At 51.3% G+C, this 57671-nt stretch carries 53 protein-coding genes and 1 tRNA gene (2 of these 54 cut by a window edge); 18 read left to right on the forward strand and 36 right to left on the reverse strand.

The genetic code is table 11. The features are described 5' to 3' along the window. The 18 genes from EK22_RS06230 to rlmE all read right to left on the reverse strand — a co-directional run. Positions 1–573 carry the 5' end (the start) of a phage major capsid protein gene (locus EK22_RS06230; RefSeq protein ID WP_051961716.1) on the reverse strand. 684 nt of this gene lie to the left of the window's left edge, so the window shows 573 of its 1257 coding nt (coding positions 1–573); its start codon is at positions 571–573; the stop codon falls past the left edge of the window. A gap of 317 nt (positions 574–890) precedes the next feature. Continuing rightward, positions 891–1163 carry a hypothetical protein gene (locus EK22_RS06235; RefSeq protein ID WP_036249062.1) on the reverse strand — a complete coding sequence of 91 codons (273 nt, stop codon included), beginning with the start codon at positions 1161–1163 and terminating at the stop codon, positions 891–893. A 96-nt stretch (positions 1164–1259) separates the two neighbouring features. Next, on the reverse strand, positions 1260–1820 hold the full coding sequence (locus tag EK22_RS06240) for a tail assembly protein (RefSeq protein WP_036249065.1): 561 nt from the start codon (positions 1818–1820) through the stop codon (positions 1260–1262). Positions 1821–1928: 108 nt separating this feature from the next. Beyond that, a complete protein-coding gene (locus EK22_RS24635) occupies positions 1929–2069 on the reverse strand; it encodes a hypothetical protein (RefSeq protein WP_161786385.1) in 141 nt (46 codons plus the stop codon). Between the two features lie 367 nt (positions 2070–2436). After that, on the reverse strand, positions 2437–3414 hold the full coding sequence (locus EK22_RS25200; protein WP_235209229.1) for a hypothetical protein: 978 nt from the start codon (positions 3412–3414) through the stop codon (positions 2437–2439). Beyond that, positions 3390–4376 (reverse strand): hypothetical protein, encoded by a 987-nt coding sequence (locus EK22_RS25205; protein ID WP_235209230.1) that lies wholly within the window; start codon positions 4374–4376, stop codon positions 3390–3392. The genes EK22_RS25200 and EK22_RS25205 overlap by 25 nt, the downstream gene beginning before the upstream one ends. Then, positions 4373–5320, reverse strand: a complete 948-nt coding sequence (locus tag EK22_RS06250) for a toprim domain-containing protein (protein WP_051961718.1) — start codon at positions 5318–5320, stop codon at positions 4373–4375. The genes EK22_RS25205 and EK22_RS06250 overlap by 4 nt, the downstream gene beginning before the upstream one ends. Next, on the reverse strand, positions 5317–5565 hold the full coding sequence (locus EK22_RS06255; RefSeq protein WP_036249068.1) for a hypothetical protein: 249 nt from the start codon (positions 5563–5565) through the stop codon (positions 5317–5319). The genes EK22_RS06250 and EK22_RS06255 overlap by 4 nt, the downstream gene beginning before the upstream one ends. Beyond that, entirely contained in the window at positions 5562–6029 is a 468-nt protein-coding gene (locus EK22_RS06260) for a hypothetical protein (protein ID WP_036249071.1), read from the reverse strand. Before EK22_RS06260 ends, EK22_RS06255 begins: the two co-directional genes overlap by 4 nt. Further along, positions 6026–6223, reverse strand: coding sequence for a hypothetical protein (locus EK22_RS24135; RefSeq protein WP_152565012.1), 198 nt, complete (start codon positions 6221–6223; stop codon positions 6026–6028). Before EK22_RS24135 ends, EK22_RS06260 begins: the two co-directional genes overlap by 4 nt. A gap of 269 nt (positions 6224–6492) precedes the next feature. Further along, a complete protein-coding gene (locus tag EK22_RS06270) occupies positions 6493–6738 on the reverse strand; it encodes a helix-turn-helix transcriptional regulator (RefSeq protein WP_036249076.1) in 246 nt (81 codons plus the stop codon). Positions 6739–6824: 86 nt separating this feature from the next. Then, positions 6825–7280, reverse strand: coding sequence for a hypothetical protein (locus EK22_RS06275; RefSeq protein WP_036249079.1), 456 nt, complete (start codon positions 7278–7280; stop codon positions 6825–6827). Then, positions 7270–8532 (reverse strand): tyrosine-type recombinase/integrase, encoded by a 1263-nt coding sequence (locus EK22_RS06280; protein ID WP_036249082.1) that lies wholly within the window; start codon positions 8530–8532, stop codon positions 7270–7272. The genes EK22_RS06275 and EK22_RS06280 overlap by 11 nt, the downstream gene beginning before the upstream one ends. Before the next feature lie 162 nt (positions 8533–8694). Continuing rightward, positions 8695–8779, reverse strand: a tRNA-Leu gene (locus tag EK22_RS06285). A gap of 52 nt (positions 8780–8831) precedes the next feature. Then, positions 8832–9245 carry a preprotein translocase subunit SecG gene (secG, locus tag EK22_RS06290; protein WP_020160856.1) on the reverse strand — a complete coding sequence of 138 codons (414 nt, stop codon included), beginning with the start codon at positions 9243–9245 and terminating at the stop codon, positions 8832–8834. A 320-nt stretch (positions 9246–9565) separates the two neighbouring features. After that, the gene (gene glmM / locus EK22_RS06295; RefSeq protein ID WP_036249085.1) at positions 9566–10906 is read right to left on the reverse strand and encodes a phosphoglucosamine mutase; all 1341 of its coding nucleotides are present in this window, start codon (positions 10904–10906) and stop codon (positions 9566–9568) included. A gap of 171 nt (positions 10907–11077) precedes the next feature. Then, a complete protein-coding gene (gene ftsH / locus EK22_RS06300; RefSeq protein WP_020160854.1) occupies positions 11078–12997 on the reverse strand; it encodes an ATP-dependent zinc metalloprotease FtsH in 1920 nt (639 codons plus the stop codon). A 177-nt stretch (positions 12998–13174) separates the two neighbouring features. Next, a complete protein-coding gene (gene rlmE, locus EK22_RS06305; RefSeq protein WP_027147485.1) occupies positions 13175–13792 on the reverse strand; it encodes a 23S rRNA (uridine(2552)-2'-O)-methyltransferase RlmE in 618 nt (205 codons plus the stop codon). Positions 13793–13843: 51 nt separating this feature from the next. On the opposite strand from rlmE, the gene yhbY reads away from it, so the two are divergent. Continuing rightward, positions 13844–14110, forward strand: a complete 267-nt coding sequence (yhbY, locus tag EK22_RS06310) for a ribosome assembly RNA-binding protein YhbY (RefSeq protein ID WP_020160852.1) — start codon at positions 13844–13846, stop codon at positions 14108–14110. A 61-nt stretch (positions 14111–14171) separates the two neighbouring features. Here yhbY and greA read toward each other — a convergent pair whose 3' ends face one another. The 8 genes from greA to hrcA form a co-directional block, all read right to left on the reverse strand. Next, complete coding sequence (gene greA, locus EK22_RS06315) at positions 14172–14648, reverse strand: transcription elongation factor GreA (RefSeq protein WP_027147484.1); 477 nt, start codon at positions 14646–14648, stop codon at positions 14172–14174. Between the two features lie 80 nt (positions 14649–14728). Then, positions 14729–17947, reverse strand: a complete 3219-nt coding sequence (gene carB, locus EK22_RS06320) for a carbamoyl-phosphate synthase large subunit (protein WP_036249089.1) — start codon at positions 17945–17947, stop codon at positions 14729–14731. A gap of 36 nt (positions 17948–17983) precedes the next feature. Further along, entirely contained in the window at positions 17984–19114 is a 1131-nt protein-coding gene (carA, locus tag EK22_RS06325; protein WP_036249091.1) for a glutamine-hydrolyzing carbamoyl-phosphate synthase small subunit, read from the reverse strand. A 104-nt stretch (positions 19115–19218) separates the two neighbouring features. Next, positions 19219–20028 (reverse strand): 4-hydroxy-tetrahydrodipicolinate reductase, encoded by an 810-nt coding sequence (dapB, locus tag EK22_RS06330; protein WP_051961720.1) that lies wholly within the window; start codon positions 20026–20028, stop codon positions 19219–19221. 5 nt (positions 20029–20033) lie between these two features. Next, entirely contained in the window at positions 20034–21164 is a 1131-nt protein-coding gene (gene dnaJ / locus EK22_RS06335; protein ID WP_020160847.1) for a molecular chaperone DnaJ, read from the reverse strand. A gap of 127 nt (positions 21165–21291) precedes the next feature. Continuing rightward, positions 21292–23226 (reverse strand): molecular chaperone DnaK, encoded by a 1935-nt coding sequence (gene dnaK / locus EK22_RS06340; protein ID WP_036249095.1) that lies wholly within the window; start codon positions 23224–23226, stop codon positions 21292–21294. Between the two features lie 68 nt (positions 23227–23294). Next, positions 23295–23915 carry a nucleotide exchange factor GrpE gene (gene grpE / locus EK22_RS06345; protein WP_020160845.1) on the reverse strand — a complete coding sequence of 207 codons (621 nt, stop codon included), beginning with the start codon at positions 23913–23915 and terminating at the stop codon, positions 23295–23297. Between the two features lie 68 nt (positions 23916–23983). Further along, positions 23984–25039 (reverse strand): heat-inducible transcriptional repressor HrcA, encoded by a 1056-nt coding sequence (hrcA, locus tag EK22_RS06350; protein ID WP_027147480.1) that lies wholly within the window; start codon positions 25037–25039, stop codon positions 23984–23986. Between the two features lie 240 nt (positions 25040–25279). On the opposite strand from hrcA, the gene EK22_RS06355 reads away from it, so the two are divergent. From EK22_RS06355 to EK22_RS06380, 6 genes are all read left to right on the forward strand, one after another. Further along, positions 25280–26164: an NAD(+) kinase gene (locus EK22_RS06355; protein WP_036249097.1), complete on the forward strand. Its 885-nt coding sequence runs from the start codon at positions 25280–25282 to the stop codon at positions 26162–26164. Positions 26165–26169: 5 nt separating this feature from the next. Beyond that, the gene (gene recN / locus EK22_RS06360) at positions 26170–27849 is read left to right on the forward strand and encodes a DNA repair protein RecN (RefSeq protein WP_036249101.1); all 1680 of its coding nucleotides are present in this window, start codon (positions 26170–26172) and stop codon (positions 27847–27849) included. A 36-nt stretch (positions 27850–27885) separates the two neighbouring features. Further along, positions 27886–28914: an agmatine deiminase family protein gene (locus EK22_RS06365; RefSeq protein WP_020160841.1), complete on the forward strand. Its 1029-nt coding sequence runs from the start codon at positions 27886–27888 to the stop codon at positions 28912–28914. Between the two features lie 364 nt (positions 28915–29278). Beyond that, complete coding sequence (locus EK22_RS06370) at positions 29279–29623, forward strand: nucleotidyltransferase domain-containing protein (protein WP_020160840.1); 345 nt, start codon at positions 29279–29281, stop codon at positions 29621–29623. Next, positions 29616–30221 carry a DUF2238 domain-containing protein gene (locus EK22_RS06375; protein WP_020160839.1) on the forward strand — a complete coding sequence of 202 codons (606 nt, stop codon included), beginning with the start codon at positions 29616–29618 and terminating at the stop codon, positions 30219–30221. Before EK22_RS06370 ends, EK22_RS06375 begins: the two co-directional genes overlap by 8 nt. Before the next feature lie 96 nt (positions 30222–30317). Continuing rightward, on the forward strand, positions 30318–31202 hold the full coding sequence (locus EK22_RS06380; protein WP_020160838.1) for a carbon-nitrogen hydrolase: 885 nt from the start codon (positions 30318–30320) through the stop codon (positions 31200–31202). 75 nt (positions 31203–31277) lie between these two features. On the opposite strand, the gene EK22_RS06385 is transcribed toward EK22_RS06380, so the two are convergent. Both EK22_RS06385 and EK22_RS06390 read right to left on the reverse strand, forming a co-directional pair. Continuing rightward, positions 31278–31592: an H-NS histone family protein gene (locus EK22_RS06385; RefSeq protein WP_027147479.1), complete on the reverse strand. Its 315-nt coding sequence runs from the start codon at positions 31590–31592 to the stop codon at positions 31278–31280. Positions 31593–31750: 158 nt separating this feature from the next. Further along, positions 31751–32518: a DUF2914 domain-containing protein gene (locus tag EK22_RS06390; RefSeq protein WP_036249103.1), complete on the reverse strand. Its 768-nt coding sequence runs from the start codon at positions 32516–32518 to the stop codon at positions 31751–31753. 156 nt (positions 32519–32674) lie between these two features. Here EK22_RS06390 and EK22_RS06395 point away from each other — a divergent pair, with 156 nt between their 5' ends. The 4 genes from EK22_RS06395 to EK22_RS06410 are packed head-to-tail and all read left to right on the forward strand — an operon-like array spanning position 32675 to position 39046. Continuing rightward, positions 32675–35497: a 2-oxoglutarate dehydrogenase E1 component gene (locus tag EK22_RS06395; RefSeq protein ID WP_036249105.1), complete on the forward strand. Its 2823-nt coding sequence runs from the start codon at positions 32675–32677 to the stop codon at positions 35495–35497. Position 35498: 1 nt separating this feature from the next. Beyond that, a complete protein-coding gene (odhB, locus tag EK22_RS06400) occupies positions 35499–36761 on the forward strand; it encodes a 2-oxoglutarate dehydrogenase complex dihydrolipoyllysine-residue succinyltransferase (RefSeq protein ID WP_020160834.1) in 1263 nt (420 codons plus the stop codon). A gap of 13 nt (positions 36762–36774) precedes the next feature. Further along, positions 36775–38229, forward strand: a complete 1455-nt coding sequence (lpdA, locus tag EK22_RS06405) for a dihydrolipoyl dehydrogenase (RefSeq protein ID WP_036249108.1) — start codon at positions 36775–36777, stop codon at positions 38227–38229. Positions 38230–38272: 43 nt separating this feature from the next. Continuing rightward, a complete protein-coding gene (locus EK22_RS06410; protein WP_020160832.1) occupies positions 38273–39046 on the forward strand; it encodes a hypothetical protein in 774 nt (257 codons plus the stop codon). 389 nt (positions 39047–39435) lie between these two features. Here EK22_RS06410 and parC read toward each other — a convergent pair whose 3' ends face one another. The 4 genes from parC to EK22_RS24640 all read right to left on the reverse strand — a co-directional run bounded on the left by parC (position 39436) and on the right by EK22_RS24640 (position 42883). After that, a complete protein-coding gene (gene parC / locus EK22_RS06415; RefSeq protein WP_036249245.1) occupies positions 39436–41661 on the reverse strand; it encodes a DNA topoisomerase IV subunit A in 2226 nt (741 codons plus the stop codon). An 8-nt stretch (positions 41662–41669) separates the two neighbouring features. Then, a complete protein-coding gene (locus EK22_RS06420; RefSeq protein ID WP_020160830.1) occupies positions 41670–42167 on the reverse strand; it encodes an acyl-CoA thioesterase in 498 nt (165 codons plus the stop codon). 183 nt (positions 42168–42350) lie between these two features. Continuing rightward, on the reverse strand, positions 42351–42701 hold the full coding sequence (locus EK22_RS06425) for an FUN14 domain-containing protein (RefSeq protein ID WP_036249111.1): 351 nt from the start codon (positions 42699–42701) through the stop codon (positions 42351–42353). Between the two features lie 20 nt (positions 42702–42721). After that, positions 42722–42883, reverse strand: coding sequence for a hypothetical protein (locus tag EK22_RS24640; RefSeq protein ID WP_156965761.1), 162 nt, complete (start codon positions 42881–42883; stop codon positions 42722–42724). A gap of 19 nt (positions 42884–42902) precedes the next feature. Here EK22_RS24640 and EK22_RS06430 point away from each other — a divergent pair, with 19 nt between their 5' ends. Next, positions 42903–44333: an aldehyde dehydrogenase family protein gene (locus EK22_RS06430; protein WP_036249249.1), complete on the forward strand. Its 1431-nt coding sequence runs from the start codon at positions 42903–42905 to the stop codon at positions 44331–44333. Between the two features lie 4 nt (positions 44334–44337). Here EK22_RS06430 and parE read toward each other — a convergent pair whose 3' ends face one another. Further along, the gene (gene parE, locus EK22_RS06435; protein ID WP_020160827.1) at positions 44338–46233 is read right to left on the reverse strand and encodes a DNA topoisomerase IV subunit B; all 1896 of its coding nucleotides are present in this window, start codon (positions 46231–46233) and stop codon (positions 44338–44340) included. A gap of 371 nt (positions 46234–46604) precedes the next feature. Next, a complete protein-coding gene (locus EK22_RS06440; RefSeq protein ID WP_036249113.1) occupies positions 46605–47126 on the reverse strand; it encodes a M23 family metallopeptidase in 522 nt (173 codons plus the stop codon). 341 nt (positions 47127–47467) lie between these two features. On the opposite strand from EK22_RS06440, the gene EK22_RS06450 reads away from it, so the two are divergent. The 3 genes from EK22_RS06450 to dxs all read left to right on the forward strand — a co-directional run bounded on the left by EK22_RS06450 (position 47468) and on the right by dxs (position 50538). Beyond that, on the forward strand, positions 47468–47701 hold the full coding sequence (locus EK22_RS06450) for an exodeoxyribonuclease VII small subunit (protein ID WP_020160824.1): 234 nt from the start codon (positions 47468–47470) through the stop codon (positions 47699–47701). Then, positions 47694–48590, forward strand: a complete 897-nt coding sequence (gene ispA / locus EK22_RS06455; RefSeq protein ID WP_020160823.1) for a (2E,6E)-farnesyl diphosphate synthase — start codon at positions 47694–47696, stop codon at positions 48588–48590. Before EK22_RS06450 ends, ispA begins: the two co-directional genes overlap by 8 nt. An 85-nt stretch (positions 48591–48675) precedes the next feature. Next, positions 48676–50538: a 1-deoxy-D-xylulose-5-phosphate synthase gene (gene dxs, locus EK22_RS06460; protein ID WP_036249115.1), complete on the forward strand. Its 1863-nt coding sequence runs from the start codon at positions 48676–48678 to the stop codon at positions 50536–50538. Positions 50539–50722: 184 nt separating this feature from the next. Here the strand turns inward: dxs and EK22_RS06465 are convergent, their stop codons facing one another. Beyond that, complete coding sequence (locus EK22_RS06465) at positions 50723–52261, reverse strand: FAD-dependent oxidoreductase (RefSeq protein ID WP_036249251.1); 1539 nt, start codon at positions 52259–52261, stop codon at positions 50723–50725. Between the two features lie 186 nt (positions 52262–52447). Here EK22_RS06465 and EK22_RS06470 point away from each other — a divergent pair, with 186 nt between their 5' ends. After that, entirely contained in the window at positions 52448–53047 is a 600-nt protein-coding gene (locus tag EK22_RS06470; RefSeq protein WP_036249131.1) for a uracil-DNA glycosylase family protein, read from the forward strand. Between the two features lie 45 nt (positions 53048–53092). Next, a complete protein-coding gene (locus EK22_RS06475) occupies positions 53093–53668 on the forward strand; it encodes a DUF488 domain-containing protein (RefSeq protein WP_235209231.1) in 576 nt (191 codons plus the stop codon). 384 nt (positions 53669–54052) lie between these two features. Here the strand turns inward: EK22_RS06475 and EK22_RS06480 are convergent, their stop codons facing one another. After that, positions 54053–56719 carry an MGH1-like glycoside hydrolase domain-containing protein gene (locus EK22_RS06480; RefSeq protein ID WP_235209232.1) on the reverse strand — a complete coding sequence of 889 codons (2667 nt, stop codon included), beginning with the start codon at positions 56717–56719 and terminating at the stop codon, positions 54053–54055. A gap of 276 nt (positions 56720–56995) precedes the next feature. On the opposite strand from EK22_RS06480, the gene EK22_RS06485 reads away from it, so the two are divergent. After that, positions 56996–57671, forward strand: the 5' portion of a protein-coding gene (locus EK22_RS06485; protein ID WP_036249133.1) for an NAD-dependent malic enzyme. Its footprint extends 1091 nt past the window's final position; the window shows 676 of its 1767 coding nt (coding positions 1–676); it begins with the start codon at positions 56996–56998; its stop codon lies beyond the right edge, outside the window.

The following is a 57671-nucleotide window of genomic DNA, read 5'->3' on the forward strand; positions in this document are numbered from 1 at the left end:
CTTAGGCGTGGCTGTTTTCGGCCTGGCTTCCGTTTCACCTACCCACTTTGCGCCTACCGGGGTTACGCTGATTACTTCCTCGTAGGTGTCGCCGCTTTCAATGGGAATGAATGTTACCAATTCACGCAGCGCCGACGCATCGCGGACAATGCTACCGATACCATCAGCCAGAACCGGCGCAACTGTCCAGCCGCCATCAGGCCCAGAACCGGAAAACATGCCTTTAACTTCACCACGCGAGCGGATAAGAGTAGCAAGGTCGCTCTTGGATTCCTCGTGGTCATAACTGCCCGATCCACCAAAAATTCTTTTTCGGTTGGCCTTTATGGATAGCTCGGCAACTTCCTTATCAAGGCGGTCAATCTGTTTCATACGCTTTTCAAAAGCGTCTCCTTGCTTTACTAGCAAGTCGTTAATGTGTGCCACGTCGATATTACCAACGCCAGCTAATAGCATTCCTGTTGTTGTCATGTCTTGAGCCTCGACAATACCAAGGCTGGACAAAATAAATACAGCGAAAATTGCAAAGAGCGGCATTAACACTCTTGAATTCAATAATTGTTTCTTGAACATATTTGTTCCTTTTATTCGATAAATTAAAAAAGTTGTTATCGAATAAACATCTCAGACATCTCGTCGAAATGAAATTCGCGCTATTAAGCTAGCCAAATTTAATAGACATCTCGTCATTAAAAAGGATAGCTCAATATTAACATATTTATCAATACAATCAAAGTGTTATATTATATTTTTTACAGCTTCTCGGTAGTATTTTATGACAAATTTTGCGTCAGAATTACTCAGGCCAAGTTCCTTTAGATTCTTTTCAATAACCCTGGTCTTTAAGGCCCGTGTGACGCGAAAAAACAGCCAGACTAAAAAACGGCGCTTCACATCAACCTCCCTGCATAGCTTTTAGAATGGATGTTCTTCTGTGTGGTCTCGATTAACAGTTTTAGCCGATCATAAAAAACAGCTCCATTATGCGTAGATAGTTTCACATCAAGCTGCTGCTCATGTGTTAATAGGTTATGAGCCATCACCAAGACCACATCAAGCGCTTGCTCTCTGTCTGCGTTTTTACCGAGCTGCTTAATAATTGCATTAAGGGCTGCAACATGCGCCGCTTGATACTGTTTATCTTGTATGTTTTGATTTTTCATTCTCGATATTCCTTATTGTTAATTAATCAACCCGCGCCCATAAACGCTTTTAACGCCGGTAGCGGGCGGGGGTGGTCTGTTACAGCCACAAAGCACTTATACGGTTTTCTCTTCAGTCGAAAGACCGGACGAAATTAATACGCCACCACAATGGGGCTTGCCAAAGGCCAGTGGCACCGATCCGCCCTGCTCCCTGATATTGGGAGCTCCATTGAACAAAGAAGAGTCAAGTTTCTGTGCCATTGCTGGATCCTTGTCAAACTCCGGCGTTGGTGACAGTAGGTTGATAACCATATTTAGAGCGAATGACATGGCTATACTGATAGCCGCCCCTATAATCACTCCAGCCGTACTAGATGCGAAGGTCACCCCAGCAACCGCGGCCACAATAGCCGGGCCGTTTCCGCTGACTTCAGGGACAATCCACAGCTCTTCATATTGGTCAAAATTCATAGTGGCCAGCTCTGGAGATATGGCTATAGAGTTCTCCGGCTTTTCTCTATCAATCAACACATAACAATACTTATCACTGAGAAGCTTGTCCCCCAATGCCTGGCCATAAAAGTGCTTTAGTCCGGCCAGTAATTGCCGCAAATTGCTTACGTGTAATTCTGTTTCCTGGAATTGTTCTAAATCACCTGCAAATTTAATCTTCATAAATATTTCCTTAACAAAAATTGTTATTACTTATCATCATGGGTTTTTTCTATTTAATTCACTTTCCGCGAATATAAGACGGGGGCGACGCAAAGCGATATAAATGCTTCAAAGATTTACCCCGCCCCTGGGTGTTTTCTTTTCTCGAGTCGCATTGATGCGCTTGAGCTGCTCAACAAAGTAAGCGTCATAATTCCAATTAATCTTCTTTGGTGGTGGTGCTTTTATCGGTGTAAAAATTGTTTTCATAATGATTTTTAATGGTTTAAAAAAATATATATACCCCCTACCCTCCAGAAGTGGGGGAATTGGGGGAGATTGCCTTCTAGGCCATATGTGGCGCGGCTTTGACGCTCCCCCAATCATTTAAAAAAATGGGGAAACTTCCCCCAATCGTTTGAAAATCTCCCCCGCCTATAGCATTTAACCTGGTCAGTTATTAAAAACTTCTTCGGTTTGGGTGTTTGCCTGGTTATTATTCGCTCCCCCAATTTTGGGGGAATCTCCCCCTATTTTTTTTCAATTGGGGGAGCGTGTAAGCCTTGATATATAAGGGATAGAGATATATTTCCCCCAATTCCCCAAAAAATATATATAACCCCTATATATTTTTTGATTACCCTGACTCAATCAAATCGGCGGAAAGGATCATAACGCGCTTACTTCTGCCGCCAATGATCCGCTTGACCGCCAATCTCGGCGTTCCGTTTTCCCTGGCCTCAGTCGATAAAATCAATCCCTTTTCATTCATGCGCCGCCAAAGACTGGCCGGTGATAACAAGAAAGCATCTCCTTGCATCTTGGCTAATTGTTGAGCAACAGCAAAGGCGGCGTTCTGTTCAAGCCAGACTTCCCGCTTCTTGTCGCAATACCAGCCGATACAGTCTCCTGTGGGTTTATAGATTTTGTCTCCGGCCATATCAACCACATCAGACCGCCAGCCCCAAGCATGAGGACGGGACGGCGGCGGCCCCTGGTTTAGCCTGCAAGCAATATGGGCGTTACCGCTGGAAAATGAAGCGCGTAACAGATCAAGGAATCGCTCTACCTCGTCTTGCTCATTCTGATAAGCGCCTTGCTCAGTGAGAGCGCCTTGTAAATGCTGTTCAATATCTGACAAGGTAGCATTGCTCTGCTCGCTGCTGAGTGCGCCTGTATCGGTCAGGAAGTCTAAGAACAGTTCAGCACCCGCTACCAAATTGGCGTAAATCTCTGGGGCGCGGGGATGGGAAGCTGCGAAGCCATCACGAATGGCGGCATTGCGAAAAGAAGCTACTGTTTGCGGGAATTGCTTTTTAAGATCGTCCAGGCGCGGCGCTAGCCATTGCAGATAAGCGGCCATGATCCCGGCAAGCTGCCCCGCTTCGGCTACTTCCTGTAACTTAGTCAATGTGTTAGTATCTACATCGGCGCGGGTAAGCTCCAGGATCAACAGCCTACCTAACAAGCTTTGTCCCTTTGGTAAGTCCTCGCCGGTTATGATCGTCATTGATCTGTTATACGGCGCGGCCTTGGCCTGCATATCCGAACCGCGCCGACCTCTCCCGGCCTGGTTGCCCGTGTTCCTAATCAAGCGTTCCGCTTTGGCATACATCTTGGCCGCTTCCGACTGATTGACAGAAGGTTTAAAGTCATCAATAACGAAAACCCCATCCTTAACTTGAAACGCTTTCGCTTCCAGATCGTTATCCGTATCACTGAAATTAGCCGGAAAACGGCGGGCGTTGAAATCTCCAAAAATGCCAGTGGTATAGCCGTTACGGCGGATTTCTTGGCACCGGTAATACCATGAATAAATAAGGCATAATCCGTCGGGTGACATTCGCCCAAGGGCGCACGCGCAACGGCGGCCAGCAATGCCGCGCCTATGTGTGGCTTGCCTGGGCAAATTGCCAGCAAATCCATAATTGAATCTGCTCTGATTTGCTCGCTTGGTGCTGGCAAGGCATAGCGGCCCATGTGTCCGGTTCCCAAATCAACCTGTACGTTCTCATGCAAGCCGTTGGCGGTAATGGCACCGGTTCCGGTTAAATAGTGCCATTGTTCACCGATCCGTTTCCAGCCGGTATAACGGAATACATGCCGCCTTGGAACATCGCCCTTCAGTTTTGAATAGAGATGAATGGCGGCGCGTAAATTATCCCGCTTTGATGCGCCAGGATAGACAAAGGCCAAAGTGCCGTAATGCTCATTCACCCAATTGGCCTGGGTTGAATAAAACTTATTGGCCGGAACATCAACAGCCGGAAGCGTCAAGCCATCGTTGCGCTTACCCTCGATCCTTAAGAAGGATTGATCCTGCAAGCCATCATCCTGTGTCACTTCTTCAGTTATCTGGCACACAAAATCACAAAGCGGAATCTCAACAAATCCTTGCCCATCCTGCCCAGTTCGAACGGATTTAATCTGATGAAAGGCACCAGAAATAATTGCATATTCTCCAAAGCGTTGGGTAGCATCTTTGCCGGAACCGCTGCCGCCTCCGGTTTTTGTGGGTTTCGGTTTGGAAGCGTTTTTGACGATCTCTAAAACTGGCTTATCCGTTTTTTTGGTCATTGCGCTTCCTGCATCTGAATGTAATAGTCGTTAAAGTCGCCAGCGATAGGCGGAAACGCGACAAAGCCGCCGATAGCGGCGGCGGCTTCGTTGGCTTTGGTCAATCCTGGGTTGCCCTGGGTGTTCAGGTCGTTATCAGCACATAATATGATTGTCGCGTCGGGTAAGTGCTTACGGACAATGCGCCCAACGGCTAACAGATTATTGGCCGTAAAAGCGATATACACCCGATAGCCGGTTTCTTCGTGAACAGTAGCCGCCGTGGCAAAGCCTTCAGCAATACAGACTGGATCGCTCTTTTCACCTACCCACCAGAACAGGCCGGACAGCTCCCCGCCTGGTAGAAAGTCTTTGCCTCGTCCGAGTTCGGGCGGTTCTTTGGGAAATATGCCTTGAAGGTTGCGAAGCTTCCCATGCTCGTTGTACATGGGAATCAACAGCGTATTCTCGATGGTTAATTTTTGATGCTTTCCCGTACTGTCTTGATAGGTTCTGCACCAATCCGTATGGCGAGCGCCATACCCTGATTTAAGCTGTTTTTTCAGAAGGTAGGGATGATCTAACGGCGCAACTTTGGCAGGCTGATAAATGCCGCCAGCCCGTTTGGCCGTTTTGTCTTGCCTGGCTTTTTGTTCTTGCTTTCGGCGCTCCTGCTCGGCTTTGATCCGCTGCCGATCTTCGGTGCTAAGCGGCACGCCGCCTTTGCGGTCAACAAAAAAGGCTTTCTGTTCGCCGGTTTTGTGATTCCAAACGATGCCGCCCTGGCGATCTGGGAAAATCTTAATTCGGCCATCGCCCCGGCCTCGATGATCGTCTACCAGGTCGGCGGCATGAAACAGGCCATCGGCAGGCACGGATTTAAACTCAACACCCGCGGCGGTGCAAGCTTCACGCGCGATGGTGTCCAGGGAGACTAAGAAACTGGAAATTGGCTTAAGAGTCATTCTCCCCTCCAACGGTCACATTCCTTTTCCAAACACTCAAGCGCCTCTTCTGATGCCTTAGCGGCTATTTTAATGGCTTCCAGAAAACCGCTTGTCATATATACCCCTTTAAGCCTCTCGGGTATTTTTTGGCCACCTTGAGAATCATATTGATACTCAATCATTAACTCGGAAAGGGTTGCAATGACGTGATTGCAGTCTCGGATTTTTTCTATTTGATCCTTCGCAATATTTGATTCGCTCATGATTGCGCCCCTACTTTTTTCTCAGCGGAATAAGCATCCAGTAGCGCCTGAGCGTCTTTGATCTCAAGACGAATGGCCTGAGCAGCTCGCCAAAGGGTATTGGGGGCAAAGCTTGTTATATCCACTACCTCACAAGCGACTTCGATCAAATCAGCAATTGCCTCGGCACGTTCCAAAGCCGGATTTATCGTATCGTTCAGGCTGAAAAACTCGCCGCCTTGGCAGACGTTTGCCCTATGGCTAAAATCTATGCTTGGCTGATTGGTCTGCTCGGTTTGAGTGTTTGATGTTTCTGAATTTAGAGCGTCCAGGTCATCGGCGGCCTTGATTAACTGGTCGGCCATCTCCCTGAGCTGCTCCGAATACAGTTCGGCATCGAGGCCCGGAAAGTTTTTAACATTGGCAAGCGCCTTAGCGTAACGATCTCGGATTATGTCAATTTGAAGGGCTCTGTTCTGGCTCATTGTGCAGCCTCCATTCTGGAAAACTTCACAACAACATTGGGGATTTCAGCAACCAGGGCGGATGCCTGGCTAAAGGTCAGATTACGACAAATAACCCGCCGTCCTTCTGGGGTTCGTTTAATCAGGTTGAATAGGGAAATGTATTTTGATTGGCTGGATTTAGCCTGATTGCGAAGGAAAGATTGATTTTTCATGATTATGTCTCGTAAGGTTATAAACCCGACACCTAGACGCCAATCATGGGTGCCGGACTGAACGAAGTTGGCGTACCGGTACGAGCACCGGCCAGTCTTGCGACTGCTCCGCCCAGCCCGACATAACAATGAAGAACTGAGAAGTTTCGCGCATAAAAAAACCGCAATTGTTGCGGCTGCGCCGCTCGTATCGGGACGCCAATCCCGGCTTTCGTTTTTTTGCGAAAGCATAAAAATCATACCGCCGCTTTTTGGGTTCGTCAAGGCGATCATGCATCACCACCCATGCTTTTAATCAAAGCGCGTATATCTTCGACTCTCCAAGCTACAGTCCTTGCCTTTGGGCCTCCTAGTCTTACTGGAGCTGGATAAATTCCATCCTTAACGCCGTTTAAAAACGTGGTCCGGCCTATGGGGATAAGCGCCGGTATTGGCGGGTTAGCTTTGGGGTTGCCTACGATGTGCCAGATTCTTAAAAAACCGGCTTCTGGTAATTGACTGGTTATTGTGGCCATGTTTTGCACTCCTTTAGTGCTTGTTGAACATGGCGATATTGTTATGTTGTTCCTTGTGTTTGTATTTCTTGTTTTTTGATGTAATTTTAAGAAAGACTTTTCTTTAATTTATAGTATGCATCACGGGCAATTTCATAAGAGCAGTTATGCTTATCAGCAGCATCTGCTATTAATTTTGTTATTTGTGGCTTCTGCACCTGGCTCTCTTTTAAAGCATCATTAATTGTATTTTCGATTTCACAATATATTTTTAGATTTCTCTCCTCAGCTCTACTCCATATGGTAGACATTGATTTCCAAGGTAAATAAATTTCATCCTCCCAATCACCACCCATAAGAATTTTTGCAAATGCATCCGCAAAAGCTCTCAAAATCCATGGCTCAATCGGTTTATTCTCATACACATTTATACAAAACCGCTGCATTAATCTCATGTAGAACTCTTCTTGTTCTATATCTGTTGCTGTTATGTTCCCAATACGATCAGCAAATTCCTCAAAATGCGGCGATCTCCCTTCAGCAAAAATATCTTCAGTGTCCATTGCTCCCCCTAGCAAACTTTCCAATCGGAATAACATCAGCGCCAGCCTTCAGGCTGTCCATATAATCAGACCAGGCTTGCATCATCTTTCGGCGTTCTTCCAGATATTGCGCCCGGTTATAGGCCGCTCTTACCGCATCTCTTGGCATGTGGCAGAGCTGCCGCTCAATAGCATCTGGAGACCATCCTTGCTCATTCAATAAGGTTGAAGCTGTTGTTCTGAATCCGTGAGCGGTCATCACATCGCTGTCATAACCCAGTGTTTTAAGCGCCGTTCTGATCGTATTATCGGACATTGGCCGACCATCGCCCCGGCTCGATGGGAATACATAGCGGCCCGATCCGGTCAGCGGCTTGATTTCTTCAAGTATGGAAATGGCCTGCTTGGATAGCGGGACAATGTGAAGAACTTCCGTTTTGGTGACAAAGTAGCGCCATTCTCTGGCGGCTAAATCAATATCCTTCCATTCCATTTGCCTAATTTCGCCTGGCCTCTGGAACAGCAAAGGCGACAACCTAAACGCGCACTGGACCACAAAGGTTCCCTGATAGCTGTATATATCCCTGAGCAATTGGCCTATGTCTTTTGGGTCAGTCAACGCGGCCCGGTGCTTTACTTTTTGCGCCGGTATCTGTGCCGCTACTGCCTGAGCCGGGTCATAATTTGTAAAGCCGTGAGCGATGGCATAGCTATAAACAGAGCTGATTTCACTATGGACTCGATGCGCTGTTTCAAGCTGGCTTTTAGCAATGAGCGGCTTTATTACGCCGTAAATATCCGGTGATTTGATTTCGGTTATATCCATAGCTCCAATGGCCGGGAATACATGCCGCTCAAAATGCCTGGTCTTTTTCTGCTGTGTGAGTTCTCTTACCGTGTGCGTAGTGGACGTTAACCAGGCGCGCGCCACATGCTCAAAACTGTTGAGAACCGGCAATCCTGCATCCAGCCTATTTTGCCGATCAATGGCGGCGGCCTTCTTGGTTTTATTCTGTTTTCTAATTTGGCCGGGGTCTATGCCGTCTGATATTTGTTTTTTGGCCCTATATCGTTTTTCCCTGGCCTGCTTTAAAGTGATATCAGGATAAACACCCAAGGCCAACGTTTTACGCTTTCCTTCAAAACGATAATCAAGACGAAAATATTTTCCTCCATTGGAGTGAACATATAAATACATGCCTTGTCCATCTGGCATTTTATAAGGCTTCTCGGCGGGTTTGGCGTTTTTTATGGCGGTATCTGATAGCGGCATGACGGTATATTTTTTGACGGTATATGATGTACCGTCATTTATACCGTCAGAAATGACGGTATGTCAACGAATCCCCTTGTATTTCGTTGGACAATAAAAAACCCGCTAAGCCTTATGGCTTGCGGGTTTGTGTACTTTATTGGGTCTCATAAAACCCTCGATTGGTGCCGATGGCCGGACTTGAACCGGCACGACTTGCGTCACCACCCCCTCAAGATGGCGTGTCTACCAATTTCACCACATCGGCTGAGAATGATCAGAGTGCGCTATTAAACACTGTTTTTAGTTATTTTTCCACTTTATTCTTTAGTTTGATCGATTGGCTTTTCAGCAGGAGTGACTGCTGGCGCCACGGGTATTTCTTCTGCTTCTGATTTAGGTGCGGAAGGAACACTGTTCATATCTATCGATCCATTTACATCAGGAATACCTGATGTATCTTCCTCGACTTCAGGAGCACTCATCAGATCAAACGTTTTGCCCTGCTGACCACTTAATACAGCCAACCCCAAGCTAGTGGTGAAAAACAAAGTTGCCAAAATTGCTGTTGCCCGAGAAAGAAATGAGGCAGCCCCCTGAGCGCCAAAAACCGAGCCTGAGGAACCGGAGCCAAAAGCCGCTCCCGCATCCGCTCCTTTTCCTTGCTGCATTAACACTAATCCAATAACGCCCAACCCCAACAGTACATGAACAACAATGATTACCTGATACATAAAAAGTCTAAACTACTCTAAGTCGAATGATAAATCTGTAAAAGGCTTCCGCGCCCAGCGAAACCCCACCTGTTAAACTGCTATCAATGCCCCTACGACAAGTAAGCCTCTCGTCCTATCCGACTTAACACTGCCCGACGCACAAATAACTGTGTCTTGTCAGCAGTGACCTTATATTCTTTTAACAGTTATGACTGTTGAACTAATTGGATTGGGTCTGCTCATCCGGTGCTACTTAAAGTTTCCACAACCAGAGCCTGGAGCATTTCCACTCTCAAGCAGAAATAAACGACGTATGATATATGCTAACAGCCTATAGTTCAAGCCCCTATCGATTTCTTAACGTCATCAGCCAAATGATGTGCGTAATCCTTTACCTGCACTTCACTTTGCCCTTCCACCATTACACGAATCAAGGGTTCCGTACCTGAAGCCCTCAGCAATACACGACCATTATCGCCCAGTTGTTTTTCGATGGCTTTCACCGCTTTTTGTATGGCCTCATCCTTATCCGGATTTACTTTTTTACTGGTTTTGACATTCACCAGAACCTGCGGATATTTCTGCATCCCGGACTTTAATTCATGCAAATTTCTGCCACTGCTTTGCATTTCCGCCATGACTTGCAATGCTGAGATAATGCCATCCCCTGTTGTGGTTTTATCCAGACAGATAATATGTCCGGAACTTTCTCCGCCTAAAATACCACTATTCGCAATCAGCATCTCCATAACATAACGATCGCCCACTTTAGCTCTCATCAGGCCTATGCCCAGTTTTTTCAAGGCGTGCTCCATACCCAGATTAGTCATTAATGTACCGACTACAGGACCGGTTAACTGACCTGATTGCAACCTGGATTTAGCGATAATATAGATAAGTTCATCACCATCGACGATTTCACCTTTATGATCCACCATCACCACTCGGTCGCCATCGCCATCAAAAGCAATTCCTAAGTCCGCACGGTATTCCAAAACCGTTGCTGCTAATTTATCCGGCCGGGTTGACCCGCACTCATCGTTAATATTGATCCCGTCCGGTTCCGCTCCTATCGTGACAACTTCCGCGCCCACCTCACTAAACACATGTGGAGCAATGTGATAAGTTGCTCCGTGAGCACAATCGATGACAATCCTCATACCACTAAAATCCAGTCGAGTGGGAACACTTGCCTTGCAAAATTCTATATAGCGACCGGCCGCATCGACCAACCGTTTTGCCTTGCCTAATTCTGAAGACTCTACCGTTGTAATGGGCGAATCGATATAATGTTCAATTTTTTTCTCTATCTCATCAGGCAGTTTTGTACCCTGCACTGAAAAGAACTTGACGCCGTTATCGTAATAAGGGTTATGCGAGGCGCTGATGACAATGCCCGCGCTCGCTCTTAAAGTGCGGGTTAAATAAGCGATGCCCGGGGTAGGCATAGGTCCTAGCAGACGGGTATCCACGCCTGCCGCGGTCAAACCCGCCTCTAATGCGGATTCAAACATATAACCTGAAATACGCGTATCTTTACCCACTAATACAAAACCGTGCCCTTCCTTGGCAAATACACGTCCTGTCGCCCATCCTAATTTAAGCAAAAAATCCGCCGTAATAGGTGCCTCTCCTACCTTGCCTCTAATACCATCGGTTCCAAAATACTTTTTTGTCATAATCCTACAAACCTCTACCTGAAAAATGTAGAAACATTAATGCTTCCATAAACTATTATGCGATAAAAATATACTTCAATCCCTGATTCAGTTCACTTTATCGGGGCCAATAAATTTTTTGCATAAAAAAAGGAGAGACATGTCTCTCCTTTTGTTTTCATCCCGCGACTGTCAGGTCTGCTCGGCGGCACCGCCAATCGACTTTCCTGTCTTTTTATCATCCATTCCCTTGGTTTCATCAACTTTAACGTCAGCATGAGGAGGCGTATCATCCCATCCTTGAGGCTCCCTGACCGGCCTACGCGCCATTAAATCATCGATTTGATACTTATCAATGGTCTCGTACTTCATTAACGCTTCCGCCATGGCATGCAGAATATCAACATTCTCTTTGAGAATCTTTTCCGCACGCTCATAGTTCCGGTCAATAAAAGAACGAATTTCTTCATCGATCGTATGAGAAGTCTCTTCCGCAACGGTCTTATGCTGCGTTACCGAGCGTCCCAAAAAAACCTCGCCTTCTTCTTCGCTGTATGCCAACGGCCCTAAACGTTGAGATAATCCCCATTTAGTCACCATATTTCGGGCTAACTCGGTAGCTCGCTCGATATCATTGGAAGCACCAGTACTAACATGCTCCCAGCCAAAGATCATCTCTTCCGCAATACGGCCGCCGTATAAACTGGAAATCATGCTATCCAGTTTTTGTTTGCTGGCACTGTATTGATCTCTTTCCGGCAGGAACATGGTAATACCCAGCGCACGACCTCTAGGCATGATACTGACTTTGTAGACTGGATCATGTTCGGGAACAAGTCTGCCGACAATAGCGTGACCTGCCTCGTGATAGGCCGTCATCTTCTTTTCCTTCTCACCCATTACCATGGAGCGTCTTTCGGCCCCCATGATCAATTTATCCTTGGCCTTTTCCAAATCCGCCATATTGACGACACGTTTATTTGATCTGGCAGCAAACAAGGCTGCTTCGTTGACCAAATTCGCCAGATCGGCTCCGGAAAAACCCGGCGTACCCTGGGCTATATATTTGACTTCAACATCATCAGCTGTAGGCACTTTCTTCAGATGCACGTTAAGAATCTGTTCGCGCCCTCTCACGTCAGGAAGACCAACCGTTATCTGGCGATCAAATCTACCGGGGCGCAATAAAGCCTGATCCAGTACATCGGGACGGTTGGTCGCGGCAATAACAATAATCCCTTCATTGCCTTCAAAGCCATCCATCTCCACCAGCAACTGGTTTAGCGTTTGCTCGCGTTCATCATTGCCACCACCCAGGCCAGCGCCGCGTTGACGGCCAACCGCATCAATCTCATCAATAAAGATAATGCAAGGCGCATGTTTTTTTGCTTGTTCGAACATATCCCGCACACGCGATGCCCCTACGCCGACGAACATTTCCACAAAATCCGAGCCGGAAATAGTGAAAAACGGCACTCTGGCCTCGCCGGCAATAGCTCTGGCCAATAACGTCTTACCTGTTCCTGGCGGACCGATCATGAGTGCACCGCGAGGAATTTTACCGCCCAGTTTCTGATATTTTGCAGGGTCCCTAAGGAAATCCACCATTTCCACAACCTCTTCCTTGGCTTCATCACAGCCGGCTACATCGGCAAAGGTTACTTTAATCTGGTCTTCTTCAAGCATACGGGCTTTGCTTTTTCCGAAAGTCATCGCACCGCGACCGCCACTCGCTCCTCCCTGCATTTGCCGCATGAAGAACACCCAGACCGCAATAAGCAGCAACATGGGGCCGAAAGACACCAGCAACTGCATTAGCATCGAGGGTTGCTCGGGTGGTATGGCCTTGATCTCGACGCCATTAGCCAGCAAGTCATCCACTAAATGAGGATCTTGCGGAGCATAGGTTTTAAATCGCTCACCTCCCTGCATCTTGCCTTTAATAACGTTGTCGTCAATCATGACTTGTTGCACTTGACCCGCTTTCACCGATTCTATGAATTGCGAATACGATAACGATGAATCGCCCCGATCGCCCTGCGGACCAAAATTATTAAATATGGACATCAATACCACGGCAATGACGACCCATAGAATTATATTTTTAATCATATCGTTCAATTTACACACCCCAGGCCCGAACGGCTCTCGGTTTAAAAAACTGACTAATTATATCAGGAATATTTTTCCTGACGGCTCAATTTATCTGGAATTCACCCATTATGAAAAAATATAATTTTCATCATGCCTAGTAATCTCCTTTTATTTAAATATAAGGGCTGTGAACGGTTATTTAAACCCTTTAGCCAAAATATAGACTTCATTGCTTCTCGGTCTTGAGGCTTTTGGTTTTCTAATGACTACCTTTGAAAAGGATTGCTGTACTTCTTTATAAAATTCCTCAAAACCTTCCCCATGGAATAATTTAACCAGAAAAGTGCCGCCTTTTGTTAAAACTGTTTTTGCCGTTTCCAATGCCAACTCTGCCAAATAGATGGATCGCGGTTGATCCACGGCCTTATTGCCGCTCATATTGGGCGCCATATCAGACATCACCAAATTAACCTCCGCACCGTCAAGAACAGCATATAACTCATCCAGCACAGCCTGTTCGCGGAAGTCTCCCTGTATGAAATCGATGCCTTCAATCGGTTCCATCGGCAAAATATCCAATGCGACAATTTTATTCTTGCCGCCGATGAGTTCTCGTGCAAACTGCGACCATCCTCCTGGGGCCGCTCCTAAATCAATAATATTCATCCCTGGCTTGATAATGTGATCTTTATCCTGAATCTCGTTCAGTTTAAAAACGGCGCGCGATCGGTAACCCTTAACTTGAGCCATTTTGACATATTCATCATTGAAATGTTCCTGCATCCAACGACCGCTGCTTTTACTTCGTCCCATAGTTATTTTTTAGTGTAAAATTCGATTTTTTGATTTAGGAAATTATAAAGAGTGAACGCTGCAGACAAGAAAAAACTCCGGGCTCAGGCTCATAGCTTAAAACCCGTCATTATCATCGGCCAATCGGGGCTCACAGCTGCCGTCCTGGCAGAGATCGAACTGGCACTCGACAGCCACGAACTCATTAAAGTAAGAATACGTGCCGAACGGGAAGACCGTAAAGTAATTGGCGAACAAATCTGCATTGATACCGGAGCGGCACTCATTCAAACCATTGGTCAGATTGCTGTCATTTACAGACTAAACCCTGATAAGTAATAAAAGCACAAGGCTAAGGACAAAAGCATGACAGCTTCCTACCTTTTGCCTTGTGTCCCAATCAAACATATTCGATTGAAATAATTTCATACTCGATATCGCCGCCCGGGGCCTTGACTGTAACGACATCCCCAACCTCCTTGCCGATTAATGCACGCGCAATAGGCGATCCGATAGAAATGCGGCCTTCCTTGATATTAGCCTCATCTTCACCAACAATCTGGTAGGTCACTTTCTTTTCCGAATCGATATCCTCTATCTCCACTGTCGCTCCAAAGACCACCTTCCCATTCGCATCCAGTTTAGTGACATCAATGATCTGGGCGTTGGATAGCTTAGCTTCAATCTCAGCGATACGCCCTTCGGCAAAGCTTTGCTGCTCACGCGCGGCATGATATTCGGCATTTTCCTTTAAATCACCGTGTTCACGCGCAGAGGCTATGGACGCAATAATGCGCGGACGAACCACTGATTTCAGTTCGTCCAATTCCTCACGCAATTTTTCCGCACCCTTCACGGTAAGAGGTACTTTATTCATTCTATTGAAACTCCTAATATAGTATTCATCCATCCCTTAATCCGGGAATCCATAAACTGTGCAAGCGGATGACCTTCCAACTACCTCAAGCTTTTATGCAAATCTTGAAGGCAGTTCACATCCCCCGCTTCCAGTTCGCCTAGCGCGTAACAAGCCGCTCTAGCGCCTGCCATAGTCGTATAATAAGTTACGCGGTGCTGCAAGGCTTCCCTGCGCATGGTAAAAGAGTCCGAAATAGCCTTTTTACCTTCCGTCGTATTAATAATCAATTGGATCTGGTCATTTTTTATCATATCAACGGTATTAGGTCGACCTTCGTTGACTTTAAAAACGACCTCACAGGGGATACCGGCCTCTTTAAGAAACCTTGCCGTACCGCCTGTGGCAACAATCTCATATTTTTTCTCCACCAGCATTTTTGCAATATCAGGGGCCTTGGCTTTATCCGCGTCGCGTATGCTGATCAGCACTTTACCGCTATGATTCAAGTCAACGCCTGCGGCGCGCTGGGATTTTGCAAACGCTTCGCCAAACGTCTTTCCCACACCCATCACTTCCCCGGTAGATTTCATTTCAGGCCCCAACAATGGATCCACGCCCGGAAATTTAACAAACGGGAACACGGCCTCTTTAACCGAATAATAAGACGGAATACGTTCTTCAGTTACACCTTGTTCCGCCAGCGATTGCCCGACCATGCAACGCGCCGCGATTTTGGCCAGCGGATAACCGGTAGCCTTGGAAACAAAAGGTGCTGTCCGAGAGGCACGGGGATTTACTTCAAGCACATAAATCTCATCCCCCTGAATCGCAAACTGGGTGTTCATCAAACCTCTGACCCCCAAGGCCTCTGCCATTTTGGCTACCTGTTCACGTAATTTATCCTGAATCTCGGGTGCCAGATCATAAGGCGGTAACGAGCAGGCCGAATCACCCGAATGGATGCCGGCCTGTTCGATATGCTCCATCAGGCCGCCGATCAATACGCGCTCCCCGTCATAAATGGCATCGACATCCATTTCGACCGCATCATCAAGAAAACGATCAAGCAATACCGGCGAATCATTGGATACAGTGACGGCTTCTTTCATATAGCGCTGCAGGCCTTCTTCATTGAAGACGATCTCCATGGCACGGCCACCCAGCACATAGGAGGGCCTCACAACCAAAGGATAACCCAACTCCTTTGCGGCATTAAGCGCCTGCTCGACAGAACGTGCTGTCGCATTAGGCGGCTGTTTTAAGTCCAACCGCTCCAATAGCTTCTGAAACCGCTCACGATCTTCGGCCAAATCAATCGAGTCGGGCGATGTGCCGATAATCGGAACGCCGGCCGCTTCCAAAGCGCGCGCCAATTTCAAAGGTGTCTGGCCGCCATATTGAACGATCACGCCCATGGGCTTTTCCAGCTCAACAATTTCAAGCACATCTTCCAGTGTCAGGGACTCAAAATACAACCGGTCCGAGGTATCAAAATCAGTGGAAACCGTCTCGGGATTACAATTGACCATGATCGTTTCGTAACCGTCTTCACGCAGCGCCAGGGCTGCATGCACGCAGCAATAATCGAACTCGATGCCTTGCCCGATACGGTTAGGCCCGCCTCCGAGAATAATAATCTTTTCCCTATCGGAAACGCGTGCCTCACATTCTTCTTCATAGGTTGAATACAAGTAAGCCGTATCCGAGGAAAACTCAGCCGCGCAGGAATCGATGCGCTTGTAAACAGGACGGATATTCTGCTTGTGTCTGACGTTGCGTACCTCAGATTCGGTCGTATCGAGCAGTTTGGCCAACCTTTGATCGGAAAAGCCTTTACGTTTTAACCTATAAAGCTCGCCTTCTTTCAAGGTCGACAAAGTTTTAGTCGACAACGATTTTTCAGTCAGCACCAGATCTTCGATTTGCGCTAAAAACCATGGATCGATCTTGCATGCCTCATGCACTTCCCGCAATGTCATGCCGCTGCGGAAAGCGTCAGCGACATACAACAAACGATCCGGCCCCGGGTGGCGCATTTCGCGCTGAATTTTTTCGCTCGCGTCCTCGGCGCTCAAATCGACGTATTCATCAAGACCACTGATGCCGATTTCCAGACCGCGCAAGGCTTTTTGTAGCGACTCCTGAAAAGTCCGGCCTATCGCCATGACCTCGCCTACCGATTTCATTTGTGTAGTCAAGCGATCATCGGCTTGCGGAAATTTTTCAAAGGTAAAACGAGGCACTTTTGTGACGACATAATCGATCGTCGGCTCAAATGAGGCTGGTGTCGCGCCGCCTGTAATTTCATTTTGAAGCTCATCCAATGTATAACCGACCGCCAGTTTGGCTGCAACTTTGGCTATTGGAAAACCGGTCGCCTTGGAAGCCAGCGCGGACGAGCGCGATACGCGAGGATTCATCTCGATGACCACCATGCGCCCGTCTTCAGGATTAATCGCCACCTGTACGTTTGAGCCACCCGTATCGACACCGATTTCGCGCAATACCGCTACCGCGACGTTACGCAGAATCTGATATTCCTTGTCGGTCAAAGTCTGCGCCGGCGCCACGGTAATGGAGTCGCCTGTATGTACGCCCATCGGGTCAAAGTTCTCAATTGAACAGATGATAATGCAGTTGTCTTTAGAATCGCGCACGACCTCCATTTCGTATTCTTTCCAGCCCAGCACCGATTCTTCGATGAGCAGTTCATTGGTTGGCGACAAATCCAGGCCGCGTTCGCAAATTTCAACAAACTCCTCCTTGTTGTAGGCGATGCCGCCACCGCTGCCGCCCATGGTAAACGATGGCCGAATAATCGTCGGATAACCGACTTCCTGCTGAGCCGCCATCGCTTCTTCCATTGAATGGGCGGTCTTGGAGCGAGCCACTTCGAAACCGATTTTTCTCATGGCCTGGTTGAACAGCTCACGATCTTCTGCTTTATTGATCGCTTCTTTAGATGCGCCTATCATCTCGACGCCGTATTTTTCCAGCACACCGTGCGCATCCAGCGCCAGCGCGCAGTTCAACGCCGTCTGTCCGCCCATGGTCGGCAGAATCGCATCGGGGCGCTCTTTTTCAATAATTTTCTCTACAGTTTGCCAGTCGATGGGTTCGATGTAAATGGCATCGGCCATATCCGGATCCGTCATGATAGTGGCCGGATTCGAATTGACCAGAATGACGCGATAACCTTCTTCCCGCAGTGCTTTACAGGCTTGCGTGCCTGAATAGTCAAACTCGCAGGCTTGACCAATAACAATCGGGCCTGCGCCCAGTAATAAAATCGATTTTATGTCGGTTCTTTTTGGCATTTCGTTGCTTTGCTCTGCTGATAATTGACTGGCTGATTATTTGTTGAACTGATCCATCATCTTGATGAAATCATCAAATAACGATTGCACATCATGAGGACCGGGGCTTGCTTCAGGGTGCCCCTGAAAGCTCATGGCCGGGCAATCAGTCCGTTCAATGCCTTGCAGGCTGCCGTCAAATAAAGAATGATAAGTTGCGACCAGGTTAGCAGTGAGAGAAGCCTCATTCACCGCGAACCCGTGATTCTGACTACTGATCATCACTCGGCCGGTCGCTTTTTCCTGTACTGGATGATTGCCGCCGTGATGGCCGAATTTCATTTTTTCGGTTTTAGCCCCGCTCGCCAAAGCCAGCAACTGATGCCCCAGACAAATGCCGAAAACGGGTATCTTCTTGGCTAAAAATGTTTTAATCGCTTCAATCGCATAAGTGCATGGCTCCGGATCGCCAGGGCCATTGGATAAAAAGATGCCGTCAGGATTCATTGCCAGCACGGCTTCCGCCGACGTGGTCGCAGGCACAACCGTAATGCGGCAACCGCGATTAGCCAATAATCTCAGGATATTGCGTTTAACTCCAAAGTCATAAGCAACGACGTGCCGAGTCAGGTTTTCAGCCTCCGCATGACCCTTCTCCAGTTGCCAGACATTTTCGGTCCACTCGTATGGTTCTGAGACGGTCACTTCCTTGGCCAGATCCATGCCCTGTAGACCGGGAAAACCCTCGATCGCCGCTTGAGCCGCATCTACATCGACCGCTTCCCCGGCCATGATACAACCGCGTTGCGCGCCTTTATCGCGCAGCAGTCGCGTCAATTTACGGGTATCGACATCGGCAATGGCTACAACATGATTATCGATCAAGTATTGTTGCAAGGTTTTTTCGCATCGCCAGTTACTGGCCACTAACGGCAGATCCCTGATCACCAGACCGCTGGCAAAAACGCCAGTGGACTCGTCATCTTCGCAAGTTGTACCGACATTACCAATATGCGGATACGTTAATGTAACAATTTGCCGGGCATAAGATGGATCACTGAGGATTTCCTGATAGCCGGTCATCGAGGTATTAAAAACGACTTCTCCCACGGAACAGCCGTCGATGCCTATAGACACACCGTTAAATACCGTCCCATCTTCCAACACTAACAATGCAGGTTTACTCAAACACGTCACCTCAAATGTGCAAAACGGGATGACCCCCAAAGGACTCATCCCGTTATAAAAAAACAAAATTGTACCAATTTTACGAGATTATCGCGTTCTGGTCATTAACAATTTTTCAAACCCAAGACATCCTGCATGTCATAAAGACCGGTTTGTTTATCTTTTAACCAGACGGCCGCCCTAACCGCGCCATTGGCAAAGGTCATACGGCTTGTGGCTTTATGCGTGATTTCCACGCGCTCTCCTTCATCGGCAAACATAACCGTATGTTCACCAACTATATCGCCGGCACGAATCGTCGAAAAGCCGATGGTTTTTCTATCCCGCTCGCCGGTATTACCTTCACGGCCGTAAATCGCGCAATCCTTCAAGTCGCGGCCCAACGCGCCAGCAACCACCTCGCCCATGCGCAAGGCTGTGCCTGACGGTGCATCGACCTTATGCCGGTGATGCGCCTCAATGACTTCAATATCGGTATAATCACCCATCACCCTGGCCGTCATTTCCAGCAACTTCAGAGAGAGATTGACTCCCACGCTCATATTAGGCGCGAGTACTATCGATACCTCCCTGGCTGCTTCGGCAATCCGGGCTTTTTGAACGTCGCTGTATCCGGTCGTGCCGATCACGATTTTTCTGCCGGCTTTACGGCAGATATCAATGTATTCCATGGAGGCATCGGGACGGGTGAAATCGATCAGCACATCGAACTGTTCGACGACGGATGCCAAATCATCGACGACCTTAACGCCGACAGCACTGATGCCCGCCAATTCGCCCGCGTCCGTGCCTATCGCGATGCTCTCGGGCCGGGAAACCGCAACCGAGAGCTCGGCCTTGTCGGCCAGTGCCGCCGCCTTGATCAGGCAAAGCCCCATCCGTCCTGTTGCGCCCACTACAGCAATACGAATCATAGCGCTCACCCTGTCAGTTTATCGAAAAAGCTTTTTACGCCGTCAGTCCACGAATGCTCTTGAGGACTATGATGCTTGCCGCCGCCGGACAGGGAATCACCCAACTGCTGAACCAACTCTTTCTGTTCCTTGGTCAGGTGAACCGGGGTTTCAATCTGCACCCGGCACAGCAAATCGCCGATCGCACCCCCGCGTACCGGCTTGACACCCTTGCCACGCAACCTGAATAACTTTCCGGTTTGTGTTTCGGCAGGAATTTTGAGCATCACCTTGCCATCAAGTGTCGGCACTTCGATTTCTCCGCCTAAACAGGCCGTAGGAAAGCTGATCGGCACTTCGCAATAAAGGTTGGCGCCGTCACGTGTGAAAATCTCATGCTCTTTCACCTGAATCTGCACATACAGATCGCCTGCCGGACCGCCGCGTTCCCCGGCCTCGCCTTCGCCGGCCAGACGAATACGATCGCCGGTATCGACACCTGCCGGCACCTTGACGGACAGGGTTTTGGTTTCCTGAACGCGTCCTTGTCCATAGCATTTACCACACGGATCCTTGATTTGCTTGCCCGTACCGCGACAGGTCGGACAAGTCTGCTGAACGGAAAAGAAACCCTGTTGCATCCTGACTTGGCCATGGCCATGACAGGTCGAGCAGATAATCGGACTGGAGCCTTTTTTGGCGCCCGAGCCATTACATTCGCTACAGACAACCAGCACCGGCACCCGAATTTTGGCTTCGGTTCCGGCTACAGCTTCTTCCAGCGTCAATTCGAGGTTATAGCGCAAATCCGCGCCGCGCTGCACGGAACCGCGAGAACGTCCGCCGCCGAAAATATCGCCAAACACATCGCCGAAAACATCACTGAAGCTCTCGGCGCCGAAACCACCACGACCGCCGCCCATGGACTGATCAACGCCGGCATGACCGAACTGATCGTAAGCGGAGCGCTTTTTAGGATCCGACAGAACTTCGTAAGCTTCCTTGATCTGCTTGAACTTTGCTTCAGCTTCAGCCGGATTCTCTTTATTTCTGTCCGGATGATACTTCATCGCCAAACGGCGATAGCTTTTCTTTATCTCTGCGTCACTGGCGTTTCTATCCAGACCGAGAAGCTTATAAAAGTCTTCTTTTGCCATGTTCCTATCGTTTCGTTTCGTCTTGTTTCGCTTAAATCCATTCCCGAGGACTCACTCAGGAAATGCAAGCATGCCATAAGGTTATCGATAACCGCGCCGGCAAAGGCGCGGCGTAACCATGTCTCAATTACTTTTTATCGTCATCCTTAACTTCTTCGAACTCCGCATCGACAACGCCTTCGTCAGCAGCCGCATGCTCGGAAGCCTGATGGGCGCCCGCGGATTCGCCGCCTTCAGTGCCCGCTTTTTGCGCATACACGCGCTCGGCCAGCTTGCCTGATAGTTCGGTCAATGCGTTTGTTTTTGCTTCAATATCGGCTTTGTTATCGCCTTTGACCGCCTCTTTCAAAGCATTGATCGCATCTTCGATCGCGCTTTTTTCATCGGCGCCGACTTGATCACCCAGTTCTTTCAAGGACTTTTCCGTAGCGTGAATCATACCATCGGCATGGTTGCGCGCCGTTACCAGCTCCGTCAACTTGCGGTCTTCATCCGCATGGGCTTCCGCATCCTTGATCATGCGTTCCACTTCTTCATCCGATAAGCCGCTGGACGCCTTGATGACGATAGATTGCTTTTTACCGGTTGCCTTGTCTTTGGCCGAAACGTTCAGAATACCGTTGGCATCGATATCAAATGCCACTTCAATCTGTGGAATGCCACGCGGTGCGGGTGGGATATCGGTCAGATCGAAACGTCCCAGCGACTTATTGGCGGAAGCCACTTCGCGCTCACCCTGCAGCACATGAACCGTTACCGCCGTCTGGTTGTCATCAGCCGTGGAGAAAATCTGCGAAGCATTGGTTGGAATCGTGGTGTTTTTCTCGATCAGCTTGGTCATGACGCCGCCCATGGTCTCGATACCCAGCGACAACGGGATCACATCCAGCAGCAACACGTCCTTGACTTCACCGCCCAATACGCCGGCCTGAATCGCGGCACCCAGTGCAACCGCTTCATCCGGATTGACATCTTTACGCGGTTCTTTGCCGAAAATGGTTTTCACCATCTCCTGTACTTTCGGCATACGGGTTTGACCGCCTACCAGAATCACGTCATCGATATCGGAGGCTGACAAGCCGGCATCCTTAAGCGCGATCTGACACGGGCCTTTAGTCCGATTGATCAGCTCTTCAACCAGAGACTCCAGTTTGGCGCGGGTCAATTTGACATTTAAATGCTTGGGGCCTGACGCATCGGCCGTAATATAAGGCAGGTTGACATCGGTTTGCTGACTTGAAGACAATTCAATCTTGGCTTTCTCCGCCGCTTCCTTCAAACGTTGCAGCGCCAGCGGATCATTATGCAGGTCAACACCGCTTTCTTTTTTGAATTCCGCCGCCAGATATTCGATGACTCTTGAGTCGAAATCCTCACCACCCAGGAAGGTATCGCCGTTGGTCGACAATACTTCAAACTGGTGTTCGCCTTCTATCTCGGCAATTTCAATGATGGAGATATCAAACGTACCGCCGCCCAGGTCATAAACGGCAATCTTGGTATCACCCTTAGGCTTATCCATGCCGAAAGCCAACGCCGACGCGGTCGGCTCATTGATGATACGTTTTACATCCAACCCGGCAATACGTCCAGCGTCTTTAGTGGCCTGACGTTGCGAGTCGTTAAAATAAGCGGGTACGGTAATAACGGCTTCCGTGACTTCTTCGCCCAGATACGCTTCGGCGTCTTTTTTCAGCTTCATCAAAACACGCGCCGAAATTTCAGGGGCTGCCATTTTTTTACCGTGCACCTCCACCCAGGCATCGCCGTTTTCAGCTTCGACAATTTTATAAGGCACCATTGTGATGTCTTTTTGCACAACATCGTCTTTAAAGCGGCGGCCGATCAAACGCTTGATAGCGAATAACGTATTCTTAGGGTTGGTTACGGCCTGACGTTTAGCCGATTGGCCTACCAATACTTCGTCATCGCTGGTAAAAGCGATAATGGAGGGCGTCGTACGGGCACCTTCACTATTCTCGATCACTTTCGCCACGCCATTCTCTAAAACCGCAACGCAAGAGTTTGTGGTTCCTAAATCAATTCCAATTATTTTAGCCATTGAAGTCTCCAGACTTGAATATGTAAATGTTAAAAGTTGTTCTTAATATGGGGATTGTTTTATAGGGTTCAAGCCTGCTCATCAATGCTTGGCGTATCCGCCGCCGGTTTATCGGGCGCCTTTGCAACCACGACCATGGCGGGGCGCAACAAACGTCCGTTCAATAGATAACCTTTTTGAAAAACGTTAACCACTGTATTTGGCTCGACACCCTCCACGGCTTGCATGGTCATAGCCTGGTGGTGTTCAGGGTTAAAAGGCTGGCCGGCTGGATCAATCATTTCAATGTTAAACTTGGCAAACACCGATTCGAATTGCTTAATCGTCAATTCGCTGCCCACGCGGAATTTCTCCACTTCAGGGCTATCACCTGTCGCCGCTTGCAACCCTAACTCCAAACTATCCAATACCGGTAATAATTCCTTGGCAAATCCTTCCAGCGCGAACTTATGCGCACTCTCCAGATCTTTTTGCGTTCTTTTCTTCAGATTTTCCATTTCCGCCTGAGCGCGAACTGCTTTATCCCAGTTTTCCTGGGCTTTCTGCTCAGCCTGTGCCAATTGCTCCCTCAGCTCTTCAATAGTTGCCTCAGGCAGCAACTGCTCTTCGGTAGCGGCTTCTTCAGCCAGCTCTTCGTTCTTAGCCTCGGTTTCAACCTGTGATTCAGGCACTTCCTGATCATTACTCATTCGCTATAGCTCCTCAAATATAAAGTTTAGTTGCCGTGCCCAATTGCACGAGAAAAAACAGCTGTCAGTTATGATGGGGACGATGATTTGGGATTCAAGGCGGCGCCTAACAATTTTGCAGTAATATCGACAAACGGGATGATTTTCTCGTAAGCCATGCGTGTCGGCCCGATGACGCCCAATACCCCTACCACTTCATCGCTGACCGAATAAGACGAGGTAACCAGACTGCAATGATCGAACGCCTGATAGCCCGACTCTTCGCCGATGAAAATCTGCACGCCTTCGGCTTTCATGCACTGATCCAATAGATGAATCACATCCTGCTTCTGGCTGAACGCTTCAAATAATTTTTTCAACCGGTCCATGTCCGCCAACTCTGAAAAACCCATTAAATTGGTTTCGCCGGTCAGCACGTAATCTTCTTTTTCATTGTCCCGCTCAAACGTCAGTTGCGCTATTTTTATCGCGTCAAGCATGCCCTGATTCATGCGCGCCTGAGCCTCTTTCAACTCTTCAAAAACCGCCTGCCGCACAGCAACCAGACTTCGACCACAATAAATTGAATTTAAATAATTGGCTGCCTGCTGCAATTCGGAAGGGCTAAATACTTTGGCCGTATGGATGATTTTATTATGGACTTCCTGCTCATTGGTAACAAAAATCACCAGCACACGCGTATTGGATAAAGGTAAAAATTCAATATGCCGTAAACAGACCATCTCCCGCCTGGGCAGCGTTACGACTCCCGCCATGCGAGTCAATTCCGAAAGCAAACGCGATGCGACCCCGATAGCATCATTATTATTGTCAGTCACTGACAATCCCTGATGCAAAAGCGTCAAATCTTCCGATTTCAGCGGCTTAACCGTCAACAGACTGTCCACGAATAATCGATAGCCACTGACCGTGGGCACACGGCCTGCAGAAGTATGCGGTGAGTGCACCAGCCCTAAATCCTCAAGATCAGCCATGACATTGCGGATGGTGGCCGGGCTCAAATTTAAACCCGAGTCTTTCGATAAAACCCTTGAGCCCACTGGCTGACCATCGCTGATATAACGCTCGACCAGCGTTTTCAACAACTGCAACGACCGTTCGTTTAAAACCTGACTAGTACCCACATCAACCTCTAAAAGATCAAAATTAGCACTCTTCCCAGGCGAGTGCTAGCGAGGCAAAATATCAGCTCGACGGTCTGTTGTCAATAAAGCCCCTTAAAGCCCGATTAATTAATAATAGACTCATTATCGCGTTCCCTATCGATATCAGCCGATATAAAAAGCCTGCCATCCACCAGTAAAACAAATTGGTTTGGCAATGTTTTTTTGTATAATCCAATTCATTTGACTTACTATTCGGCAATGCATAGCCCTTTTAATACCATTGGCATCATAGGCAAACCCAGTGACCCCAGTATTGCTGAGACCCTATCCGCTCTTTATGATTTCTTAAAACACCACGAATACACTGTCGTGGTTGCCCCGGACAGCGCCCGATTCATTCATAACCAGACTGTTGTATCATGCGATATCGACAAACTGGGCGGCTATTGCGACCTGGTGATTGCCATTGGCGGCGACGGTACTTTTCTCTCCGCCGCGCGGGCCATCGCGAAATACGACATTCCCTTGATCGGTATCAATCTGGGCCGACTAGGCTTTTTGGTGGATATATCGCCTAATGAGCTGCCCGACCGGTTACATCGCATACTTCAAGGCTGTTACACTGAAGAGAACCGCTACTTGCTGCGCACTAAAATCATCCGCGATGAACAGATCATCCACGAAGAAACGGCGGTTAATGAAGTGGTTATTCATCGTTGGGTAACGCCCAGCATGATTGAAATCGTAACCAAAATTGACAATGTGTTTCTTAATTCACAACGCTCCGACGGACTCATCGTGTCCACTCCCACAGGCTCAACCGCCTATTCCTTGTCCGCGGGCGGCCCGATCCTGCACCCGTCGTTAAACGCATTGGTATTGGTACCGCTGAATCCGCATACGCTGACTAATCGTCCGGTCGTTATCGATGACTCCGCTGAAATCGAAATAAGCTTCTGCCAGACCAAGCAAATCAACGCACTGGTTACCTGTGACCAAATTGAAATTCCAGCTGTACTGATCAGCGATAAAATTTTGATCAAAAAAGATCCGAAACCGATTAGAATTCTGCACCCCGAAGACTACGACTTCTTTCAGATTCTGCGGGGCAAATTAAACTGGAGCAGTGGTTATCATAATTAATCCTTATGCTATTGAACCTTAATATTATCGATCTTGCCGTTGTCAAATCATTGGATCTGGATCTTGAAAAAGGCATGTCCGTGCTAACGGGCGAAACCGGAGCCGGCAAATCCATTCTATTGACCGCCTTAGGTCTCGCGCTGGGCGACCGCGCCGATTCCGGCTATATTCGTCCCGACGCCAAGCGCGCTGAAATCAATCTGGAATTCGACTTGGCCGATGCGCCCGAAGCCCAACACTGGCTGAGAGAAAACGATCTCGATGACGACCATCACTGTCTGATCCGGCGCATAGTCAATCAGGACGGCCGCTCCAAGGCCTATATCAATAATCGTCCCGTCACGTTGCAGACGCTGCAGGCGCTCAGCGAGAAACTGGTCGAAATTCACGGCCAGCATGCGCATTTGACCTTGCTTAATAGCGATGAGCAACGTCGTCTGCTCGATGTGTACGCAAAAGACCAGCCGCTTCTGGATCAGGTCAACGACTGCTACCGGCAATGGCTACAAGCCAACAAGGAACTGGAAGCGCTGGTCAAGGCCGGCAGGGACAAAGTCGAACGCGAAGAATTATTGCGCTACCAGATCGAGGAACTGCAACTGCTTGACCTGCAAAACTTCGATTACTCGGCCCTGTCGGAAGAGCACAGCAAACTTGCCAATCTGGGCCAGATTTTGACGGTTGGCCAAAGCCAGGTTGATCTGCTCTATGAAAACGACCAGCAGTCGGTCAGCCAGATGCTGAACCACAGCCTTGGCGAATTAACGCATATCGCCCGCTTTGCGCCGGAACTGAACGAGATCCTCGCGCTGTTATCGGAGGCGCAGATTCAAACCGAAGAAGCGGCACAGCAGCTGCGCCGCTTTCTCGAGTCCCAGGAGGCCGATCCGCAACGCATGGAAATACTGGAGAATCAGATCGCCACCATTCAGAATCTGAGCCGCAAGCACCATATCAAGCCGGACGAACTGCCCGAATTACTGGAAAAGCTGGAACAGGAGCTGGATGGATTGACGCACAGCAGCGAGCGCATCGATGCCTTAAAGGTCAGCACAGCGCAACTGCACAATCAATACAACGAGTTGGCCTCGCAACTGTCAAAACAGCGCAAGAAAGCCGGAAAAAACCTGGCGCGCCAGATTTCGGCCATGATCAAGGAACTGGGCATGCCGCAGGGCGAGTTTCTGGTCGACATTACAGCACTGGATCTGGATGCGCCTAAACTGAACGGCAAGGACAAAATCGAATTTCTGGTCAGTGCCAACCCGGGATTGCCGCCCAAGCCGCTGGCCAAAGTCGCCTCTGGCGGCGAACTGTCGCGCATCAGTCTGGCTATTCAGGTCACGACCAGCAACGATAAAACCACGCCGACCATGATTTTCGATGAAGTCGATACCGGCATCGGCGGCGGCATTGCCGAAATTGTCGGACACAAGCTGCGCAGCCTGAGCCAGAACCGTCAGGTCATGTGCGTGACGCATTTGCCACAGGTTGCATCGCAAGCCCACTATCACTTATATGTAGAAAAAAACAATAAAGCCGATATCACCTCCTCCACTGTCAGACTGCTGGAAGACGAGGAACGCGTGCAAGAAATTGCCAGAATGCTGGGCGGCGTCAACATTACCGCCAATACGCTGGCCCACGCCAAGGAAATGTTATTTCAATCCACTGCCGGTCGTTAGCCGGCAAATACAATCAACCACAGGGTACCAAAATCAATGATCCGCTTTCCAGCCGAATGGGAACAACAATCCGCCGTATTAATCGCCTGGCCGCATGCTACCGGCGACTTCAGCAATCGTCTTGATACGGTCGAGCAGAGCTACGGTTTTATTGCCGAAACGATAAGCCAGTATCAGCGTTTGTTTATCGTCTGCCGGGATAACGCCCACCAGCAGCATATTCAGGCTTTAATCAAAAACACCGGCAATATTGTATTTCTTCACGCCGGGGTCAATGACATCTGGGTCAGGGATACGGTTTTTTTGACCGTGGAAGAAGACGGCCGCATGAAACTGCTCAATTTCAGATTCAATGGCTGGGGCGGTAAATATCCGCATCAGGCCGACAACGCGCTGAATCATGCCCTGCTGAATTACAGTCCGTTCAAGAATGCGGATTACGCCGATATAGACTTCATCCTAGAAGGCGGCAGTGTCGAAAGCGACGGCATCGACACGATCATGACCACGCGCCAGTGTCTGTTGAATCCGAACAGAAACAATGAACTGTCGCAACTGGAAATTGAACAGCGACTGCAAGAATACTTCGGCGCCAAGAGAATATTATGGGTGGATCAGGAAAATCTGTCCGGCGACGACACCGACGCCCATATCGATACGCTGGCCCGTTTCTGCTCGGCCACGACCATCGCGTATACCAGCAGCAATGATCCCGAAGACCAGCATTACGCAAGTTTGAAAAATATGGAATCTCAGCTACAGGCCTTCCGCACTCGATCGAATGAGACCTATCACCTGGTGCCGTTGCCGATGCCGAAACCAATATTTGACGAGGAAGGCCAACGCCTGCCCGCCAACTACGCCAATTTCCTGATCATTAATCAGGCCGTCATGGTGCCCGTCTATGACGACCCGATGGATGCGGTCGCCCTGGAACGGCTGGCAGGTTGTTTTCCCCGGCACAAAGTCATCGCCACGCCCTGCCGGCCACTGGTGCATCAATATGGCAGCCTGCATTGCATGACCATGCAGTTTCCTGAAAAAGCGCTTGGCCTTATTGACTGACACTCAACCCGCAGATAATCAACGATGCGTCCGGCGATTATATATGCCGGGCGCTTATAATATCTGGCGGCGTCGATCATACAATAATATGATTAGGAATGGGAATGAAATAAGACCCGCAAATGAGGCAGGATTTCTGTTCATATTCAAGGCGCGCAAACAGGCGCATGGCAAGCCATGTAACTGTTTGCGCAAAGCTTCCGCTCCTTACCTACATCCCTGTAGGCAACGCAGAAGATGGACGGAAAGACAAGTCAGTTGCGGGAATTATAAAATTCACGTTCCTTAAATGAACTTGCTGAATAAGACATTATTCAAAGGCTTCAACAGTCTTAATAAGCCGATTTGATGCAAACAGTAAACTATGAAATACGGTCTCAAAAAAAACACCATTTCGCAGATAAATGCTGTTTTTGCCAATCATCCTGAAATAGAACAGGCCATCATCTACGGCTCAAGAGCTAGAGGCAATTATAAAGAGGGTTCGGATATTGACCTGGCGCTAAAGGGGCGCGCATTAAACTTGCGCATTGTTGATAGAGTAAACTTTGAACTCGATGACCTGCTTTTACCTTATTGCTTTGATATTATCGATTTCAATCAAATAAGTAATGCCGGCTTTATCGATCACATTAATCAATATGGCATCGTTTTCTATAATTCCTTAAATGCATCGCATTTAAACAATCAAAACGCCGGTCATGACTAAAACCTGGCTGACGGTGTTTTTTTCAGTGCTGACATGGTCTGCCTTCGAGCCAAAAGATTACCCGACCTGGTGGCTGGAAACCGCGCCCGCCTTAATCGCTCTGGTTATACTTATCGCGACCCGGCGACGCTTTCCACTGACCTCTCTCGCATATTTCCTGATTTTGATTCACAGCATTGTCCTGATGATAGGCGCCCATTATACTTATGCCGAAGTCCCATTATTTGACTGGCTGAAAGTGGCACTGGAACTTGAACGTAATAATTACGATAAACTCGGCCATTTTGCCCAGGGCTTTATCCCGGCCATCATTGCCAGGGAAATATTGATCAGAAATCAGGTCGTGGCCAGCCGCAATTGGCTAAACTTCCTCATAATATGCATCTGTCTGGCCATCGCCGCATTTTACGAACTTATTGAATGGTTCGTTGCCTTACTCAGCGAAGAAGCCGCCGAATCGTTTTTAGGCACTCAGGGATATATCTGGGATACCCAGTCGGATATGGCTTATGCATTGGTCGGCGCAATTTCGGCAATAATAACCTTAAGCCGCCTTCATGACCGGCAAATCAGCGAAGTCACTGCTCGGCGCGCCTAACCTTGTTGTCGGCTTCCGTTAAACCGAACGCTCTATTTCCTGCTTTTAAATCGTTATAAAATACATCTGTTAAAACCTATCCCTGACACAACCATCATGAAATCAAAATTAATCGTCAGCGCTGTTCAACAGCCCTGTAATGAAGACAGACAGACCAACCTTGATTTTTCCATTGAGAAAATCCACGAAGCGGCTGCCGCCGATGCCGACCTGGTCGTGCTTCCGGAATTGCATCTGGGACCTTATTTCTGCCAGAACGAAGACTATAATAACTTTTCCCTGGCCCAGCCTATCCCTGGCCCCACCACGGACATTCTGTCGGCAGTGGCGAAAGAACGGGAAATCGTTATTGTTTCAACTATCTTCGAACAAAGAGCGCCCGGACTTTATCATAATACCGCCGTTGTTTTTGACAAGGACGGCAGTATCGCCGGCAAATATCGGAAAATGCATATTCCCGACGACCCGGGCTTTTATGAAAAATACTATTTCACGCCGGGCGACATCGGCTTCAAACCGATTCAAACGTCAATCGGTAAATTAGGCGTATTGGTCTGCTGGGATCAGTGGTTTCCCGAAGCGGCAAGACTGATGGCTTTAGCCGGCGCGGAGTTATTGATCTACCCTACCGCCATAGGCTGGGACCCACAGGACCCCCCTGAAGAGCACAAACGCCAGCTGGACGCCTGGACAACCATACAGCGTTCTCATGCGGTGGCGAATGGTATTCCCGTCATATCCTGTAATCGCATCGGTTTTGAAAAAGCGCCGGATTCGGAAACTGGCATAAATTTCTGGGGCAATAGCTTTATCGCGGGACCTCAGGGAGAGATCATAGCTCATGCTGACGAATCGGAAATAAAGTTGTTAACCGGCGCTATTGATAAGGCAAGAGTTGAACGCGTCAGACAAATATGGCCCTATTTGCGTGATCGCAGAATTGATGATTACGGGGATTTAACAAAACGTTTTATTGATTAGAAAACACCGGCACAAGGCTGAAAGTCGTGTCTTTTTGCCTTGTGCCCTGAGAATATCCGTCCTGGGCCTGGAGAATCACACTTCAAACTCGGAACGGTCATGGCCTTCATCAAGTAAAGTCTGCATCCATTTCGGCGTAACCCCGCGACCGGTCCATGTTTTTTCAGGATCCTGAGGATGACGGTATTTAACCGGAACCTTAACCCCTTTACGAGCAGATCTTTTATCACTTTCATAAATCTCCACGGCCACATCAATCGATGCGGCTAACTCCTTAATCTGGGCAATAACCTCTTTACGTTTATTGGCCTGTTTGGATTTTAATGCTTTTTCGGCTTTTTCAATAACCGCCTGCAATTCATTTTCAGATAGATTTTGATACTCGGCCATTTTAAGATTTTGATACTGGGTCATTTTCACTCCTAATAATAAAAAAATATAATTCAATCATATCATGACTCGCTAATACTATAAATAGCAACAATTACCAATATTTGATTCAAATAATCATTCATAACTATATATGTTTAAATTCCGGGACTAAGCCATTACTTAATAGTAACAACCTTAAAGCTTTTTTTATTTAGTATACGCTCATTCTCATCTATTAACCTGACAGACCAGTTACCTACATCATTATCAGTAAATAACTTACTGCTGGATGTACGCCACCTATTACCCAGGATATTCAACCTGCGGTTAAAAACGACTTCCCCATTATTTAGCCATTCATGGTAAAGCGTGCGACCTTTTAAACCTGTTAATTCGGTAAAATAATAGACACCTACAGCTTGTGCCTTATTGACTGCAACTGGAAGATTTAGTTCTCCCGCCGGCTCCTTATTATTAATTTTATCGGTTAATAAAGCGCGAGAAACATTTTTATTAATGACTGAAGCGCTCATTTTCCTGGTTACATTTTCTTGACTGGTTATTGTCCGCCGCTTCTTTTTCACCTCAACCTTAATACTAGGTTTTTGTTTTTGAGTTTCCGCTTCAATTATATTATTAATGGCTACGGCCTTATTTTCAGGCTTAATTGGTTTTGGCCTCTCTTGTATATATACATCTTTTTCTTCCGGCTTAACTGGAGCATTAAAATCGGTATCAGAAAATGAGACCTCCGCGTTTTGCTCTCCGGGATTCAGCAAAAAGTACAAGGCACTGAAAATCAGCATGCCAATAACGATGACTGCCAGCACTATTCGTTTAACGTGCCACTCTGTTACCATCTCGGGCGCCGCCCCCACGCTACCGGCTTTTCTCCCGGATTTGGAATAGTTAACTCTAATTACAATATTCTTTTTGTCTCTCATGTTTTTTTATCTCAACAACAAGCGGATGAAACTTTATGATTGCCTTTGCCACTAAAATAAACCATATTTTTAGCCAGACAACGCTTAACTGAGTAATATACCACTGCGGACCTGGTAAAAAGTGAAAACCCATTTCGAATAAATTGGATAATCCTAATGAGTAAACTGCTTAAACTTTTTCAAGATTCTTCTAGCCTCTATGGCAGCAACGCCAGTTTCATTGAAAACCTGTATGAAAAGTTTCTCGAAGATCCTGAATCGGTTGAGCCCAGTTGGCAAAAGGAATTCAGCGCCATTCACAACGGCGTCGATTATGAAGCTGCCCATAGCCCTATTGTGGAACGCTTTGCGCGACTCGCGACTAAATCCCGGGGCCGGCTGGCTGAACTGCAAGGATTTACGGAAGAAAGCGTCAAAAAACAATCCGCCGTTGCCCGACTCATCAACCACTATCGCGTCCGGGGACACCAGATCGCCCAAAATAATCCGCTAGGCAAAACAGCGCCGCCACCGCCCGAGTTTGACCCGGCTTTTTACGGCCTGTCCGCCCCCGATATGGATACACTGTTCGATGCGGATCTGCTGCACGGCGCCGACCGGCTGCGTCTACGCGACATTATCGCCGGCCTGAAGGACATTTACTGCGGCAGCATTGGTTCGGAGTACATGCATATTGTCGATACGACGATCAAACGCTGGATAAAAAATCGCCTGGAAAACCCGAAAGCCAATGTCATAGAGCCTGAAAAAAAACGCTGGCTGCTTAAACAGTTAACCGCGGCAGAAGGCATTGAAAACTATCTGCATACAAAATTCGTCGGCCAAAAGCGCTTCTCGCTGGAAGGCGGAGAATCACTGATCACCATCCTCGACGAGATCATTCAAGGCTCGGGCGATAAAAGCGTGAAGGAAATTGTGATCGGCATGGCGCATAGAGGCCGGCTGAATGTGCTGATCAATACTCTCGGCAAAAGCCCTGCCAGTTTGTTCGATGAATTCGCCGGCATGCCGACGTTATCGCCCGGCGTCAGTTCCGGTGATGTCAAATATCACATGGGTTTTTCATCGAATATCGCCACGGCCGGTGGGCCGGTGCATTTAACGCTGGCTTTCAATCCGTCGCATCTGGAGATTATCGACCCGGTTGTGGAAGGCTCGGTAAAGGCGCGCCAGGACAGAGCCGGAGCCGAAGGCAAAAATGCGGTTATCCCGGTACTGATCCATGGCGATGCCGCGTTTTCGGGGCAAGGCATCATCATGGAAACCCTGAACATGTCTCAGACCCGAGCCTTCTCGACCGGCGGCACGATTCATATCGTCATCAACAATCAGATCGGCTTTACCACCAGCAACCCACAGGACGCCCGATCCACGTTGTACTGCACCGATGTGGCCAGCATGATTCAGGCACCGGTTTTTCATGTTACGGGCGATGACCCCGAGGCCGTCAACTTTGTCACGAAACTGGCACTCGACTATCGCATGACCTTTAACAAGGACGTGGTCATCGACCTGATCTGCTACCGCCGTCTCGGCCATAATGAAGCCGACGAGCCCTCGGCCACGCAGCCGCGTATGTATAAGAAAATCCGCCAGCACAAAACCACGCGGCGAATTTACGCGGAACGGCTCATCAGGGAAGGCATCATTACGGAAGAGCAATCCACCCAGATGGAACAGGAGTATCAGAAGCAGCTCGATGCCGGCCGCGTCGTTTCGCGCCCCATACTGGATAACAATCATTACTCATATACCACGCAATGGAACCAATTCATGAACGGCAGCTGGGACACGCCCTGCGACACCTCCATTTCGATTGATCACATTCGCTTCTGCAACGATCAGATGCAGCGACTGCCGGCCGGCTTCGAACTGCATCCGCGCGTCGCCAAAATCATGGACAACCGGCGTAAAATGGCCGCCGGCGCCATGCCGCTGGACTGGGGGTTTGCCGAGAACATGGCCTATGCGACCTTGCTGATGGATAAATACCACGTACGCCTGACCGGACAGGACGTGGGCCGGGGCACTTTCTTTCACCGGCATGCCGTGCTGCATAATCAGCTGAATGGCAAAACTCACACGCCGCTGAAACACCTGGACAAGGATCAGGGCCGGGCGCAGATTTTCGATTCACTGCTTTCGGAAGCCGCCGTTTTGGGTTTTGAATACGGCTACAGCTCAACCGTTCCGAATACGTTGGTCATCTGGGAAGCGCAATTCGGCGATTTTGCCAATGGCGCGCAAGTCGTCATCGACCAATTCATCAGTTCCGGCGAAACCAAATGGGGTCGGTTGAGCGGTCTGGTCATGCTGTTGCCGCATGGCTTCGAAGGCCAGGGTCCGGAGCATTCATCCGCCCGACTCGAACGCTACCTGCAGCTATGCGCCGAACACAACATGCAGGTCTGCAATCCGACCACGCCGGCGCAGATATTCCATCTATTGCGTCGACAGTTGATCAGGCCCTATAGAAAGCCGCTGATCGTCATGACGCCTAAGAGCCTGCTCCGACACAAACTTGCCGTATCGACGCTGGAAGACCTGACTGACGGCCAATTTCAACCGGTCATCGGTGACCAGGATCCGATTAACCCGAAAAAAATCACGCGCTTTATTCTGTGTTCCGGTAAAGTTTATTATGATCTGCTCGAAGCACGGCGCCAGGACGACCTGAAACATGTCGCCATCACGCGCCTGGAACAACTGTATCCGTTCCCCGCTGAAGCATTCAGGGCGGAACTGGCGAAATACCCCGCCATGAAAGAATTCGTCTGGTGCCAGGAGGAGCCCCAGAATCAGGGGGCCTGGTATCAGTCAAAACATCATTTTGCCGACAATCTGGAGCCACATATCACCATGACTTATAGCGGCCGAGAGGCATCTGCCGCCCCTGCTGTGGGCAATTTCCGTATCCATATAGAGCAACAAAAAGCCGTCGTAGAATCGGCCTTATACGGCAAACCTTCAGGAAAATAACATGAGCATTGAAGTCTTAGTCCCTAACCTACCCGAATCGATTTCAGACGCCACATTGGCAACTTGGCATAAGAAGCCCGGCGACATCATCAATAAAAACGACAATCTCGTCGACCTGGAAACCGATAAAGTGGTACTTGAAGTCCCCGCGCCGGAATCAGGTATTCTGCGTGAAATACGCAAGGAAGACGGCGCGATAGTGGTAGCCGGCGAAGTGCTGGCCGTGCTGGATCCGCAAGACGTCCAGACACAACAGGCCGTTCAGACACAGGAAACCGAGGCTGTCGAAACGGCCGCGCCCGAAACGCAAGAGGCATACGGTGAAGCGACTCCCGCATTAAGCCCTTCGGTACGGCGAATGATTTTTGAAAAAAATATCGATCCCGCCGGTATTAAAGGCACCGGCAAAAACGGCCGCATCACCAAGACCGATGTGCTCGACTATCTGGAAAGTCACAAGCAGCCAGAAGCGGAAGCCGAACTTCCAGAACCTGAAGCCGCACCCGCGCCCGCCAAACCGGAGAAACTCAAGCCTGTCGAGCCGGCCGCGCCTTCTTTGAACCTGCGTCCGGAACAGCGGGTGCCGATGACACGCTTAAGGGCGAAGATTGCCGAACGCCTGCTACAGGCCCAACAAAACGCGGCCATGCTGACGACATTTAATGAAGTCAATATGCAAAACGTTATCGATCTTCGCAATCAGTACAAAGCCCGCTTCGAACAAAAGCACCATGTCAAACTGGGCTTTATGTCGTTTTTCGTCAAAGCCTCCATCGAAGCGTTAAAACGTTTTCCGGCCGTTAACGCCTCCATTGACGACAACGATATTATTTATCACGGCTACTACGACATAGGCATTGCCGTCACGACCCCGCGCGGCCTGATCGTGCCGGTTTTGCGCGATGCCGACCAGCTCGATTTTGCCGGTATCGAAAGAAGCATTGCCGATTTCGGTGAAAAGGGACGCAACGCCACGTTAGGCTACGAGGACTTAAAGGGCGGCACGTTTACCATTACCAACGGTGGCATTTTCGGTTCGATGCTATCGACACCGATACTGAACCCGCCGCAGTGTGCCATTTTAGGCATGCACGCCATCAAGGAACGCCCTGTGGTCGAAAACGGTCAGATCGTCGCCCGTCCCATTATGTACCTGGCCCTGTCCTATGATCACCGCCTGGTTGACGGACGCGATGCCGTGCAATTCCTTGTGACCATCAAAGAATGTCTGGAAGCCCCGGCTCACCTACTTCTTAATATTTAAGAAGGCAATAGTTATGTCAAAACAACACCCACATTATGATGTCATCGTTATCGGTGCCGGGCCCGCGGGCTATGTCAGCGCCATCCGATGCGCTCAGCTTGGTTTAAAAACGGCCTGCATCGACAACTGGAGCAATAATAAGCGCCAGAGCAGCCTGGGTGGCACTTACCTTAATGCCGGTTGCGTTTCCTCGATAGCATTGCTCGAGTCGGCAAAAATTTATCATTTGTTGAATCATGAAATAGGCAAACACGGCATACATGTCGAAAATATATCCCTGGATATCGGACAAATGATGCAGCGAAAAAACAAAATCATTGAGACGCTCAGCGCTAAAATCGCCGATATATTTACTTATCACGGCATTACCCGTATCCATGCCCATGCCAAACTGATCAATGCGCGTCAGGTGGAAATAACCCCGCTCGACCATTCGGCACCGTCAGTCATTCAGTCCGGGAATATTATTCTGGCCGCCGGCTCTTCATCGGTCGACCTGCCCTGCGCCCCGGTCGACAACGAATTCATCATCGATTCCACCGCCGCCTTAAACCTTGACAGCGTACCCAAAAAAATGGGCATCATCGGTGCCGGCGTCATTGGTCTTGAGTTGGCCAGTATATGGAGCAGGCTGGGCTCGGAAATCATTCTGCTGGAAGCTCAGGAAAACTTTTTAACCCTGACCGATCAGCAGATTTCACGCGAGGCCTATCGCATCTATACACAACAGGGCCTGGACATGCGTTTGGGCGCGCGGGTCATCTCCGCTAAAAAAAGCCATAAGAAAGTTAGCGTTGAATATCAGGATAATGAAGGCCAACATTGCCTGCGCGTGGACAAACTGATCGTCGCATCGGGCCGGAAGCCTAATACCGAAAACCTGGCTACCGCGGAAACCAATTTAGTGCTCGACGAAAACAGTTTTATTCATGTCGACGAAAACTGCCGGACTACCCTGCCCGGTGTTTATGCGATAGGCGACCTGACCTTGCTCGGCCCCATGCTGGCCCATAAAGGCATAGAAGAAGGCGTCTTTGTCGCCGAACAGATTGCCGGCATTCACACTCCGATTAACTATGACATCCTGCCCAGCGTTATTTATACCGAACCCGAAATTGCCTGGGTCGGCCAGACCGAACAGGCCTTGAGAGCCATAGGCGAGAATATCAAGATCGGGACTTTCCCGTTGACGGCCTCCACCCGGTCTCACGTCAAAGGCTCCCCCGATGGCTTGGTTAAAATCATTGCCCATGCCGATACCGACACCATACTCGGCGTTCATATCATTGGCGCCCATGCTTCCGAGCTGATCGCCGAAGCCGTGCTGGCCATGGAGTTCTCCGCCAGCAGTGAAGATTTGGCCAGAACCATACACGCGCACCCGACCATTTCAGAATCCCTGCATGAAGCCGCCTTAGCGCTTGATAAGCGGACATTGCATTTGCCGGCAGGCAGACTGATACCGTAAGGACACATCAGCACGCCCTACTGCGTTACATAAGGAAATTATCATGCCGCTTTCTTCCGTTTTTGAACGCCTGTTCAAATGGCTTTTCATGCTCAGCCTATCGACGATGGGTATCACTGCTTTCTACAAGAACGAACTGCCCGACCCCTCGTATTATGATCTGGACCATCTTGAAGCGCCCAGACAGACGCGTATTCCCGAGCAAGCGTTTATAACAAGAGTCAACGGTCAGGAATATACCATCCAGCCAGAATTCAGCTATGAGCTTGATGGCGTCGTCGTCAGCTACCACGACTCCGATGATTTCAGCGATGTTTGGCATCACAAACGCTGGAAGGATTTTATCAATCTGCGCGATCTCTGCGTGATCTGGGGCGGAAATGTCGAGTCAGGCGTTTACAAGAGCATGACCTTCAACAATGACAGCTGGACCTGCTGGGCATCCTGGCCCGATAACGCGATCGGCGCCCTGTTTAGAATGAATGCGCTGTCCAATAACCATCTGCTGACCGATAGCGACGACGTCAAAAGCGTCTTGATGTCCGCCGAACCCGGCGATCATATCCGTCTGAAAGGCGTTCTGGCGAGTTATTCCAATAAAGCCAACGGCTTTCAGCGCGGCACCAGCATCGTCCGCGACGACACCGGCAACGGCGCCTGCGAAACGATTTATCTGGACGATTTCAAGATCATCAAGAAAGCCAACCGCAAGTCACGCCGGTTATATGACCTGTCAAAGTGGCTGGCCATTGTTGCCGGCATCGGATTTTTGATCATGTTTGCCATCACGCCGGTCAGGAATAAGCACAGGTATTAGCTGCAAAATATATCTGCCACATAGGATGTGGCGACGACAGGAGGCGCATCCATCGCGCGCGATGCGCTTCACTGCGTCGTCTGGAGCGCCTGCCTTCTTTAGTCAGCCTTGTTCTGACGAGTAAAATTTTCAGCCTACATTCCGCAGCAAAATTTGACCTAAGAAGCCTATTACAGCCGAGTCATTCATCATCTCGGTCTGGTTTCGGGGATGATTGAGCCCTGATACCGTAAAATGAACAGACACATAGGGAAGAACCTGTGTGTTCGCCCTTGCCCAACGGTTCTCCGATAACCCGTTGTGCACCCGAAACAAGGCGGACACGCAGGTCCGCCCCTACATTGGTTGCGGAATGTCGGTTACAGCGTAACCTACGATTGCATAGCAGCTCACTCACACTCCATTCCGTCAACCCGCTGAAAGCCCCTCGGCAACGCCGTTCCCCTGTTGGCGCGATTGCCTGAGTAATGCTCGATATCGGCCGGCTTCAGCGTTATATGGCGCTTGCCCGACAGCACTTTCAGCTGGCCGTTTTCCGGGAGCGCAGTCACTGCCATCACCTGATCCTTGCCCGCGGCCAGATCAGCCGTTGGAATCTGGATCAGTTTGTTGCCTTTGCCTTTTGCCAGCGCCGGCAGCTCGGCGACCGGAAAAATCAGCAACCGGCCCTGCTGGGTGACGGCGGCAAGCAGATCGGATTCATGGCGGACCGGTGCGGGCTTTAAAACCTTGGCGCCATTCGGCAACGTAATCAGCGTCTTGCCGGCTTTGTTCTTGCTCAACAGCTCCTTGAGCTGTACCCGGAAGCCGTAGCCGGCATTGCTGGCCAGCACATACCAGTCATCGGGGCTGCCTGCAAGCAGATGCGTGAAGTAGGCGCCAGCCGGCGGATTAAGGCGGCCCGTCAGCGGCTCGCCCTGGGTTCGGGCCGACGGCAGGTCATGCGCGGAGGTGCTGTAAGCCCGGCCGGTCGAATCGAGCAGATACACCGGCTGGGTCGTCCGGGTCCTGACCGCATCGAGAAAACCGTCGCCGGAGCGATAGTTCAGACTGGTCACATCGATATCGTGCCCCTTGGCCGCCCTGATCCAGCCTTTCTGCGACAGGATGACCGTCAATGGCTCATTGGCGATCAGCTCGGTCGTATCCAGGGCCTGCGCGGCCTGTCGTTCGACGATCGGCGAGCGGCGGTCATCACCGTATTTCTCGGCATCGCGCTCCAGCTCTTTTCTGATCAGGCGGTTGAGCAATTTTTTGGAACCGAGGGTTTTCTCCAGCGCGGCCCGCTCTTTTTCCAATTCATCCTGCTCGCCGCGGATTTTCATCTCTTCCAGTTTGGCCAGATGCCGCAATTTTAATTCGAGAATCGCTTCGGCCTGCAGATCGCTGAGCCCGAACCGCGCCATCAGCACCGGCTTGGGATGGTCCTCATTGCGAATAATGGCGATGACTTCATCGATATTCAGGTAGGCGATCAGCAAGCCGTCCAGAATGTGCAACCGCGCCAGAACCTTGTCGAGCCGGTGCTGAAGCCGGCGCCGGACCGTCTCGGTACGGAACGTCAGCCATTCGGTCAGGATGTCTCTGAGCCCCTTGACCTGCGGCCGGCCGTCCAGACCGATCATGTTCATATTGACGCGATAGCTTCTTTCCAGGTCTGTCGTAGCAAATAGATGCGACATGACCGCCCCGACATCGAGCCGTTTCGACTTCGGTATGACCAGCAGACGGGTCGGATTTTCATGGTCCGACTCGTCCCTCAGGTCCTCGATCATCGGCAGTTTTTTGGCCAGCATTTGCGCCGCGATCTGCTCCATCAATTTGGCGCCGGATACCTGATGCGGCAAGGCCGTGATGACGATATTGCCGTCTTCCAGCTCGTATCTGGCGCGCATTTTTACCGAGCCGCCGCCGCTGACATACATTTTCCGTATCTCCTCGGCGGGCGTGATGATTTCGGCATCGGTCGGATAATCAGGGCCTTTAATATGGCTGAAAATGGCCTCCGTCGGGCAATCGGGATCATCCAGCAGCTCGATGCAGGCATTGGTCACTTCGCGCAGATTGTGCGGCGGAATGTCGGTCGCCATGCCGACGGCGATGCCCATCGTGCCGTTCAGCAGCACGTTCGGCAGTCTTGCCGGCAGTAAAACCGGCTCTTTCAGCGTGCCGTCGAAATTATCGGTCCAATCGACCGTGCCCTGCCCCAGCTCGCTCAACAGGGTCTGCGCATAAGGCGTCAGCCGCGATTCGGTGTAACGCATGGCCGCAAACGATTTCGGGTCGTCCGGCGAGCCCCAGTTGCCCTGCCCGTCGATCAGCGGGTAGCGGTAGGAAAAATCCTGCGCCATCAGCACCATGGCCTCGTAACAGGCCGAGTCGCCGTGCGGATGGTATTTACCGAGCACGTCCCCGACCGTTCTGGCCGATTTTTTGTATTTCGCCGCCGCCGTCAGGCCCAGCTCCGACATCGCGTAAACGATGCGCCGCTGCACCGGTTTCAGGCCGTCGGCGATATGCGGCAAAGCCCGGTCCAGAATCACATACATGGAGTAATCCAGGTAGGCTTTCTCGGCAAAATGCTTTAACGGCAGTTGTTCGTAATTCTCTTGCATACCCACAATCACAATTCATCCTTTGGCAAATCGACATGTAACGCGCGGCTCTTTTCCATGAATTCCTGACGCATTTTTTTGCGCATTTCCGCGGCTTCAAATAATCTTTTTTCCACTTCGTTCTCTATCTGTAGTTTCGGTATTTGTTTGGGTTTGCCCTGTTCATCGACGGCCACCATGGTGAAATAGCAGGAATTGGTATGCCTTTTCTCTTCCGTCATCAGATTCTCGGCTACGACCTTGACGCCGATTTCCATCGAGGAGCGCCCCACATAATTGACATGGGCATTGAAAGTCACCAGTTCGCCGACCTTGATCATCTGTTTAAAGAAAACATGATCCAGCGATGCGGTCACGACATAGCTCTTGCAATATTTCGCCGCGCAGGCATAGGCCACCTGATCCAATAACTTCAATAAGGCGCCGCCGTGTACATTGCCGGAAAAATTCGCCATGTCCGGGGTCATCAACACCGTCATGGCCAACGACTTTTCTTGTTTATTCATGATTTATTGACTCGACTCAATAAGACTTTGCAGCCTTGTTTGATGGCAGGGACAATTTTGAAAAATGCCCTAATGAAAACCGCCTTACCTTCAGGAAGGGCTATTCTACACTGAAGCCCTTTCATAACCGGTGCTACGAATGAAACTGGCTCCACCGGGCTTGCTATGAGTCGACTCTATCTATCAGCCGATTTTCAGGCCGAAATAAAAACCGGCGGCGCCGCTGGCTCCCTTACTGGTAATATTCGATAGCCGATCCATCAGGAAAGTGCCGGATTGCTGCGCGGCATCGGTTGCCGCGCTGGCCGCGCTCTGCAAGTGGGCATCGCTGATACTGACGACACCGTAATATTCGGAGGCGAACAGCAGCACAACCGCAGCGCCTCCCATGAACAGCGCCAGCTTCAGCATTTTCTTGGCGAAATAGCCGACAGCCAGGCCAATGATAAACGGGGCGCCCACATTGCCGATCATAAAGGCCGAGGAAAAAATATCGCTGGACGATGCGCTGTTGATTGCTTGCTCACTACTCATAATTTGTACTTCTCGTGATGTTATTGCTGACTCCAGGCAAGCTGGAAAAAAGCCGACATTGTAATCATTTTAAAGCCGGGCGCCAGTTCATTAAGAACCGAGGCCGTTAAAATAATCCCGTTATCATAAGCGGCAGCACCTATTGCTTTTGGCCTGTCTAAAAGAAAAAATGCTAATGCCATGATCCAAAAGGAATTACTTATGCACTATCCCATCAAAGTACCTGGCGCCGCTCCGGCCGGCATCGTTGAAGTCTTCTCGCCTTATGACGAGCGGCTTGTGGGTTCCGTTGAAGCCATTGATTCATCCGGAGCCGAACAGGCATTGAAAAACATGCATGCGCTGTTTCAGGACCGCAAAAGCTGGCTGCCAACCCATGAACGCATCGCCATTCTGGAACGAGCGATCGCACTCATGCAGACGCAGACCGAATCATTAATCGCCACCGCGGTGGCTGAAGGCGGCAAGCCTTATCAGGATACTCAGATCGAACTGACGAGGGCGCTCGACAGCCTCAGGATCTGCATCGAATGCCTCCGCACGGAACGCGGCACGGAAATTCCGATGCAGTTGAATCCGGCCTCGATGCACCGACTGGCCTTTACCCACAGGGAGCCTATCGGTCCCGTCGTGGCAATCAGTGCTTTCAATCACCCGATCAATTTGATTGTCCATCAGGTAGGGCCCGCTATTGCCGCAGGCTGTCCTGTCGTCATCAAACCGGCGCGCGAGACGCCTTTGTCGGCTTTTGCGCTGGTGGATATCCTGCGCGAAGCGGGCCTACCTGATCGCTGGTGTCAGCCCGTCTTGGAAAACGACATTCAGGTCGCCGAACGATTGGCGACCGATCCGCGCGTCGCCTTTTTAAGTTTTATCGGCAGCGCCCGCGTCGGCTGGATGCTGCGTTCAAAACTGGCTCCCGGCACGCGCTGCGCGCAGGAACATGGCGGCGTGGCGCCGGTCATTGTCGCTGAAGACGCCGACCTCGAACGGATGTTGCCATTGCTGGCCAAAGGCGGCTTTTATCATGCAGGGCAGGTTTGCGTATCGGTGCAGCGCATTTATGCGCATGAATCGATCGCGAGAAAAGTGGCGGAAGAACTGGCGGCACTGGCCGACCAAATGGCGGTCGGTGATCCGGCCGATCCGGACACGGATTGCGGTCCGCTGATCCGGCATAGCGAAGTTGACCGCATTGAAGCCTGGGTGAACGAAGCCGTTACTGAAAACGCCGAACTGGTCACGGGCGGCCAGCGGCTTTCGGACTCGTTGTACAAACCGACAGTGTTATTGAATGCATCGCCGGCCAGCAAGGTCAGCCGGCAGGAAGTCTTCGGGCCGGTTGTCTGCGTTTACCCATACAGCAGCCTGGATGACGCTATCGGACAGGCCAATGCCCTGCCTTACGCCTTCCAGGCTTCAGTGATCACGCAAAATATCGACACCGCCCTGTATGCTTACAGGCAACTGGCGGCATCGACCGTCCTGATCAATGACCACACCGCTTTCCGCGTGGACTGGATGCCGTTTGCGGGCCTGCGCGAGTCCGGCCATGGAACCGGCGGCATTCCCTACACCTTCCGCGATATGCAGATCGAGAAAATGGCCGTGTTCCATTCGCCGGCTTTGTAGACGGCTATACCTGGATATCCGCCAGATTGCCTTTAGCCTCCAGCCACGCCTTCCTGTCCTGCGCGCGTTTCTTCGCCAGCAGCAAGTCCAGCTGGGCAGTGGTGTCATCTTCTTCCTGGACCGTCAACTGCACGAGCCGGCGCGTATCGGGGTTCATGGTGGTTTCGCGCAACTGGCTCGGATTCATCTCGCCCAGGCCTTTGAAGCGCTGGACATTGATCGTGCCTTTGAGCTTTTCGGCCTTGATGCGGTCCAGCACACCCTGCCGTTCGGACTCGTCCAATGCATAGAACACTTTTTTGCCGACATCGATGCGGTACAAGGGCGGCATGGCCACGAACACGTGCCCGGCCTTTACCAGCGCCGGAAAATGCTGGTAGAACAAGGCGCAGATCAGGGTGGCGATGTGGTTGCCGTCGGAATCGGCATCCGCCAGTATGCACACCTTGCCGTAACGCAGGTTTTGCAAATCGTTGGAGCCGGGTTCGATGCCCAAAGCCACGGCGATATCGTGGACTTCCTGCGAAGCCATCACCAGATTCGATTCCACCTCCCAGGTATTGAGGATCTTGCCGCGTAACGGCATGATCGCCTGAAAGTCGCGCTCGCGCGCCTGCTTGGCCGAACCGCCGGCCGAATCGCCCTCGACCAGAAACAGTTCGGTTCTGGCGATGTCCTGCGCCGAACAGTCGGCCAATTTGCCGGGCAAGGCGGGGCCTGCGGTGATTTTCTTGCGGACTATTTTCTTGTTGGAGCGCAGCCTTTTCTGGGCGCTGGAAATAATGATTTCGGCGATTTTCTCGCCTTCGGTAGGATGCTGGTTCAGCCACAAACTGAAGCTGTCCTTGGCCACGCCGGACACGAAAGCCACGCATTCCCGGGAGCTGAGCCGCTCCTTGGTCTGGCCTGAAAACTGCGGGTCTTCCAGTTTGACCGAAAGCACGAAATGGCAGTTTTCCCAGACATCCTCGGGCGCCACTTTGACGCCGCGCGGCAGGATGTTTCTGAAATCGCAGAACTCGCGCATCGCTTCGGTCAAACCGGCCCGCAAACCGTTGACATGCGTGCCGCCCTGCGCCGTCGGCACCAGATTGACGTAGCTCTCGGCCAGCACCTCAGCAGGATTTTCGATAGCCCAGACGACGCCCCACTCGACGGCCTCATGGCTCGCGGCCATATTGCCCATAAACGGCTGCTGCGGGTAAAACTCGATATCGCCGATACGGTCCAGCAGATATTCCTGCAAACCATTCTGGTAACACCAGACAATCTCTTCCTCAGGTTGCTCGACCTTCAGCGTAATTTTAAGGCCCGGACACAACACCGCTTTCGCGCGCAGCACCTGTTTCAATTTGGTGACGGAGACTTTGCTGGAATCGAAATATTTTTCATTCGGCCAAAACTTCACCGACGTGCCGGTATTATTGCGACCAACCGTTCCGACTTCGGTCAGTTCGGTCTGCTTGTCCCCATTGGCGAATTCCATGCGATAGACTTTGCCGTTGCGTTTGACCTCTATCTCCAACTTCTCCGACAAGGCATTGACGACTGAAACGCCGACGCCATGCAAGCCGCCGGAAAACTGATAATTCTTGTTGGAGAATTTGCCTCCTGCGTGCAATTGGGTCAGGATCACCTCGACGCCCGGCATGCCCTGCTCGGGATGGATATCGACCGGCATCCCCCGACCGTTATCGGCGACCGACACGGCGCCGTCTTTATGCAAAAAGACGTCGATGCTGTCGGCATGCCCTGCTATCGCTTCGTCAACACTGTTATCAACCACTTCCTGCACCAGATGGTTGGGCCGGGTGGTATCCGTATACATGCCGGGACGTTTACGCACCGGTTCCAATCCGCTTAAGACCTCGATGGCCGCCGCGTTATATTCACTGCTCATACTTCCTAATCACTCACAATCCGAGTTTAATGCTAATGTTCAGCCGCACATCGTACCATTAAAATATTTTTATCTGTACGATGATAAAAAACACAATTCATGTTTGCCCGCTATCCTCTGTATAGATCCTGGATTGAGCCTATACAGAAACAGAATCGACACATCGGCAGCCTTGCGAATTTGTGGATAGACCTTCAGTCAGCAAACTCGGGCACGTTGATATCCAAATAATCAATCCATTGATTTGAAGATGGAATTGCCCCCTGCTTGCCAGTCGTCTTCCATCGCCCGTATGGCAAGCCCGCTTTTCCCGGCAAAAATGATCGCATCGTAGGGATGCGCATCGCCGTTGGCAACGTGTATAAGTTTGTTTATTGATTGTCTTTACCGGTTAGAAACTTATTGGGATCCAGGTAAAACATGGTATTCCATGCTTGCGGCCTGCGGGAGTTGTATAACCACGGCGAAGGAAACAGGTTGCGGATGGCAAAATGCAAGTGCGGTGGCTTGCCCTTGGCATTGCCAGTACTGCCGACTGCGCCGATTGGCTCTCCTGCGTGCACGAACCGGTAACCCTGGGCATCAACTCGCTGTAAATGCGCATAGTAATAAAAACGCCACTTTGCTCCCAGTATCAGCACGATATTACCGCCCAGGCTATCGACACCCGTATAAACCACCATGCCACTGCTCGCCGCCAGCACCGGCACGCCTTCCCTGGCGAAAATATCAATGCCTTTATGCACGCCGGAACGGCCCCACGGATAATACCAGAACGATTTCGGGTGCCAGTCGGCAACGCTTGCGCCAGCGACTGGAATCCGATGGCTTTCAGGGATCAGGAAGCCGGCCACCAAAACTGCCAGCAATAATCTTAACCATTTTATTTTCACAGTATTCCCCGGTATTTGTTTATATCAGAAGCGGTATCGTGCCATCCTGCAGGAGCCGCCACTTGCCCCGTCAACGCATACCAGTCGAAACGGCGGATACAAGATTTGATTCCGCAAACATGGCGAGAATCAAGAAACCCTCCCAACTTGCGGCTATGCTGATAGCAATATTAAAGATAAGCAAAACCCACTGTAAAAATGCACTGGAATTGTGCAAATGCCCCGCGTCATGCTTCGCCCATAACGGCGATGGCGCATTCTTTCCTGACCACTTGCCCGCCGATTTCATATATAATGCCCCGGTTAATTTATACACTGTATCTTGAAAATATTTTATCTACATGCCGAAAAAGAAAAGCCCGACTTTATTTGAAGACTCGCTCGCGGAACTTGAACAGCTGGTTACACAACTGGAACAAGGTGATATTTCTCTGGAAGAATCACTAAAGTCATTTGAACGCGGGGTCAATCTTACCCGAACCTGTCAAAAAGCCTTGCAGGAGGCAGAACAGAAAGTTCAGATCTTACTGGAAAAAAACGGCAATCAAACCCTGGAGCCATTTACTGATGAGTAATGCGTTAAAAGAATACCTTAGTTTTTGTCAAAACCGTGTAGAAAGAGCTCTGGATGCTCGACTTCCCCATGAAAACATCCTGCCGAAGAAACTGCATGAAGCCATGCGCTATTGCGTGCTCGACGGCGGCAAACGCATGCGTCCGATGCTGGCTTATTGCACCGGCAAGACACTCGGCATTCCTCCTGAAGTACTCGATGGACCGGCCTGCGCGGTCGAATTCATCCACGTTTATTCGTTGATCCATGACGATCTGCCGGCCATGGACGATGATGATCTCAGACGCGGCAAGCCCACCTGCCATGTGGCTTTTGACGAAGCAACCGCTATTTTAACCGGCGACGCCCTGCAGGCGCTGGCATTTGAAATACTGGCGCATGATCCCAGCATGACCGCCGATGCCGACAGCCGCCTTAAAATGATCACCATGCTGGCAAAGGCCAGCGGTTCTCAGGGCATGGTCGGAGGCCAGGCGATAGACCTTGAGTCCGTGGGCACTAAACTGAGCCTGCCGGAACTTGAAAACATGCATATTCACAAAACCGGCGCTTTAATCCGCGCCAGCGTCAATATGGCAACATTGGCGAAACCCGATATCGATCCGACCGTGGCAGCCAAGCTGGATCATTATGCCAAGTGCATCGGTTTGTCTTTCCAGGTCAAAGACGACATTCTCGACGAGGAAAGCGATACGACCACATTGGGCAAAACCCAGGGTAAGGACAAGAATAACGATAAGCCGACTTATCCTGCCTTGCTGGGCCTGTCCGGCGCCAAGCAAAAAGCACAGGAACTGCATGAACAAGCTATTGACAGCCTTGGCATTTTTGGCAAGGAAGCCGATCTGCTGCGCGACCTGTCGCTCTATATTATTCAGCGGGATCATTAATTACCGATTTGATTACTAAGGAATTAATCTGCATAATCACAGGACTGCTTAAAAAGAAGTGCCGATTAAAGGAATTGATTTATACATGTACAAACCTGGTAATTATCCTATCCTGGATACCATCAATATACCTGCCGACGTCCGCAAGCTTGCCAAAGACCAATTAAAGCCCTTGGCCAAGGAACTGCGCGAGTACCTGACCCACACGGTCAGCATTTCCGGCGGCCACTTCGCCGCCGGGCTCGGCACGGTCGAGCTGACCATCGCTCTGCATTATGTCTTCGATACGCCGGCCGATCAGCTGGTCTGGGATGTCGGCCATCAGGCCTATCCGCACAAAATCCTGACCGGCCGCAAGGAAGCCATGCCGACCATCCGCACCAAGGGCGGCGTGTCGGCCTTCCCGAGCCGCGCCGAGAGCGAGTACGACGCCTTCGGCGTCGGCCATTCCAGCACCTCGATCAGTGCCGCCTTAGGGATGGCCATCGCCTCCGAGCTGAAAGGCGAGGACAAGCAAATGGTGGCCATCATCGGCGACGGCAGCATCACCGGCGGCATGGCGTTCGAGGCCATGAACCATGCCGGTTCCCTGGACGCCAATCTGCTGGTGATCCTGAACGACAACGAAATGTCGATCTCGCCGCCGGTCGGGGCCATGAACAATTACCTGACCAAGATCCTGTCCAGCCGCCTGTATTCGTCCGTGCGCGAGGAAAGCAAGAAAGTGCTGAGCCGCATGCCCAGCGTCTGGGAACTGGCGCGCAAGACCGAGGAGCACATGAAGGGCATGATCGCGCCGGGCACGCTGTTCGAGGAACTGGGCTTCAATTACATCGGCCCGATCGACGGCCACGACCTGGACATGCTGGTCTCGACCCTGGAGAACCTCAAGCATATCTCGGGGCCGCGCTTTTTGCATATCGTCACCAAAAAAGGCAAGGGCTACGCGCCGGCCGAGAAGGACCCGCTGGCCTATCACGGCGTGCCGGCCTTCGACCCGAGCAAGGATTGCCTGCCCAAATCGACGCCGTCGCCCTACCCGACCTATACCGAGGTGTTCGGTCAGTGGCTGTGCGACATGGCCGGCCAGGACGAGCGCCTGCTGGGCATTACCCCGGCCATGCGCGAGGGCTCGGGGCTGGTCAAGTTTTCCCAATGCTATCCCAAGCGCTATTTCGACGTCGCGATTGCCGAGCAGCATGCCGTGACCTTGGCGGCCGGCCAGGCCTGCCAGGGCGCCAAGCCGGTGGTGGCGATCTATTCGACCTTCCTGCAGCGCGCCTACGACCAACTGATCCATGACGTGGCGCTGCAGAATCTCGACGTCCTGTTCGCGCTGGACCGCGCAGGGCTGGTCGGCCCGGACGGCCCGACCCATGCCGGCAGCTTCGACTACAGCTATCTGCGCTGCGTGCCGAACATGCTGGTCATGGCGCCGGCCGACGAGAACGAATGCCGGCAGATGCTGACCACGGGCTATCACCATGAGGGACCCGCGGCCGTGCGCTATCCGCGCGGCAAGGGGCCGGGCGCGGCGGTACAGCCCGGCCTGACCACCCTGCCGATCGGCAAGGCCGAAGTCCGGCACCGGGGCGGCCGCATCGCCATCCTGGCCTGGGGCAGCCTGGTGACGCCGGCACTGGAAGCCGGCAAGCACCTCGGCGCCACGGTCGTCAACATGCGCTTTGTCAAGCCCTTCGATACCGACCTGGTGCTGGAACTGGCCAAAACCCATGATGTGTTCGTGACCGCCGAGGAGAACGTGCTGGCCGGCGGCGCCGGCAGCGCCGTCAATGAGTTCCTGCAGGCGCAAAAGGTGCTGATGCCGGTACTCAATATCGGCCTGCCGGACCGCTTCGTCGAGCAGGGTACGCGTGAGGAACTGCTGGGCCTGTGCGGCCTCGACAGCCAGGGCCTGATCGAACGGATTGAGCAGTTCTGCGCTTAGAATCAGGGAGTAAAGCCTCCCTGGATTTATACAACGGTCATTGCAGGGGAGAATTCATTCACCTCTGCAACCGTCCTGCCCTTAAACGATCCTTAGATAAAAACGTTAGCCGCGGCAAGCGCGGCTAACGTTCTGATCGTCGATCACCGCGACGGCCGCAAGCGGATTGCAACATCCTTATCCATCATTCTATGATGGCGATTTCCCGCTCGAACTCGACTTCCGCGCGAAGTCCCTCGACATCCCGATTAACCACGGCGACCGCCAGCTTCTTGCCTCCGCGCCGGTAAACAATCGTGCAATCCTGCTTGTCCAGCTGACCGTCGATTTCAACCTGATCCCAGCGCTCGGCATGGCCTACATAAGCGATACCCAAATTGTATTGCCGGGTCCAAAAGAATGGGATGGCGTCGAAGCGCTCCCGCCAGCCCAGCATGTTGCGCGCGGCGGTCTGCCCCTGGCGCTGGGCGACAACCCAATGCTCGACGCGGATGCCTTCGCCGGTGAGCCGATCCGGCCAGCGCGCGATGTCGCCGGCGGCGAAAATACCCGGGACGCTTGATTCCAGATATTCGTTGACCTTGACGCCACGGTCCAGGGCAAGCCCGGCCTGTTCCGCCAAGGCGATCGCCGGCTTTACCCCGACGCCGACAACAACGAGGTCGGCCTCAAGTGTTTCTCCGTTCTCCAGGACGACAGAGCTTTCGTCCACCGATACGGCTTTGGTGCCCAGATGAAACGTAACGCCCCGCTGTTCGTGCAGTTTGCGAATATAACTTCCGACCCGCACCCCCAGTATCTTTTCCATGGGACAGGCTTCCGGTCCGACCACATGCACGTCCAGCTTACGCTTGCGCAGCGATGCCACCACTTCAAGTCCGATGAAGCTGGCGCCGATCACCACCGCCCGTTGCGATGCGAGCGCCTGGTCGATAATCGCGCGGCTGTCGGCCAGCGTGCGCAGATAATGCACATGCGCAAGACCGGCGCCGGGCACGTCGAGCCGCACCGGGTCGGCGCCGGTGGCCAGCAGAAGCCTGTCATAGGCGTGCCGATTGCCATTGGCGAGTTGCACCTGCCGATTGGCCGTGTCGATCGCGGCAACATGCGCCCCCAGTTTCAAATCAATGCCCTGCTCCCGGTAAAATTCGAGCGAACGCAGAGGCGTCGACTCCTCGCTTGCAACGCCGGCAAGATAGCTTTTGGAAAGCTTTGGGCGATCGCAGGGAACCGACTCATCGGCGCTCAGCAACGTAATCCCGCCATCGTAGCCCTCCCGTCGCAGTGTTTCCGCCGCCGCGCTGCCCGCCGCGCCGCCGCCGACGATAACGATGGCGCGCGGCACATCGGTCAAAATGGCGGGCAGCTGCTTCCTGGCCGGCTCCAGCTTTTCCCGGACATAGACAGTGCCGCCCTGCTGCTCCACGCGCCAGCAGGAGACCGGATCCAGCGCCGGGGCACGCAGGGCCTCGCCCGTACGCAGACTGAAACAGGCATGGTGCCATGGGCAGCGAACCGTATCCCCCACGAGCAGCCCTTCGCTCAGCGGAGCATCGTAATGCGTGCAACGATTGCCGATCGCAAACAACTCGTCGCCCCGCCGCGTCAAAAGTACCGGTTCGCCATGCACATGACCAAGAACAGGCTCGTTGTCGAGGATATTGGAGAATGCCACGCCTTCGGTGAAGTCGGGTCCGCTCGGTTTTGCTGTGGATTCGCTCATTTGATTGCCTTGCGCTTGCAATTTCAGATACATTGCATTCAATCGCTTTCCACGTCTGTACGGTAACTCACATAACGCTCGACCGAAAACTTGCCAATTTATAACCCGATCAGTGCGTCAACCTTATTGAACCACGCGTTCCCTGCCCTACACTAAGTCTTGTTTACATAAAAACGGACAACTCTCATGACCGAAATCCGATATCCGTCTCTCGAGGCACTGCTGGCGGCCGTGCGCAATTGCCGGGCATGTGAGCGGCATCTGCCGCTAGGTCCGCGTCCCGTGCTGCGCGCCGAGGCAACTGCCCGCATTCTCATCGTCGGACAAGCGCCCGGCGCGCGCGTGCATGAAACGGGCATTCCCTGGGACGACCCGAGCGGCGAGCGCCTGCGCACCTGGATGGGGATAGACAAGGCGGCTTTTTACGATGCCTCGCGCATCGCGATCATTCCCATGGGTTATTGTTATCCCGGACGCGGGAAAAGCGGCGATCTGCCGCCGCGCCGCGAATGCGCCGACCTTTGGCTGAACCGATTGCTGGCCGAACTGCCCCGGATTGAACTGGTGCTGCTAGTCGGCCAATACGCCCAGCGCCATTTTTTGGCTGCTCGCCGCCGGCCTTCACTGACGGAAACGACCCGCAATTGGCAAGCGTATGCACCGCGCTACCTGCCCTTGCCGCATCCTTCGCCGCGCAATACTCCTTGGCTCAAGCGCAACCCCTGGTTTGAAGAAAGGCTTCTGCCCGAGCTGCGCGCGCGGATCAGGGCGCTTCAGGCCGGCTGACAGAACCCTGTCCCGCAGACGCCGCCAATATGTTGAAACATATCCATGCCGAAACAGGCGGCGCGTAACCGGAGATCGATGTTGAAGCAGGAATTCCAGCCCATCGTTTTGACTGTCGGACATTCCACGCGCTCATTGGAAGCATTCATCGATCTGCTCAAGGCGCACTCGGTCGACCGCCTCATCGATGTGCGTACCGTGCCGCGCTCGCGCCATAATCCGCAATTTAACCGCGACACGTTTTGTGTGGCGCTTGAGTCCGCCGGCATCCGCTATACGCACGCTATCGGTTTGGGCGGCTTCCGGCGCACGAGCCCGGATTCGCCAAATCTCGGATGGCGAAACGAGGCGTTTCGCGGTTACGCGGATTACATGCAGACCCCGGAATTCGCGGCAAGCCTGGCGGACCTTATCGATCGGGTAAAGCGGGAGCGCATCGTATTGATGTGCGCCGAGGCCGTGCCATGGCGCTGCCATCGCTCGCTGATCGCCGACGCTTTGCTGATACGCGGGATTCGCGTGGAGGAAATCGTCAGCGAGACACGCCGGCAAAAGCACACGCTGACGCCTTTCGCCAAGGTGGACGGCACGGCAATCACATATCCGCCTTATGAAACTTAGGAAAATGGTAGGCAGTGCGTGTTCTCACTGCTATTAAACCGTTCAGGTTAGACCAGCTCACCATGAAAAGCTTAACTTGGTGGCGGATAGGATGGGCTGACGAAGGAAGCCCATCATTCGCGATTGATGAGCTTCGCATTATCCTATCGTGCTTATCCGCCTTAGATGCATAGAAAAGGTACGAGACTGTGAATGAATTAGTGAAAAACGTCATAAAAAGCCTTATTCACCACGAAGATCACGAAGGACACGAAGAAAAAATCGAGTTAATCAATAACTTAAAACTTCGTGCTCTCGATTGCTGTTCCAGACGCAATTCTACCGCCTCCATCCTTGGAGGCGTTCGTGTCCTTCGTGGTTAAATCTTTTAAATTGAATACTGGCTTACGGACGCGGCTGCAGCAATTTCGCCACCAGGCCGGTCCAGCCGGTCTGGTGGGAGGCGCCCAGGCCATGACCTTCATCGCCGTGGAAGTATTCGTGAAATAGCAGGTAATCTTTAAAGTGCGGATCGTTTTGCAGCCTTTCGTCACCGCCATAGGCGGGTCTGCGCCCATTGGCGTCCTTGCGGAAAATCCGGATCAGCCGCCGGGACAGCTCATCGGCGACTTCATTGATGGACAGCAATCTGCCCGACCCGGTCGGACACTCTATTTTGAAGCCCTCGCCGTAGAAGCTGGCAAAGCGCCGGAGCGAGGTGATCAACAGGTAATTGACCGGAAACCAGACAGGCCCCCGCCAGTTGGAGTTGCCGCCGAACATACCCGATTCGGCTTCACCCGGCTGGTAATGCACGCTCATCGGGGTACTGGCGCAACTGACCACATAGGGCTGGTCACGATGCGCACGCGACAGGGAACGCACGCCGAAGTCGGATAAAAACTCGGTCTCGTCCAGCATGCGTTGCAACAGTTTTCTCATGCGATGACCGCGAAGCAGGGATAGCAAGTGACGATTGCCGCGTCCCGGCTCATTCCAATCGGATACTAATGAAGCCAGATCGGGACGGTAATCAAGAAACCATTTCATGCGGCGTTTGAAATCCGGTAATTTATCCAGCAGTTCGGAACCGATGACCTCTACCGCGTAAAACGGAATCAGCCCGATCATGGAACGTACTTTGAGCGGGATTTTTGTCCCGTCGGGCGAACGCAGCACATCATAGAAAAACTGGTCATCCTCATCCCAAAGACCGATATGCTGATCGCTGATATCGCTCATCGCTTTGGCGATGTAGAGAAAATGTTCGAAAAACTTGGTGGCGATATCCTCATAAACACGGTCATGCAGCGCCAACTCCAGGGCTATGCGCATCAGGTTCAGGCAATACATCGCCATCCAGCTGGTGCCGTCGGCCTGGTCGATATGGCCGCCGCCCGGCAATGGCGTGCTGCGATCGAACACACCAATATTGTCAAGGCCGAGAAAGCCGCCCTGGAAAACGTTATTGTCGTCGGCATCCTTGCGATTGACCCACCAGGTGAAGTTGATGATCAATTTGTGCATGATCCGCTCCAGGAAGTCGAGATCGCCGATGCCGCCGTTGCTTTGGCGTTCGGACTGGTACACTTCCCACGCGGCCCAGGCATGCACCGGCGGGTTGACGTCGCCCAGCTTCCATTCATAAGCGGGCATCTGGCCGTTCGGGTGCATGTACCATTCCCGCGTCATCAGCAGCAGCTGGTTTTTGGCGAAGACCGGATCGATCATCGCCAGGGTCACGCAATGAAACGCCAGGTCCCAGGCCGCATACCACGGATATTCCCAGGTATCGGGCATGGAAACGATGTCGGCATTGTTCAGATGCTGCCAGTCGCTGTTGCGCCCGTTGAGACGCTCTCTCGGCGGCGGAATAGTGCCCGGATCGCCATTCAGCCACTGCGGGATGTCGTAGTAATAGAACTGTTTGCTCCAGATCATGCCGGCCAGGGCCTGGCGTTGGATCAGCCGGGCCTCGGCATCGGTCATGCCCGCTTGCAGCTCGGCATAAAAATCGTCCGCCTCGTCGCGGCGCAGGGTGAACAGCTCGTTGAAGTCATGAAAAGGCCGCGCGTTCCGGGTCTTGCTCAGACGCAGACGTACCTCAACCTTGCCGTGAGCCGGAACCGACAAGCGATAATGCCCCGCCGCCTTGGTCCCATATTGCTCGGGATTGACGGCCTGGCGGTTGCCGTTGATGAGCCAGTCATGAAGAGCATCCTTGAAATAGCCGTCAGCGGGCTGATTATACAAGTGCCGGAGATTGGTTTCGTTGTCGCAGAACAGCAATTCGGGATCGCCGTCGAAATAGCAATGGTAATCGCCCAGATCGGCCTGGTGAATCTGAATGCCGCCGGTTTCGGCGGCGGCTAATGCCGGGCGGATAACATCATAGCCCCAGCTCCAGGTATTGCGGAACCAGAGCTGCGGCAGCACATGCAGCGTCGCCAAATCGCCGCCGCGGTTGTGCGCCGTGATCAGCATGAGGATATCGTCGACGCCGGCCTTGGCGTATTCGATGAACACGTCGAAGTAGCGATTGTCATCGAACACGCCGGTGTCCAGCAGTTCGAATTCCGGCCTGTCCCGACCGCGCTTGCGATTCTCCTCAACCAGCGCCGCATAGGGAAAGGCCTGTTGCGGATACTTGTACAGCATTTTCAGGTATGCATGGCTGGGCGTGGCATCGAGATAGTAATAAAGCTCCTTGACGTCCTCGCCGTGATTGCCTTCTTCATTGGTCAGGCCGAACAGGCGTTCCTTGAGGATAGCGTCCTGTCCGTTCCATAGGGCCAAACCAAGGCACAGCCACTGTTTTTCATCGCAAAGCCCCGCGATGCCGTCCTCGCCCCAGCGGTAGGCCCGGCTGCGAGCCTGATCGTGGCTGAAATAGTCCCAGGCGTCCCCGTTTTTACTGTAGTCCTCGCGTACCGTGCCCCACTGGCGCTCGCTTAAGTAAGGCCCCCATAACCGCCATGCCGCCTCGCCGCTGTTCTGATCCAGCATGCGCCTTCGTTCCGCGCTGACGGGGCGGCCTGTTTCTGTCTCCGATTGGAAGGTGTCTTTTGTCATGTTGGCCTCCGTGATGATTTAAAGTTGATCCGGCACATTCATCGGACCGCTATACAGTTCTGCGCGGTACTTCCGGGGCCGAATTGATTCGTCCCGCAACGGGACAGCATCAGTATGTTGGTTTTCATGTTATCTTCGGGCGTGAGGGCTAATTTTTTACCGGATTAGATAAAAACCCGATACGCTGTATCTAACCGTCAATTCTGTTTTATTCCAGGAGCGGTATCAGTTGAATCTGAATATTGCAATTCATAAGCTCAAATAGAAGGAATAACCATGTCGCAACTCAGTGATTACTTCGATTACAAAATGGATGAAAACGGCAACCCTTATATGGAGGTTTCCGTCCGGGGCATTGTCTTGTTGCGGCTGTCCGCAACCAACAAGGGTACCGCTTTTACCGAACAAGAACGTATCGCCCTCGGTCTTGAAGGTCTGTTGCCGCCGCAAGTAACCAACCTGGAACTTCAGGTGGACCGGCTGTATACCAATTACCGCAGGCAGCCCGACGACATTTCAAAATATCAGTTTCTTCGCGCCGTGCAAGAGCGTTCCGAAGTGCTTTTTTACGCACTGCTCGAGCGCCACCTGGAAGAAATGACGCCGATTGTCTATACCCCGACGATCGGCCTGGCGGTTCAGAAATTCAGCAAGCTCTATTCAACGGCGCGCGGCCTGACCTTGTCCGCCAACAATATCGACCGCGTGGAAACCATCCTCGACGATTACCCTTTGCATGATATCCGCATGATTGTCGTTACTGACGCTTCCGCCATCCTCGGCATTGGCGACCAGGGCATGGGCGGATTGATCATCTGCATAGGAAAGCTGTCGCTTTACACCGTCGGCGGCGGGCTCAATCCTTTCCACACTCTGCCGGTGAATCTCGATGTAGGCACGGACCGGACGGAATTACTCGAAGATCCGCATTATCTGGGCATTCACGAAAAAC

The sequence above is a fragment of the Methylobacter sp. BBA5.1 genome, from assembly GCF_000746145.1.
GTDB classification, from domain to species: domain Bacteria; phylum Pseudomonadota; class Gammaproteobacteria; order Methylococcales; family Methylomonadaceae; genus Methylobacter; species Methylobacter marinus.

What these genes read in the sequence shown, in the direction of transcription:
- EK22_RS06365 (WP_020160841.1), top strand. Translation starts at nt 27,886, where the DNA reads ATGATCCGCTTTCCAGCCGAATGGGAACAACAATCCGCCGTATTAATC.
- EK22_RS25205 (WP_235209230.1), bottom strand. Translation starts at nt 4,376, where the DNA reads ATGACCAAAAAAACGGATAAGCCAGTTTTAGAGATCGTCAAAAACGCT.
- EK22_RS06355 (WP_036249097.1), top strand. Translation starts at nt 25,280, where the DNA reads ATGCATAGCCCTTTTAATACCATTGGCATCATAGGCAAACCCAGTGAC.
- carB (WP_036249089.1), bottom strand. Translation starts at nt 17,947, where the DNA reads ATGCCAAAAAGAACCGACATAAAATCGATTTTATTACTGGGCGCAGGC.
- EK22_RS25200 (WP_235209229.1), bottom strand. Translation starts at nt 3,414, where the DNA reads ATGTATGCCAAAGCGGAACGCTTGATTAGGAACACGGGCAACCAGGCC.
- EK22_RS24135 (WP_152565012.1), bottom strand. Translation starts at nt 6,223, where the DNA reads ATGAAAAATCAATCTTTCCTTCGCAATCAGGCTAAATCCAGCCAATCA.
- recN (WP_036249101.1), top strand. Translation starts at nt 26,170, where the DNA reads ATGCTATTGAACCTTAATATTATCGATCTTGCCGTTGTCAAATCATTG.
- EK22_RS06275 (WP_036249079.1), bottom strand. Translation starts at nt 7,280, where the DNA reads ATGGACACTGAAGATATTTTTGCTGAAGGGAGATCGCCGCATTTTGAG.
- rlmE (WP_027147485.1), bottom strand. Translation starts at nt 13,792, where the DNA reads ATGGGACGAAGTAAAAGCAGCGGTCGTTGGATGCAGGAACATTTCAAT.
- EK22_RS24635 (WP_161786385.1), bottom strand. Translation starts at nt 2,069, where the DNA reads ATGAAAACAATTTTTACACCGATAAAAGCACCACCACCAAAGAAGATT.
- EK22_RS06430 (WP_036249249.1), top strand. Translation starts at nt 42,903, where the DNA reads ATGCACTATCCCATCAAAGTACCTGGCGCCGCTCCGGCCGGCATCGTT.
- grpE (WP_020160845.1), bottom strand. Translation starts at nt 23,915, where the DNA reads ATGAGTAATGATCAGGAAGTGCCTGAATCACAGGTTGAAACCGAGGCT.
- ispA (WP_020160823.1), top strand. Translation starts at nt 47,694, where the DNA reads ATGAGTAATGCGTTAAAAGAATACCTTAGTTTTTGTCAAAACCGTGTA.
- EK22_RS24640 (WP_156965761.1), bottom strand. Translation starts at nt 42,883, where the DNA reads ATGGCATTAGCATTTTTTCTTTTAGACAGGCCAAAAGCAATAGGTGCT.
- parC (WP_036249245.1), bottom strand. Translation starts at nt 41,661, where the DNA reads ATGCAAGAGAATTACGAACAACTGCCGTTAAAGCATTTTGCCGAGAAA.
- EK22_RS06255 (WP_036249068.1), bottom strand. Translation starts at nt 5,565, where the DNA reads ATGAGCGAATCAAATATTGCGAAGGATCAAATAGAAAAAATCCGAGAC.
- dxs (WP_036249115.1), top strand. Translation starts at nt 48,676, where the DNA reads ATGTACAAACCTGGTAATTATCCTATCCTGGATACCATCAATATACCT.
- EK22_RS06235 (WP_036249062.1), bottom strand. Translation starts at nt 1,163, where the DNA reads ATGAAAAATCAAAACATACAAGATAAACAGTATCAAGCGGCGCATGTT.
- dnaK (WP_036249095.1), bottom strand. Translation starts at nt 23,226, where the DNA reads ATGGCTAAAATAATTGGAATTGATTTAGGAACCACAAACTCTTGCGTT.
- EK22_RS06420 (WP_020160830.1), bottom strand. Translation starts at nt 42,167, where the DNA reads ATGAATAAACAAGAAAAGTCGTTGGCCATGACGGTGTTGATGACCCCG.
- parE (WP_020160827.1), bottom strand. Translation starts at nt 46,233, where the DNA reads ATGAGCAGTGAATATAACGCGGCGGCCATCGAGGTCTTAAGCGGATTG.
- EK22_RS06240 (WP_036249065.1), bottom strand. Translation starts at nt 1,820, where the DNA reads ATGAAGATTAAATTTGCAGGTGATTTAGAACAATTCCAGGAAACAGAA.
- EK22_RS06480 (WP_235209232.1), bottom strand. Translation starts at nt 56,719, where the DNA reads ATGACAAAAGACACCTTCCAATCGGAGACAGAAACAGGCCGCCCCGTC.
- EK22_RS06390 (WP_036249103.1), bottom strand. Translation starts at nt 32,518, where the DNA reads ATGAGAGACAAAAAGAATATTGTAATTAGAGTTAACTATTCCAAATCC.
- EK22_RS06385 (WP_027147479.1), bottom strand. Translation starts at nt 31,592, where the DNA reads ATGGCCGAGTATCAAAATCTATCTGAAAATGAATTGCAGGCGGTTATT.
- EK22_RS06250 (WP_051961718.1), bottom strand. Translation starts at nt 5,320, where the DNA reads ATGACTCTTAAGCCAATTTCCAGTTTCTTAGTCTCCCTGGACACCATC.
- glmM (WP_036249085.1), bottom strand. Translation starts at nt 10,906, where the DNA reads ATGACAAAAAAGTATTTTGGAACCGATGGTATTAGAGGCAAGGTAGGA.
- EK22_RS06470 (WP_036249131.1), top strand. Translation starts at nt 52,448, where the DNA reads ATGACCGAAATCCGATATCCGTCTCTCGAGGCACTGCTGGCGGCCGTG.
- EK22_RS06260 (WP_036249071.1), bottom strand. Translation starts at nt 6,029, where the DNA reads ATGAGCCAGAACAGAGCCCTTCAAATTGACATAATCCGAGATCGTTAC.
- EK22_RS06395 (WP_036249105.1), top strand. Translation starts at nt 32,675, where the DNA reads ATGAGTAAACTGCTTAAACTTTTTCAAGATTCTTCTAGCCTCTATGGC.
- lpdA (WP_036249108.1), top strand. Translation starts at nt 36,775, where the DNA reads ATGTCAAAACAACACCCACATTATGATGTCATCGTTATCGGTGCCGGG.
- EK22_RS06380 (WP_020160838.1), top strand. Translation starts at nt 30,318, where the DNA reads ATGAAATCAAAATTAATCGTCAGCGCTGTTCAACAGCCCTGTAATGAA.
- secG (WP_020160856.1), bottom strand. Translation starts at nt 9,245, where the DNA reads ATGTATCAGGTAATCATTGTTGTTCATGTACTGTTGGGGTTGGGCGTT.
- EK22_RS06450 (WP_020160824.1), top strand. Translation starts at nt 47,468, where the DNA reads ATGCCGAAAAAGAAAAGCCCGACTTTATTTGAAGACTCGCTCGCGGAA.
- EK22_RS06370 (WP_020160840.1), top strand. Translation starts at nt 29,279, where the DNA reads ATGAAATACGGTCTCAAAAAAAACACCATTTCGCAGATAAATGCTGTT.
- odhB (WP_020160834.1), top strand. Translation starts at nt 35,499, where the DNA reads ATGAGCATTGAAGTCTTAGTCCCTAACCTACCCGAATCGATTTCAGAC.
- ftsH (WP_020160854.1), bottom strand. Translation starts at nt 12,997, where the DNA reads ATGATTAAAAATATAATTCTATGGGTCGTCATTGCCGTGGTATTGATG.
- EK22_RS06375 (WP_020160839.1), top strand. Translation starts at nt 29,616, where the DNA reads ATGACTAAAACCTGGCTGACGGTGTTTTTTTCAGTGCTGACATGGTCT.
- EK22_RS06465 (WP_036249251.1), bottom strand. Translation starts at nt 52,261, where the DNA reads ATGAGCGAATCCACAGCAAAACCGAGCGGACCCGACTTCACCGAAGGC.
- EK22_RS06270 (WP_036249076.1), bottom strand. Translation starts at nt 6,738, where the DNA reads ATGGCCACAATAACCAGTCAATTACCAGAAGCCGGTTTTTTAAGAATC.
- dapB (WP_051961720.1), bottom strand. Translation starts at nt 20,028, where the DNA reads ATGATTCGTATTGCTGTAGTGGGCGCAACAGGACGGATGGGGCTTTGC.
- EK22_RS06475 (WP_235209231.1), top strand. Translation starts at nt 53,093, where the DNA reads ATGCCGAAACAGGCGGCGCGTAACCGGAGATCGATGTTGAAGCAGGAA.
- EK22_RS06425 (WP_036249111.1), bottom strand. Translation starts at nt 42,701, where the DNA reads ATGAGTAGTGAGCAAGCAATCAACAGCGCATCGTCCAGCGATATTTTT.
- dnaJ (WP_020160847.1), bottom strand. Translation starts at nt 21,164, where the DNA reads ATGGCAAAAGAAGACTTTTATAAGCTTCTCGGTCTGGATAGAAACGCC.
- EK22_RS06410 (WP_020160832.1), top strand. Translation starts at nt 38,273, where the DNA reads ATGCCGCTTTCTTCCGTTTTTGAACGCCTGTTCAAATGGCTTTTCATG.
- greA (WP_027147484.1), bottom strand. Translation starts at nt 14,648, where the DNA reads ATGAATAAAGTACCTCTTACCGTGAAGGGTGCGGAAAAATTGCGTGAG.
- EK22_RS06280 (WP_036249082.1), bottom strand. Translation starts at nt 8,532, where the DNA reads ATGCCGCTATCAGATACCGCCATAAAAAACGCCAAACCCGCCGAGAAG.